The sequence below is a fragment of the Cohnella massiliensis genome, from assembly GCF_900169535.1.
GTDB classification, from domain to species: Bacteria; Bacillota; Bacilli; order Paenibacillales; family Paenibacillaceae; genus Cohnella; species Cohnella algarum.
The window spans coordinates 1-57,671 of sequence record NZ_LT821259.1 but is presented as its reverse complement, the minus strand read 5'-3'; the positions used below and the strand labels follow the sequence as shown (position 1 = coordinate 57,671).

49 protein-coding genes and 1 pseudogene (1 of these 50 running past the window's edge) are annotated in these 57,671 nt (G+C 55.1%); 12 read left to right on the top strand and 38 right to left on the bottom strand.

Features of this window, described 5'->3' with window-relative positions:
* The 18 genes from B7E11_RS14285 to B7E11_RS14200 all read right to left on the bottom strand — a co-directional run.
* Positions 1 to 2,997, bottom strand: partial view of a DEAD/DEAH box helicase gene (locus B7E11_RS14285; protein ID WP_080835761.1) — the 5' portion only. It extends 303 nt beyond the left edge of the window; only the first 2,997 of its 3,300 coding nucleotides appear in the window; the start codon lies at positions 2,995 to 2,997; its stop codon lies beyond the left edge, outside the window.
* Between the two features lie 740 nt (positions 2,998 to 3,737).
* Positions 3,738 to 4,391, bottom strand: coding sequence for a PspA/IM30 family protein (locus B7E11_RS14280; RefSeq protein WP_080835758.1), 654 nt, complete (start codon positions 4,389 to 4,391; stop codon positions 3,738 to 3,740).
* A gap of 5 nt (positions 4,392 to 4,396) precedes the next feature.
* Positions 4,397 to 4,708 carry a hypothetical protein gene (locus tag B7E11_RS14275; protein ID WP_139787202.1) on the bottom strand — a complete coding sequence of 104 codons (312 nt, stop codon included), beginning with the start codon at positions 4,706 to 4,708 and terminating at the stop codon, positions 4,397 to 4,399.
* 26 nt (positions 4,709 to 4,734) lie between these two features.
* A complete protein-coding gene (locus tag B7E11_RS29575) occupies positions 4,735 to 4,884 on the bottom strand; it encodes a hypothetical protein (RefSeq protein ID WP_176220757.1) in 150 nt (49 codons plus the stop codon).
* A 408-nt stretch (positions 4,885 to 5,292) separates the two neighbouring features.
* On the bottom strand, positions 5,293 to 6,429 hold the full coding sequence (locus tag B7E11_RS14270; RefSeq protein WP_080835754.1) for an NAD(P)/FAD-dependent oxidoreductase: 1,137 nt from the start codon (positions 6,427 to 6,429) through the stop codon (positions 5,293 to 5,295).
* A 255-nt stretch (positions 6,430 to 6,684) separates the two neighbouring features.
* Positions 6,685 to 9,474 (bottom strand): phosphodiester glycosidase family protein, encoded by a 2,790-nt coding sequence (locus B7E11_RS14265; RefSeq protein ID WP_080835751.1) that lies wholly within the window; start codon positions 9,472 to 9,474, stop codon positions 6,685 to 6,687.
* 22 nt (positions 9,475 to 9,496) lie between these two features.
* Positions 9,497 to 11,428 (bottom strand): CehA/McbA family metallohydrolase, encoded by a 1,932-nt coding sequence (locus B7E11_RS14260; protein WP_176220756.1) that lies wholly within the window; start codon positions 11,426 to 11,428, stop codon positions 9,497 to 9,499.
* A 68-nt stretch (positions 11,429 to 11,496) separates the two neighbouring features.
* On the bottom strand, positions 11,497 to 12,396 hold the full coding sequence (locus B7E11_RS14255) for a carbohydrate ABC transporter permease (protein ID WP_080835732.1): 900 nt from the start codon (positions 12,394 to 12,396) through the stop codon (positions 11,497 to 11,499).
* A 15-nt stretch (positions 12,397 to 12,411) separates the two neighbouring features.
* On the bottom strand, positions 12,412 to 13,344 hold the full coding sequence (locus B7E11_RS14250; protein WP_080835729.1) for an ABC transporter permease: 933 nt from the start codon (positions 13,342 to 13,344) through the stop codon (positions 12,412 to 12,414).
* Between the two features lie 99 nt (positions 13,345 to 13,443).
* A complete protein-coding gene (locus B7E11_RS14245) occupies positions 13,444 to 15,084 on the bottom strand; it encodes an extracellular solute-binding protein (RefSeq protein ID WP_080835726.1) in 1,641 nt (546 codons plus the stop codon).
* A gap of 237 nt (positions 15,085 to 15,321) precedes the next feature.
* Positions 15,322 to 16,059, bottom strand: coding sequence for a GntR family transcriptional regulator (locus B7E11_RS14240; RefSeq protein WP_080835722.1), 738 nt, complete (start codon positions 16,057 to 16,059; stop codon positions 15,322 to 15,324).
* 328 nt (positions 16,060 to 16,387) lie between these two features.
* Positions 16,388 to 17,437, bottom strand: coding sequence for an NAD(P)-dependent alcohol dehydrogenase (locus B7E11_RS14235; protein WP_080835719.1), 1,050 nt, complete (start codon positions 17,435 to 17,437; stop codon positions 16,388 to 16,390).
* Between the two features lie 470 nt (positions 17,438 to 17,907).
* Positions 17,908 to 20,196, bottom strand: a complete 2,289-nt coding sequence (locus B7E11_RS14225; protein WP_139787201.1) for a helix-turn-helix domain-containing protein — start codon at positions 20,194 to 20,196, stop codon at positions 17,908 to 17,910.
* Positions 20,197 to 20,321: 125 nt separating this feature from the next.
* Positions 20,322 to 21,209: a carbohydrate ABC transporter permease gene (locus B7E11_RS14220; RefSeq protein ID WP_080835713.1), complete on the bottom strand. Its 888-nt coding sequence runs from the start codon at positions 21,207 to 21,209 to the stop codon at positions 20,322 to 20,324.
* 13 nt (positions 21,210 to 21,222) lie between these two features.
* The gene (locus tag B7E11_RS14215; RefSeq protein WP_080835709.1) at positions 21,223 to 22,137 is read right to left on the bottom strand and encodes an ABC transporter permease; all 915 of its coding nucleotides are present in this window, start codon (positions 22,135 to 22,137) and stop codon (positions 21,223 to 21,225) included.
* Between the two features lie 108 nt (positions 22,138 to 22,245).
* A complete protein-coding gene (locus tag B7E11_RS14210; RefSeq protein ID WP_080835706.1) occupies positions 22,246 to 23,919 on the bottom strand; it encodes an extracellular solute-binding protein in 1,674 nt (557 codons plus the stop codon).
* A gap of 20 nt (positions 23,920 to 23,939) precedes the next feature.
* Positions 23,940 to 25,697, bottom strand: coding sequence for a discoidin domain-containing protein (locus B7E11_RS14205; protein ID WP_176220755.1), 1,758 nt, complete (start codon positions 25,695 to 25,697; stop codon positions 23,940 to 23,942).
* A gap of 486 nt (positions 25,698 to 26,183) precedes the next feature.
* Complete coding sequence (locus tag B7E11_RS14200) at positions 26,184 to 27,065, bottom strand: MmyB family transcriptional regulator (protein WP_080840820.1); 882 nt, start codon at positions 27,063 to 27,065, stop codon at positions 26,184 to 26,186.
* 124 nt (positions 27,066 to 27,189) lie between these two features.
* Between B7E11_RS14200 and B7E11_RS14195 the strand changes: the two genes are divergently transcribed.
* Positions 27,190 to 28,131: a zinc-binding dehydrogenase gene (locus B7E11_RS14195; protein ID WP_080835700.1), complete on the top strand. Its 942-nt coding sequence runs from the start codon at positions 27,190 to 27,192 to the stop codon at positions 28,129 to 28,131.
* Here B7E11_RS14195 and B7E11_RS29000 read toward each other — a convergent pair.
* A complete protein-coding gene (locus B7E11_RS29000) occupies positions 28,102 to 28,320 on the bottom strand; it encodes a hypothetical protein (RefSeq protein ID WP_139787200.1) in 219 nt (72 codons plus the stop codon). The two genes, B7E11_RS14195 and B7E11_RS29000, sit on opposite strands and share 30 nt — an antisense overlap.
* Before the next feature lie 95 nt (positions 28,321 to 28,415).
* Positions 28,416 to 29,366, bottom strand: coding sequence for an AraC family transcriptional regulator (locus B7E11_RS14190; RefSeq protein ID WP_080835697.1), 951 nt, complete (start codon positions 29,364 to 29,366; stop codon positions 28,416 to 28,418).
* Between the two features lie 263 nt (positions 29,367 to 29,629).
* Here B7E11_RS14190 and B7E11_RS14185 point away from each other — a divergent pair, with 263 nt between their 5' ends.
* Positions 29,630 to 29,884 carry an Atu4866 domain-containing protein gene (locus B7E11_RS14185; protein WP_080840819.1) on the top strand — a complete coding sequence of 85 codons (255 nt, stop codon included), beginning with the start codon at positions 29,630 to 29,632 and terminating at the stop codon, positions 29,882 to 29,884.
* Between the two features lie 67 nt (positions 29,885 to 29,951).
* Positions 29,952 to 30,689: an SDR family oxidoreductase gene (locus B7E11_RS14180; protein ID WP_080835693.1), complete on the top strand. Its 738-nt coding sequence runs from the start codon at positions 29,952 to 29,954 to the stop codon at positions 30,687 to 30,689.
* Here the strand turns inward: B7E11_RS14180 and B7E11_RS14175 are convergent.
* From B7E11_RS14175 to B7E11_RS28995, 4 genes and pseudogenes are all read right to left on the bottom strand, one after another.
* Positions 30,681 to 30,959: pseudogene (locus B7E11_RS14175) on the bottom strand (disulfide oxidoreductase); the annotation flags it as partial. The gene B7E11_RS14180 and the pseudogene B7E11_RS14175 sit on opposite strands and share 9 nt — an antisense overlap.
* Before the next feature lie 88 nt (positions 30,960 to 31,047).
* The gene (locus B7E11_RS14170) at positions 31,048 to 33,732 is read right to left on the bottom strand and encodes a heavy metal translocating P-type ATPase (protein WP_425430069.1); all 2,685 of its coding nucleotides are present in this window, start codon (positions 33,730 to 33,732) and stop codon (positions 31,048 to 31,050) included.
* A gap of 15 nt (positions 33,733 to 33,747) precedes the next feature.
* A complete protein-coding gene (locus B7E11_RS14165) occupies positions 33,748 to 34,110 on the bottom strand; it encodes an ArsR/SmtB family transcription factor (RefSeq protein ID WP_080840817.1) in 363 nt (120 codons plus the stop codon).
* 50 nt (positions 34,111 to 34,160) lie between these two features.
* Entirely contained in the window at positions 34,161 to 34,553 is a 393-nt protein-coding gene (locus B7E11_RS28995; protein ID WP_139787199.1) for a hypothetical protein, read from the bottom strand.
* A gap of 274 nt (positions 34,554 to 34,827) precedes the next feature.
* On the opposite strand from B7E11_RS28995, the gene B7E11_RS30990 reads away from it, so the two are divergent.
* From B7E11_RS30990 to B7E11_RS30985, 4 genes are all read left to right on the top strand, one after another.
* On the top strand, positions 34,828 to 35,430 hold the full coding sequence (locus tag B7E11_RS30990) for a DUF6431 domain-containing protein (RefSeq protein ID WP_420830667.1): 603 nt from the start codon (positions 34,828 to 34,830) through the stop codon (positions 35,428 to 35,430).
* A 172-nt stretch (positions 35,431 to 35,602) separates the two neighbouring features.
* Positions 35,603 to 36,985, top strand: a complete 1,383-nt coding sequence (locus tag B7E11_RS14160) for a DDE-type integrase/transposase/recombinase (RefSeq protein ID WP_080832306.1) — start codon at positions 35,603 to 35,605, stop codon at positions 36,983 to 36,985.
* Entirely contained in the window at positions 36,982 to 37,785 is an 804-nt protein-coding gene (locus B7E11_RS14155; RefSeq protein ID WP_080832318.1) for an ExeA family protein, read from the top strand. Before B7E11_RS14160 ends, B7E11_RS14155 begins: the two co-directional genes overlap by 4 nt.
* A 3-nt stretch (positions 37,786 to 37,788) precedes the next feature.
* On the top strand, positions 37,789 to 38,019 hold the full coding sequence (locus B7E11_RS30985; protein ID WP_080832308.1) for a DUF5348 domain-containing protein: 231 nt from the start codon (positions 37,789 to 37,791) through the stop codon (positions 38,017 to 38,019).
* A gap of 114 nt (positions 38,020 to 38,133) precedes the next feature.
* Here B7E11_RS30985 and B7E11_RS30980 read toward each other — a convergent pair whose 3' ends face one another.
* Positions 38,134 to 38,259 carry a helix-turn-helix domain-containing protein gene (locus B7E11_RS30980; RefSeq protein ID WP_176220754.1) on the bottom strand — a complete coding sequence of 42 codons (126 nt, stop codon included), beginning with the start codon at positions 38,257 to 38,259 and terminating at the stop codon, positions 38,134 to 38,136.
* Between the two features lie 222 nt (positions 38,260 to 38,481).
* Here B7E11_RS30980 and B7E11_RS14145 point away from each other — a divergent pair, with 222 nt between their 5' ends.
* The 3 genes from B7E11_RS14145 to modB all read left to right on the top strand — a co-directional run bounded on the left by B7E11_RS14145 (position 38,482) and on the right by modB (position 41,704).
* Positions 38,482 to 40,002 carry a transposase gene (locus tag B7E11_RS14145; protein WP_080835688.1) on the top strand — a complete coding sequence of 507 codons (1,521 nt, stop codon included), beginning with the start codon at positions 38,482 to 38,484 and terminating at the stop codon, positions 40,000 to 40,002.
* Positions 40,003 to 40,238: 236 nt separating this feature from the next.
* Positions 40,239 to 41,051, top strand: a complete 813-nt coding sequence (modA, locus tag B7E11_RS14140; protein ID WP_080835687.1) for a molybdate ABC transporter substrate-binding protein — start codon at positions 40,239 to 40,241, stop codon at positions 41,049 to 41,051.
* Positions 41,048 to 41,704 carry a molybdate ABC transporter permease subunit gene (gene modB / locus B7E11_RS14135; RefSeq protein ID WP_080835685.1) on the top strand — a complete coding sequence of 219 codons (657 nt, stop codon included), beginning with the start codon at positions 41,048 to 41,050 and terminating at the stop codon, positions 41,702 to 41,704. Before modA ends, modB begins: the two co-directional genes overlap by 4 nt.
* 80 nt (positions 41,705 to 41,784) lie before the next feature.
* Here the strand turns inward: modB and B7E11_RS14130 are convergent, their stop codons facing one another.
* From B7E11_RS14130 to B7E11_RS14075, 13 genes are all read right to left on the bottom strand, one after another.
* The gene (locus B7E11_RS14130) at positions 41,785 to 43,011 is read right to left on the bottom strand and encodes a deoxyguanosinetriphosphate triphosphohydrolase family protein (protein WP_080835682.1); all 1,227 of its coding nucleotides are present in this window, start codon (positions 43,009 to 43,011) and stop codon (positions 41,785 to 41,787) included.
* Positions 42,998 to 43,558 carry a guanylate kinase gene (locus B7E11_RS14125; RefSeq protein ID WP_080835679.1) on the bottom strand — a complete coding sequence of 187 codons (561 nt, stop codon included), beginning with the start codon at positions 43,556 to 43,558 and terminating at the stop codon, positions 42,998 to 43,000. The genes B7E11_RS14130 and B7E11_RS14125 overlap by 14 nt, the downstream gene beginning before the upstream one ends.
* Before the next feature lie 1,170 nt (positions 43,559 to 44,728).
* Positions 44,729 to 46,141: an amidase gene (locus B7E11_RS14120; RefSeq protein ID WP_080835676.1), complete on the bottom strand. Its 1,413-nt coding sequence runs from the start codon at positions 46,139 to 46,141 to the stop codon at positions 44,729 to 44,731.
* Positions 46,134 to 46,265, bottom strand: a complete 132-nt coding sequence (locus B7E11_RS30655; RefSeq protein ID WP_281256503.1) for a hypothetical protein — start codon at positions 46,263 to 46,265, stop codon at positions 46,134 to 46,136. The genes B7E11_RS14120 and B7E11_RS30655 overlap by 8 nt, the downstream gene beginning before the upstream one ends.
* Positions 46,266 to 46,286: 21 nt before the next feature.
* The gene (locus B7E11_RS14115) at positions 46,287 to 47,591 is read right to left on the bottom strand and encodes a Rieske 2Fe-2S domain-containing protein (RefSeq protein WP_080835672.1); all 1,305 of its coding nucleotides are present in this window, start codon (positions 47,589 to 47,591) and stop codon (positions 46,287 to 46,289) included.
* 128 nt (positions 47,592 to 47,719) lie between these two features.
* Positions 47,720 to 48,457: an SDR family NAD(P)-dependent oxidoreductase gene (locus tag B7E11_RS14110; protein WP_176220753.1), complete on the bottom strand. Its 738-nt coding sequence runs from the start codon at positions 48,455 to 48,457 to the stop codon at positions 47,720 to 47,722.
* A gap of 263 nt (positions 48,458 to 48,720) precedes the next feature.
* The gene (locus tag B7E11_RS14105; RefSeq protein WP_080835666.1) at positions 48,721 to 50,034 is read right to left on the bottom strand and encodes a TRAP transporter large permease; all 1,314 of its coding nucleotides are present in this window, start codon (positions 50,032 to 50,034) and stop codon (positions 48,721 to 48,723) included.
* 25 nt (positions 50,035 to 50,059) lie between these two features.
* Positions 50,060 to 50,575, bottom strand: a complete 516-nt coding sequence (locus tag B7E11_RS14100; RefSeq protein WP_080835663.1) for a TRAP transporter small permease — start codon at positions 50,573 to 50,575, stop codon at positions 50,060 to 50,062.
* Between the two features lie 14 nt (positions 50,576 to 50,589).
* Complete coding sequence (gene dctP, locus B7E11_RS14095; RefSeq protein ID WP_080835660.1) at positions 50,590 to 51,615, bottom strand: TRAP transporter substrate-binding protein DctP; 1,026 nt, start codon at positions 51,613 to 51,615, stop codon at positions 50,590 to 50,592.
* A 36-nt stretch (positions 51,616 to 51,651) separates the two neighbouring features.
* A complete protein-coding gene (locus B7E11_RS14090) occupies positions 51,652 to 52,839 on the bottom strand; it encodes a dipeptidase (protein WP_080835657.1) in 1,188 nt (395 codons plus the stop codon).
* 187 nt (positions 52,840 to 53,026) lie between these two features.
* Complete coding sequence (locus tag B7E11_RS14085; RefSeq protein ID WP_176220752.1) at positions 53,027 to 53,653, bottom strand: Crp/Fnr family transcriptional regulator; 627 nt, start codon at positions 53,651 to 53,653, stop codon at positions 53,027 to 53,029.
* A 205-nt stretch (positions 53,654 to 53,858) separates the two neighbouring features.
* On the bottom strand, positions 53,859 to 55,280 hold the full coding sequence (locus B7E11_RS14080; RefSeq protein ID WP_080835651.1) for an NAD-dependent malic enzyme: 1,422 nt from the start codon (positions 55,278 to 55,280) through the stop codon (positions 53,859 to 53,861).
* Between the two features lie 133 nt (positions 55,281 to 55,413).
* Positions 55,414 to 56,570 (bottom strand): IS3 family transposase gene (locus B7E11_RS14075; RefSeq protein WP_139787197.1). Its coding sequence is split into 2 segments (ribosomal slippage): positions 55,414 to 56,318 and positions 56,318 to 56,570, totalling 1,158 coding nucleotides; the frame shifts between segments, so codons are not numbered across the junction.
* Positions 56,571 to 56,958: 388 nt separating this feature from the next.
* On the opposite strand from B7E11_RS14075, the gene B7E11_RS14070 reads away from it, so the two are divergent.
* Together B7E11_RS14070 and B7E11_RS14065 are read left to right on the top strand one after the other, a co-directional pair.
* Positions 56,959 to 57,243, top strand: a complete 285-nt coding sequence (locus B7E11_RS14070; RefSeq protein WP_080835648.1) for a transposase — start codon at positions 56,959 to 56,961, stop codon at positions 57,241 to 57,243.
* Positions 57,244 to 57,299: 56 nt separating this feature from the next.
* Positions 57,300 to 57,554 carry an IS3 family transposase gene (locus tag B7E11_RS14065; RefSeq protein WP_176220751.1) on the top strand — a complete coding sequence of 85 codons (255 nt, stop codon included), beginning with the start codon at positions 57,300 to 57,302 and terminating at the stop codon, positions 57,552 to 57,554.
* The last annotated feature ends 117 nt before the right edge of the window (positions 57,555 to 57,671 follow it).

Here is a 57,671-nt window from a genome sequence, read left to right as displayed (position 1 = left end):
AAGATCGCGCTCGCCTTCGTTGAAGCGCGCGCAGATTTCGACCCGCTCGGAAGCCGGCGTGCCGCCGTCCAGGTAAAAAAACGGCACGCCCCGATAGCCGAGCTCGCGGCCGATCAGCCCGAGCATCTCCGTGAATTGGGAGAATACGAGCATCCGCCTGCCCGCGCTGCGACAGTCCTCGATCGTCTGCAGCAGCTGCTCAAGCTTGGCCGAGCCGCCCGCATAGTCTTCGACGAACAGCTCGGGGTGGCAGCAGATTTGGCGCAACCGCGTCAAGCCGGCCAGAATTTTGATCCGGCTCTTCCGAAAGCCGTTCTCGTCCAAATGCTTCAGCGTTTCGCTCCGGAGCCGGGCCAGGTAAGCCGCGTAAAGCTTCTTCTGCTCCGGCAGCAGCTCGGACACCTGCATCGACTCGATCTTCTCGGGAAGCTCCCGAAGCACGTCGCTTTTCAGCCGCCGCAGCAGAAACGGGCGGGCGCGCCGCGCGATCGTCTCGCGCGAAAGCTCGCCGAACGCTTTCCGGTCCGGAAAAAGTCCGGGAAAAACCGCGTCGAAAATCGACCGCAGCTCCTCCAGCGAATTTTCGATCGGCGTTCCGGTGAGCGCGAACCGGTGCTCGGCGCGCAGCGACTTGACCGTTCGCGCGGTCTGGGTGGCGTCGTTCTTGAACGCCTGCGCCTCGTCCAGAAAAAGCGTATGGAACGAAAGCTCCGCATAACGCGCGATATCCCGGCGCAGCAGCGGGTAGGAGACGATGACGGCGTCGACGTTCGCCGCTTCTTTCAAAGCCGCGATCCGTGCGGATTTGGCGCCGTCGGCGGCGATCGCCCGGACGCCGGGCGCGAATTTGCGCAGCTCGCTCAGCCAGTTGTACATGAGCGAAGCCGGCGAAACGATGAGAGCCGGCTGCTTGCGGGCTCGGATTTCCGGGAGCGCGGAGACGAGGAAGGCGATGCTCTGCACCGTTTTTCCAAGTCCCATATCGTCCGCGAGAATGCCGCCGAACCGGTAATGGGCAAGCGTCTTGAGCCATTGGTAGCCGAACTGTTGATAGTCCCGCAGCACGGGCGAAAGCGATCCCGGCACGGGAAAATCGAGATGATCCGGATTCCGTAAATGCGCAAGCAGCCGCCGGATCGACTTGCCCAGCCGGACGATGCCGCCGCCCTCGCGATCGCGGGCATCGAGCAGGTGAAGCGCGCGGGCGGCGGGAAGAGCGAACGAGTCGCCGATCCCGGTTTTGCTTTCGGGCAGCCCGATCTCGTTCAGGAAGCGGATCATTTCTTGAAACTCGGCCGAATCCAAAGGAAGCAGCGCGCCGTTTGGCAGCCGGTGGTATTTTCGTTTCTCGGCAAGCGAACGGATGACGTCGCGGATTTCCGATTCGGGAATGCCGTCCATCCGGAAGCGAAACTCCAGCCAATTCGTGCGCTCATCCAGCTCCGCCGAGATGTTCGGCGACGGATTTCCGGCGTACAGTCTTTCTTTGACGGCGGACGTGGCGTAAATTCGGGCCAACTCTTCCAACTGCGGCACGATAAAATGCAAAAAATCGAACTCGCTCTCTTCGTCCTGCATGAAAAAACCGCTCTCGGTTTTGGCGAACGCCGCCGCCTCCAGCAGCTCCAAAATCCGCGCTTCCTTCTCCCCGTCCCGCACGAGAATGCGGGCTTCCCCCCGGCGCGCGTCCGGATCTTCCAGCGGATTGATGACGATGTCGCCGTATTGGAACTCCAGTCCGACCAAAAGCCGATCCCGGACGCGGTCCAAATAAACGCGGGCGTCCAAAGGGGACTGCACGATGCGGTCGGAAACCGCCCGCGCGATGTGCACTTCTCCCAGCTTCATCAGGCCGGGGACGACCCGTTCCATGAACGGCTCCATCTGCCGCGGCGGAATCCGGAGCCGGTCCGCTTCGCCCACTCGCATCGTTTTCTGCAGTTCGGCCAGCCGTTTGCCTTCCTCCGGGCCCAGCTTCGCGAAGCCCCCTTCCGTCAGCGCCATCCCGTACGCTTCGAGAACGTGAATGTCGTTCAGTCCGCGGATGTCGAGCCGATAGCTCCCGTCTTCGTCCCGATCGAACTCGAACCGCAGCGGAAGCGGCTTGTCGGCATAGCGAACGCCGTCATGGACGCGCTCGCCTTGCCTGATCTTCGCGCGCGGCGCTTCGGCCAGCCGGGAGGCGACCGCCTCCCAGGCAAAAGGCGGGATCGGCAGCGTCCGCGTATCGCCGACTTCGCCCGTGTACAAGGCGCCGGCCGCTTCGCGCTGCAGCTTCTCGTGGCGCCGGACCTCGATGAGCGCGGCGAAAACCGCGTCGTCCGCGGCGGCGAAGCAATGCCGGGCCGGATCGTATGCGAAATGGCGGGAGACGGCCAGCTCTTCCCCCCGTTCGTAACGGCCGAGAAACTCCCGGATGTCCGGCACGGCGTGTTGGCCGGACGGCCCGATCCGAAGCTCGATCCCGAGCAAATGCCGGCGGGGGCCGGCCAGGTACGGCGCGACGACAAACTCGGCTTCCAGCGGCGTTCGGGTTTCGAACAGGGATCGGGAGCCTCCGGAGGTCCGCGGCCGGTGCCGAAACAAGTCCAGCACGCGATTGACCCGCCGCGTCTCTTCCGCGTCCGGGGGAGCGTCGGCGTTCGTCGCTTCGGACGCTTCGGACGCTTCGGACGCCGGCCGTTCGCCGGCCGGCTCCCCGAATCGCTGGTTCGCCAAGATTTGCAGCAGAACTGCGGCGACGTGCTTGCAGTATTTATCGAACGAAAAGTTCGCGGAACAAGCGCATTCCGCTGCGACATTCCCATCCCGCCGAATTTCGACGACGACCCGGCAATTGCCGTTGTCCTTCACGGCCGCTTCGTAAACCGAGCGCCCGGCATCCGTCTCGGCGAGGGTCAGCGATACCTTTCCCGCCCTCCGGCAGGCCTGTCCCTTCCGGTAAGAACTCGCTCCGCATAGCGATTGAATCATCCGTTCCGTAAGTTGAACGCTCATGTCTTGTCCCCTCAGCCTCTTCCCTCATCCGAATGAGGCGCGATAAAACTCCGTTTTCTAATAGTAACAGAAATCGCGGCCGGAAGAATATCCGGCTTGCCCGGCATCAAACGAGTGAAAAATCGAAACAACGGATACCCCCGCCCGAAACGCCGATCCATAATATTTTGAATTATCTGAATATATACAAACTTTGGTTGTGAATCCATGCAGAGGCGGCGAGGTGAGTCATTTTTACTCAAATTCAGGCAGCTTCATGCGTTGGACGGGGCGAGATGAGTCACCACGACTCATCTGGATCGACCGCGGACATGCGGAGGCGGCGAGGTGAGTCATTTTTACTCAATTGCTTGCGGATGGCGGGTGAGTTGTACGCGTCGCAAAGAACCTTCGAGCCGACCCGCGTTCGGCTTCGAAGGTTCTTTTGCCTGCCTGCTGTTCGCTCCGCCGTCATCCTTCTTCAAGGGGCTCGCGTTCGAGCTGCTTTTCGTTTTGGCCTAGCTTCTCCAGACTCCATAGCCGAGCTCCCCATAAAATGGGACGAACGGCGTCACTCGATGACGATTTCGCCGAACCCCCAACTCCCTGATCGCGGCCCGGACGATCTTGACCCCGTACCGGTGCCCCGGTGATCCTCGCCAATGCCGTAAGGGGGAGCCGGTTTCGGTCAGGGCAGCTACGCCGCGGGGTTCGGCGCAACCGCGGGCTCAGCGCAACCGGGGCCTAACGCCGCCGCGGGATCAGGAGCTTTTCCTGGCGGCCTTGAGCCGGGCCAGCTCCGCCTGCACCTCGTCCTGATCGGACCAGTCCGACAGGCGGGCGGACATCGAATCCATCGTCCGATAAGCTATCGTCCCCGCTTCAAGGCGCATCACCTTTTGCTCCATTCGCTCGAAGCCGCGCGAAATTTTTCCGGCATCAGCCGAGGACACGGCCGCCGTCGCGCGCAAAGCGTTCATCGCGTTCGTCCGCGCCAGAAGGAACGTCAGCTTGTCGCTCAGCTCCTTATGCAGGTCCAGAAGCCGCTTCAACTCTTCGCGCAGCGCCAGCGTTTGTTTCCGGACCGCATCGCGCTGCTCCAAATACGTTTGCTGCAGCTTCGAATGGTGCAGCTTCTCCTGAATGGCAAGCGAAGCGATGTCGTCCTGGTCACGCTCGACGGCAAGCTCGGCCTGGCGGGCGCGTTTGTCGATGACCTGGCCGTTTTTCGCCACCAGCACGTCGTAATGCTGTTCGGCCGCAAGTTGAGTTTCCAGTGCCGAACGGGTTTTGTCGATCTGCTCCTCCAGCTGGCGGATATAATGCTTGGCCATGCTGACCGGGTCCTCCACCCGATCGAGAAGACGATGTACGTCCGCGGCTGCGATATCTTTTGCTCTAGAGAAAATTCCCATTCCAATCAGTCCTCCTTATGTTGTTGGCGTTCCCATTCGTCCAGGAACCGGCCCCGGCTTGCGCGCGTCTCTATCGAAGAAGGGAATACGGTAATCGCTCCGGGCGCTTCATGCCGGCGATTATTCGCGATTCTCCTGTAAACCATGTAAACGACGACCATCATCGCGATCCCCCACAGGGGCGTAAATAGGCTCATGGCGCAAAAAGCGGCGAATACGGCTCCCGTCCATCGGAGGATTCCCTTCGCCTTGGCGAAAAGAACGATGCCGCCGATCAGGAACGCGATTCGAAGCAGGACGGGCCATGACGAATCCATGCCGAATTCCGGGCGACCCTCGGATTTCATAAAGGGCGCGTAGCCGCGATGACCGTGGCGGAAGACGTCGTTCCATTCCTGGCCGGGATGGGGAGCCGAACTTTAAAAACCGCCAGAACGACCAGAACGGAAATCGCACCGATCGCGATACCGATTAAAACCGAAGATCGTTTCATTGCACTCACCTCCTTTCCGTTGTCGACGCGCCCGTGCCGCTCTCGTTCCTTTTTTCCCGGCGACCGGGCTGTCGTCTATGTCTGTATGGTAAGGCTGGAACCTTTAATGAAACTTAAAAGGTTTTTTTCGGGCGGAACGAGCCGTTCTTGACAAACGACCCGGACCGCGCATACATTCGTATACATACGGAAATTCTGTACGTTCGCATACGGGAAAAGGAGGAAAACCGGTTATGCGCGAGGGAAGACATGGACACGGCGGGCATCGGGGGCATCGGAACGAGTTTTTCGACAAGCGTTTGGAGCTGTCAAGGCGCTATTCGTTGCCCATGGACGAGCAAACGCAAAAAAAGCGACAGACAAGGAGACGAAATCCCCAGTCTGTCGCCGGCAAGCGATAGTGCTGCCTTATTGGGCCCCGAATTCCTCCATCGCGTTGCGTACGTCATAATCGCTTAAATCGAGTTCCAGAGGCCGATCCAACGCCAGCTTCGCCAACTGGCTTCCCAAATAAGGCCCGACCGTCAAGCCCGACGCCCCGAGCCCGTTGGCCGTCAGAAGACCGTTCCAGCCCGGGATCGCGCCGATAACCGGCAGAAAACCCGGGGTAAACGGGCGAAACCCGACCCTCATCTCGCTAAACGTACTGTCGGACAAGCCCGGAGCCAGGGCCAAGCCTTTCTCCAATAGCTCCCGCATTCCGCCTGCGGTGATCCTCGTATCGTAGTCTTCGATGTCGTTCTCGTGCGTCGCCCCGATGACGATTTTCCGTCCTTCGAATGCCAGCACGTATTGATCGGTCGGCGGGATCAGGACGGGCCAGGCGCCCGTGTCGTGCTCCCCATGAACTTGAAGGTGCATGATTTGCGCTTTCTGATAGCCGACCTTGAAGCGGATGCCCAATGGCCGCATCAGCCGGCTCGCCCAAGCGCCCGCGCAAACGATCGTGACGTCGGCCTCGTAGCTCGTTCCCCCGACGGCCGCTCCCGTGACGCGGTCGGAGTCGTACGTAAGCGCCGCATCCCCGCGGATCAGGACGGCTCCGTTTCGTTGCGCCGCCCGGATCAACGCGTCGCGTAGCGCGCGGCCGTCTACGCGGGCAGCGCCGCCGATCCGGACGGACGAATAGCCTTCCGCCAGCAATGGAAAGAGATTCCGGGTCTGTTCCTCGTCCAGGACGGCAATCTCGCCGATCTCCGGAGCGTCTTCTTTGCGCAGCCGCGCCCGCTCCTCCAGCTTGCCGATTTTCTCCAAGTCGCGATGAACGCCAAGGGCGCCGACCCGGGCATAGCCGGTTTCGGTCTCCCCTTCTTCCTGCAGCTGTTCCACCATCTCGGGATAATATCGCGCGCCTGCTTTCGCCAGCGTGTACCATGCCCGATTGCGCCGCTGCGACAGCCAGGGGCAAATGATGCCGGCAGCGGCGTCCGTGGCTTGTCCTTGATCCTTGCGGTCCATGAGGAGAACCTCCGCCCCCATTCGGGCCAACTGGTACGCGGTCGACGCGCCGAGGATTCCCGCTCCGATGACGATGACTTTTTTCATGGGTCTTCCCTTCCTCTAGGTGAACCGGATTGCTTTAGGTTCGCTCGATATCGTCCTTCTTCCATTATACAGAATGCCGACCGCCTTCGCGGCCAATCAAAAAAGTCCCGAAGAACTTTCGTTCTCGGGACGGATTCCATACTTGATCATCCAAGCCGGTTCGGATCGTCGAAACATCGCGCAGAGCGCTTCCCCAACAACAATATCAGCCGTGCCCGCAATACGCAAGACACGGCTGACGCGCTTCTCCGAAGCTTAAGGTTGATCGACCAGCACGAGCAGCGAAGAGAACACTTCGCGCGGAACTCCGGGCGTATTGACTCCGTCCACCTTGTTGATCGGCGTGTTCTCGATCTCATACCGGCCCAGTTCGCCGTTCAGCGCCACGGCCGTAGAGGAGCCCCCGCCGTCCATGTTGATGGCCTGGTATGCTCCCAATTCCTTCATGTACAGTCCCAGCTCCTCGATATAGAAGCCGGTCGAATCGTTGGCCCCGCGCCCGTCGACCACCGCAAACAGCACCGTGCCGTCGCTGCGGATACCGGCCGCCGTCCGCGGATGACGTTCGGCATGCCGGTAATATGTTTGCTCGTCATAATTCGGATCGTTCGGATCCGAAATGACCAGACCATTGAAATCCTGGGCGACGCCGTTCTTCACAATCTGGAACTGTCCTCCGGAAGCCTGGACCAGGTCGTCTTTGACCGCTTCCCAATCCGCATCGTAATTGCCGATCATCGCGGTTCCGTCCTTGCGGATGCCGAAGAATCCGTGGAACGGATACTGCTTGCCGTCCACGCCCGAAATGCGGACCCCGTTAATGACTGAAGATCCGTCTTTAATCATATAGCCCTCCGGGCCTTCCTCGGTATAAAACTCTCCGTTCACGCCCGCCACGACTTTTTTGCCCGGGATGACGGTGGTGGCCGCCTGGACATCGACGGTTGCCTTGATGGTGTCGTGCCCCTCGCTGTCTTCGGTCCGGATATAGTTGCCTTTCGCATCGGTCGGCGGGATCTGGTTGTCCTTGACGCCGACGATAATCGTGTTCTGCGGCAGCGTGATGTCCGCTTCGATCAGGTTGGCTTTTTGAATATGCCCGTTCGCGTCGACGAAATCCATCTTCCGGTGTTCGACGCCCGCGGACAGTTCCACGGTTTCGTCCCGGAACACCCGGTAAATGATCGAATTGGCTTCATCCTGCGGAAGCTCCTCGAAAGCTTGCAGGAACGGAAGGCCGGTCGCCGCGTTCATCTCCCATATATCGTCGAAGTTCCAGCCAAGCCGATCCCGATAGGTGGATGCGAGACCAAGCTCGCCGTCGGTCACGCTCTGTCCCTGGTTATTGCCGCTTGTTCCGCCCGCGACCGTCTGCCCTTGCACGAGAGCATTCGCCGAGGCGATGTTGCCTTCGAAGGTCGGACTGCCGTTGATCCTGCCCGCGATGCGGGCGATGCTGCTCCCGCCGTCGTTGGCGATCGTGCCCGCCGTCAGCGCATTGTTCCGGATCACCGCATCGGTGTAGGCGTAGCCGGACAGTCCGCCCGTATTGTTGCGCAAGGAATACACATCCGGAACCGCATAAGAGGTCGACAGCGTGGATCCGCCTTCGGATACCGCCACCAGGCCGCCGCTCTCGCCTCTGGCCTTCACGACGGCGTCGGAAAACACGTTTTTGATGACGCTGTAGTTATGAGCGGCGATGCCGCCGCTGCGGTAGCTGCCGACGATCATTCCGGTTACGAAGCTCTCCCGGATCGTCCCCCGGTTTTCGGCGGCGATGCCGCCCGCCCAAAAGCCCGTATCCGTCGTTTTGCCGACGACGGCGACATTCGTAAAGCCGATGCGGGAGATCGTCCCTCTGTTTTCGATGATGAAGCCGACTTTGGGACGGCCGGCATCTGCAACGACGGTCAGCCCGTCGATCGTATGCCCGTCTCCGTCCAGCGTTCCGCTAAACGTGTCAAGGGGAACGAAGTTCCCGGTCAGCTCGATATCCGCCGTCAGCCTGAAGTGGCCCGACGGGTTGGCGCGAATCAGCTCCAGGTCCGCCGCCGTCGCGAGCTCGACCGGCTCCGGTTCGTCCGCGAACTGCAGGACGGGACGTTCGAGCTCGGCGCTCATTTCCCAGACCGCGTCAAAATCCCAGTCCAGATCGCTCTCGTACGTCGTCTCCAGCTTCAGCGCGGCATCGGTCACGGAAAGCCCCTGATGATTGTTCAGCGTTCCGCCTGTCGCCCCGACGCCCTGGACGAGGGCGTTCTCGGAGGCGATATTGTTGATCAAGGAAGGCGCGGTGTTCAGGCGGCCCGCAATTCGGCCGATGTTGCTGCCGCTGCCGTTGTCGATCGTGCCCGCCAGCACCGCGTTATTTTCGATGACCGCGCCCGTGTAGGCATAGGCGGAAATGCCGCCCGAATTGTTCAGTTCCGAATAGACGTCCGGAATCGCATAGGATGAACGAATCGAGGAACCGCTCTCCGATACGGCAACGAGACCGCCGCTCTCGACTTTGGCGCTGACGGCCGCTTCCGCGTACACATCCTGAATTTGGCCGTAGTTGGTTACCGCGATCCCGGCGCTGCGGTATCCGCCGGCAATCGTGCCCGTGACGTAGCTTTCCCGGATCGTTCCGGTATTTCTCGCGACGATGCCGCCCGCCCAGTATGTGGAATTGGCGCTCAGTCCCGAAATGTCGACGTCGACGAACCCGATCCGCTCGATCGTCCCTCCATTGTCGACGATAAAAGCCGCCTTGGGCTGGCTTCCGCTTGCCGCGATCATCAGGCCGTAAATCGCGTGGCCGTCTCCGTCAAGCGTTCCGGTGAACGAGGGAATCGGCGTAAATTCACCCGTCAGCACGATATCCGCCGTCAATCGGAAATCACCGGAAGGATGGTTCCGAATTTGCTCGAGCTCCGCGGCGCTTCCGATCGGAATTACGCTCTCCGCCGATGCGGAGTTCGGCGCGGCGGAAGCCAGGATCAGGGATAAAAATACGAAAACAGACAATGCGAATTGCGAGACTTTCCGGAATGAATCCATTTCTTTTCCTCCTCGGCGATCGTTATTCGTTGTTCACCCATACCGGCGCTGTGGCCGCGAATTCCCCGTCTTCCTGATAGATTTTCGCAAAAAAATACCGGCTTTCGCAGGTCAAGCTAACCTTATACTCCAAATGCCGGCCGTCATGTTCGATCGCATGGAGCACTTCGCCCCGCTCGCCGACAATTTCCGCCTTGACGATCCGGCTGCCCGACTCCGGTCCGAACAGCGCCTTGATCTCGAATTCCAGTTCGCCCGTACGCGGAATGATCGAGCCCATAATGGCTCCGTTCACTTTGAACCATACGTGCAAGTGAAGCGCCGACGTAAAATAAACCCGGCGATGCCGGACCGCGTCGAAGAAGTGCTCGCGGGTCAGCTTTTCGACAAGTACGCCCGTGCGAAGCGTATTTTCCGTCCCCCATTGGCCGCGATGATTGTCCTGACTGCCGACCGGCGCCACATGCCAGCCCTTATCCAGCGCCAGGACGTAATAGTAGAGTCCGCCCAGTTCCTTGGATTCGATGGTGTTGATTTCGATCAGATGAAGCACTTCGTCCAGTTCCGGATCGTACGGCTCGAAGCCGTCCAGATGACGATTGCCGCACGACCAGGGGTGGTTCCACTGCTGGATCGAATCCGGGTACCGCTTCACGATGTCATAGTAAGCCGGAATCTCGTTGAGCTCGGTCTCGTAAGCGTTGAGGAAAAACTCCATGTTGTACGTGTTCATATGCCCGAACTGGTTGTACCAGGTCGTCTCCGCGCCGAACAGCGCCAGGAACGCGCCGTCCTCGGTTTTCTCCTCCGCGGTCCGTTGAATATCCGCCCACTTGCGGCTCCTGTTCCAGTCCAGATTGTGATCATACAGATTGCTATGCTCGGTAATGGCCAGAAAATCGAGCCCTGCCTCGTATCTGGCGTAGTCGTAAGCTTGCTCCGGCACGCCGATGCCGTCGGAGAACCCGGTATGGCTGTGCAGATTGCCGAAGTAGATTCGATATTCGCCGTTTTCGGGGGCGGGCAAAGCGGCAGGCTTCGGCCGGGGCGCGGGCAGCGGCGTCCGGCGGACGAAGGCCAGCCAGCGGATCATCAATGCTTGTCCGGGATCGACGGAAGCGAGCGTCAGGTAGACGTCGTGAACCCCTTTCAGCAGCGCCGGATTCTCATGCTTTAAGCTGCCGGCCAGAACGGACCAGCGCTTCCACTGCTTGAACAGCACGAGCTCTCCGATCTTCTCGCCGCGCAAATCGTCCGCTCTCACTTCGAGCGTAACCCGCTTCGACTTGTCGAGATCGGCGAACCCGAATTCTCCGCGCAGCTGATCGACGCCCCCTTCGGTAAAATCCACGCCGCGGTACAGAAGGTAGCTGCCGGCTTCGCCGCTCAGGACGACGCGGTCCGTCCGCCCCGTTTCGATCTCGTCCGTCTCGGCGGATTCGAAGCCTTGCGCCCGATCGTACGAAACAGCGGCGAACTTCAGCGGCGAACGCCGGGAGGCGGCTGCCGGTTCCCGTTCCGCCAGCGCCCGGCCGAACGCCTGGAAATGGCGAATCCCCACGGTCTCCCCCGTCGAGCAGTACGTAAGCGTTACCCGGATATAGCGGGCTTCGAAGTCCGTCTCGTATTGCTCCCCTCCGGCATCGGACTTTCGGCGCTCCGTTTTCTCGACAACGGTGTCCCAATTAAGCAAATCCCGGCTGTGCTCGATAAAATAGGTTGCGACTCCCTCCGTCCCCGCCTCCGTCTCGATGCGGAGGCGTTCCACCCGGCAGACCCGCTCCAGATCAAGCTGCCACCACACGTAGTACGGCGCGCCCGCCCAATGCGTATCGTCCCGCCCGTCCACCGCGAACCCGGCTTCGGTGCCGTCCGCCGCATTTTCCGCCGTCGCGCGCTTGCCTTCGCTCAGCAGCCCGGCATCCGCCGTAGGTTGACGATGATGATGTTCCAACGTCTTTCTCTCCATTCGATTAGATTGAGTAAATAGCTCGGGAGCTTCGCCGGCGCCGTCAGACCCGGTCAGCCCTTGACGGCCCCCACCATGACGCCTTTGACGAAATGCTTCTGCACGAACGGATACATGATCAGCATCGGAAGACTCGATACGACGATGACCGCGTACTTCATTCCCTCGGCCTGCAAAATTTGATCCATCAGGCTCGCGCCGTCGCCCCCGGCCATGTTGGACATATCCTCCTGAATCAACAAATTCCGGATAATCATTTGCAGCGGCAGCCGCGAGTGATCGTGAAGATAGATCAGGGCCGGAAAATACGAGTTCCAGTGCGCGACGCCGTAATACATCGTCATGACGGCGACGATCGGCATCGACAGCGGCAGCACGATCCGAACCAGCGTGCCGACATTGCTGCAGCCGTCGATAAAGGCCGCCTCCTGCAGTTCATAGGGAATCGAGGTTTGAAAATACGTTCGCATGACGATCAGGTTCCACACGCTGACCGCGCTCGGAATGACCATGACCCACAGGTTGTCGTACAGTCCGAGCATGTTTTTGTAAGTCAAATAAGTAGGCACCAGCCCGCCGTTGAAAATCAGCGTAAAAGTAAAGATCAGCGCCAGCGCGTGCCGGCCTTTCAGATCCTTCCGGGACAGCGCATAGGCGCCCATCGTCGTCATCGCGATATTGACCGCCGTTCCGACGACCAGATAGATCAGGGAGTTGCGATAGCCCATCCAAATATCGGGATTCCGGAAAACCTTGCGGTAAGATTCCAGCGTCACGTCCTGCGGCCACAGCCACAATCGGCCTTTCACGATCGCCAGGGGATCGCTGAAGGAAGCGCTGACGATATACAATAGCGGGTACAGCGTTGCGAGCATGACGATCGCGAGAACCGTATAGACGACAACGTCGAATAAGCGATCCCCCCGGCTCTTCGTCTTAGGGTTGAATTCCATGTATCGCTTCCTCCATCACCACAGGCTGGTGCCGCTTTTTCTTGCAATCCGGTTGACGGCGACAATCAATCCGAAATTGATGACGGAATTGAACAGGCCCACGGCGGCGGAAAAGCTGAATTGCGAACCCAGCAGGCCGATCTCGTACACATACGTAGAGATGACGCTGGACGAGCTGCGGTTCAAATCGTTCTGCATCAGGAAAATCTTCTCGAAGCCGACGTCCATGATAGAGCCGAACTGGAAGATCAGCATAACGATCGCCGTCGGGATCAGGCATGGAACGGCGATATGGAGAAGCCGCCTGAATTTGCTTGCGCCGTCGATCATCGCCGCTTCGTACAAACTCTTGTCGATGCCGGCCAAAACCGCGATATAGAGAACGGAGCTGAACCCCATGTTCTGCCACACGTCGGAGAAAACATAAATGGATTTGAACAGCTGCGGCTCCGTCATGAAGTAGACCGGTTCTCCGCCGAACAGGCGGATCGCCTGATTGACGAGTCCCGTCGAAGGCGACAGAAAGGCCATCACGATGCCGACCAGCACCACCGTCGACAGAAAATGCGGCATAAAGGCGACGGCCTGAACGCTTTTCTTGAACCATTTTCCCCGCACTTCGTTGACCAGGAGCGCAAAGAGAATCGGCATGGGAAAGGCGACCAGTATCTGATAAATGCTGATTTCCAGCGTATTCCGAATAAGCGTCCAAAATTGATAATTGTCGAAAAAACGCTCGAAGTGCTTAAAGCCGACCCATGGGCTTCCCCATATTCCTTTGGCGGCGGAGAAATCCTTGAACGCGATCTGTATGCCGTACATCGGCAAATATTTCAGGAGCAGAAAGTAAACGACAACCGGCAGGACGAGCAGGTACAAATCCCAATTTTTTCGAATGGAGCGCGGCAACAGCGTTCTCGCCGCCGGCCTCTCCGAACTCGCTGTCATGTAAACACTCCTTCGGCGAACGGTTCGCTATCCGCGGGAACGAGGGCGCTCCGGAACCCGTCCGGAGCTGCCCTTCATTCGCTTTCGCTTGCCTGCCGCTCAGCTTTCCCGGTAGCGGGTATAGGCGGCTTCGTAAATTTCCGTCAACCGGCTAAGCCCCATCTTCTCCAGCTGCTCGACGTACGCGTCGAATTCATCGAGCGAAGCCTTGCCTTGCACGAACTCGGCGGTGCGCTGGGTAACGTAGCCGTAAATGTCCGCTTCCAGCGCCAGCTTTTCCGCAGCCTCCTCTTCGGTGAAGCTGAACGGCGCCCACAGCTCCTCCGGCAAATAGGGACGCAGATTTTCCGCGGCTTGCTTGGCCGCCGGTTCCGTTTCTCCTCCCTTGAAATACTCTTCCAGAATCAGCGTAGGCAGGGAGCCGCCCGCATAGGGCACATACTTCGATACCACCTGGTCGAAGGAGGACCCCTCCGGGATGTTGTTTACGATTTCGGGCAGAAACTCGTAACTGCCGTCGGCGTTCTTCCGGTAGGATTCGCCCTCGATGCCGAGATACAGCATGCGAATGCCTTCTTCGCTGTAGAAATAGTCGATCCAGCGCATCGTAGCTTCCGGATTTTCGTTCGTTTTGCCGATCAGGAACGCGCCTCTGGAGCCGATAGGTCCCCGCGCGCTCGTAAACAGCTTGTCGCCTTTCGGCCCCTCAAGCGCCGTATCCAAACCCGCGTAATCGTCGGCATTCGAATTGGCTCGGGCCACGATATTGCTGAACGAGAAGCTGCCTACCCGATTTTCTTCGTTTTTGGCCAGCACCTTCGTGCCTTCGTTTGTGAAAATTTCCGGGTCGATCAGTTTTTCCGCATACAGCTTGTTCAGATAAGCGAGCAGCTCCTTGTAGCCGTCGCTGGCCGGAATGAACCGCAGTTCGCCCGAAGCGGGGTCCGCGTCCCAGTTGACGTTGCCGACGCCTCGATTGCCTAGGCCGAACGCTCCGCGAAGCACGAGCACAAGATCGTCCAGGGAATCCGCGGTCATCGGAATTTCGTCCGTTTGCCGGTTGCCGTTCGGATCCTGATCCCGGAACGCCTTCAGAACCTCGTACAGCTCGTCTGTGGTCGTCGGCGATGCCTTGCCGGTCGCGCGCAGCCAGCTTTGATTCAGGAACAGTTTTTTCGTAATTTCGATGCTTGGAGAAGCCGTGAGGTTCGGCAAGGCATAAATACTGCCGTCTGCCGTAGCGATGCCTTTCTTGACGTCCGGGTATTTGTCGAGGATCGCTTTGAAGTTCGGGGCATATTGATCGATCAGGTCGTTCAGCTTGAGGAAGGAGCCTTCGGCCCCGTACTTGTCGATATCGTTGTCCGGCATCTTGACCCGGTAGAACATATCCGGGAGCTCGTCGCTCGCCAGCGCCAGGTTACGTTTTTCCGTGATGTCCGCCGACGAATATTCATCCCATTCGATATGAATGCCGGTCATCTTCTCGTATTCCTGCCAGACCCGGATTTCGTTCCATTCGCTCGGTTGTGCCGGGCTCAGCTGAACCATGGCCGTAAGCGTCAGCGGTTCGTTCACGATGGGAAACCCTGTCGGATTCAGCGCTTCCGCGCTCGCGGGAGCGGCGTTCGAGCCGGCGGGCGCCGACGATGACGGCTCCGCGTTGCCGCCGCTGCAGCCGGCGAGAACGATAGCAAGCGTCAATCCCGTCGCGAGAAAAGAAGAAAATGTCTTTTTCAAAGGTCGTTCCTCCCTGCCTATCGATTCTTTTCAGAAAAGTTATTTTTGATTATTTTGAATTTTCGGATTATAATGACTGTACGTTTTCCTCGTCGGCCATGTCTTCGTTTTTCGTCCTGTGTTTGCTTTAAATGATAGAAATGCCCCCTTGCCCCCGAACCCGTCGGGATCGTCGTCTTTTATGTAAAATCCGGCCGATCGACGGCCGTCGATCGGCCGGATTTTATCTCGGGATGGCTACCTGTTTTTTTTCCGCAAAATTTGCCGGTACCGGTATTTGTACCTGTCGCTGCGGACATAGCTTTCGCAATATTCGATGTTCCGCTGCTGCGCCTTCGTCACGCGGGTAAGATGCATGACGGCTGCGTTTTTCTTCAATTGGAGCAGCGGAACGAGCTCGGCCGGGCAGTTGACCGCCTCCGATTCCACCTCGGCTTCCTCGGCCATCAACCCGGAACAGCGGAAGATCGTCAGGTATAGGCCTTCCTTCTCCAATTGCTCTTCCCCCGCTCCTTCCATGACGGACCAAGGCGTGTACGCCCGCTCCCACGCGAACGGTTCGTTCCCGATCAGCCGAAGCCTAGTGAGCTCCCATACCGGCTCCGACGGGGCGAGTCCGAGCAGCTTTTGCAGCTCCGGCGACGGCGAACAGGTCTTGAAGCTGAGAATTTTAAAATCCGAGGTCAGCCCTTCCTTCTCGATCTCCTCGGACAAGCTGTAGGAGCTTGTAAATTCATTGACGAAACGGGGAACCGATACGAAAGTGCCCTTGCCCTGCTTGCGGACGAGATAGCCTTTCTGGACGAGCTCCTTCAGCACTTCCCGCACGGTGATCCGGCTTACGCCGTATTCTTCGCACAGTTCGCGCTCGCTTGGAATTTGGGCGCCCGGAGACCAGACGCGCCGCTCGATCTTTTCCAGCAACGCGCTCCTCAATTGGTATTGCAGCGTCACCGGAAGCTTATCATCTAGCAAATCGGGTTCCTCCGCCTCATGACATTTTGGAACGGCCATCAAGTTTAACCTGTATGCAGAAGACTTTTTATCCGCCGTAACTGGTTATAACATTATAATATATCAACTAGATCGTCAATAGAGTTTACACAAGTTAACTATATTTAACGCCCGTTTTACGATTCGTTCTTCGGCGGGTTTTCCCGTATAAAATCATAGCAGCGCATGCCCGAATAGGGCATGCGCTGCTCGTCTTGCCTCGCTTATTGTTAAGCTTGAACCATTTGCATAAAGGGGCACACCTGTGTAGGCGTAGGCGTGCCCCTCCTATCTAAGCCCGAAGGACTCGTTATTCATTCTCCATCGTGGCGATGTCGATCACAAACCGATACCGGACATCCGAAGCCAGTACGCGTTCCCAGGCTTCATCGATCCGATTGGCGGAAATCACTTCGATTTCGGGAGCAATATGGTGCTCGGCGCAAAAATCAAGCATTTCCTGCGTTTCGCGAATTCCGCCGATCATCGAGCCGGCATACGACCGGCGATGACCGATAAGAGACATGGCATGAACGGACAACGGTTCCGCCGGCGCGCCGACGTTGACCATGGTACCGTCCAGCGCCAGCAACGAAAGGTAGGCGTTCACGTCGACCTTCGCGCTCACCGTATTCACGATGAGATCGAACTTGCCGGCCAGTTTCTTGAACGTTTCGGGATCGCTCGTGGCATCATAATGGTCCGCGCCAAGCCGCAAACCGTCTTCTTTCTTTTTCAAGGATTGCGATAAAACCGTAACCTCTGCCCCCATGGCATGAGCCAGCTTCACCGCCATGTGCCCAAGTCCGCCGAGTCCCACGACAGCGACTTTTTTCCCGGGGGCGGCTCCCCAGTGGCGCAGCGGCGAATATGTCGTGATGCCGGCGCACAGGAGCGGAGCGGCGACGTCAAGCTCCAAGCCGTCGGGAATTTTAACCACGAAGTCTTCGGTTACGACGATGTGGGTGGAATAGCCTCCCTGCGTGTACTGCCCGTACCGGTCGATAGCCCCGTAGGTGCCGGTCATTCCATTCAGGCAGTACTGCTCTTCTCCCTTGTGGCAGTTTACGCATTCTCCGCAAGAGTCCACCATGCAGCCTACCCCAACGCGGTCGCCAACGGCATGCTTGGTGACTTCCGAGCCGATCCGGGTGACGATTCCGGCGATTTCGTGCCCCGGGACGAGAGGATATTGGACCGGTCCCCATTCGCCGCGGGCGGTATGGATGTCGGAGTGGCATATCCCCGCGTATTTAATTTCGATGAGAACATCATGCGGCTGAAGGTCCCTGCGTTCGATCGTGGTCAGTTTGAACGGTCCCTCCGGATGGAATACAGCACGTGCATTCGCGTTAATCATATCTATACCCTCCTGAAATCTATCATTATCGGTCTGCGACCAAAGCGAATAAACGAAATACATCGTTTAATCAACTTGCGTCTATTATTATGGATAAAGAAGTGCAGATCAATGGTCAAAGAAGCGCAAAACGTTGATATCTCAACACAATAATTGAAAATGTCAATTAACTCAGAAGGCCTTTTCGAAATCAGCATCTTCATCGGCGGCCTTCGAGCGGCAATACCCTCTTACTTCAGTTTTTTGCCGCAGCGGTCGTGGGGACAGTGGAATGGTGGTTCAAAAACGGCATGTTTGCCGCCTCGCGTTATCGCAGAACAGACGGGGATCTTGTTGGATCGGAATTCTGGATAACAATCTTCTTCAATTCGGACAAAATCCTCACCCGTGACTCGGGATGAGGATTTTGTAGGTAAAATGGATCGATATTTGACCCACTTCAGATAGAAATGATGGATGTTGTTCAACTGTCATTTCGAGATCGGGAGAGGACCTGTCTGAACAATTGTCCGGTATTGAATAGGCGTGATGCCCTCCAGCTTCTTGAACTTTCGAATAAAATTCGTAGAGTCGACATAACCGACCCTCAGTACGATATCCCCCAATGTCATGTCCGAATGAATAAGCAGCTCTTTCGCTTTCTCCATCCGAATTTGGTCGATATAGTGTTTCAAGGATTGTCCTGTCTGGTTTTTAAAGTATCTTGTCAAATAAGACGCGGAAAAACCGAATTCATCCGCTATCGATTCCAAACCGATCGACGGATCCGTGTAATGCTCCAGAACATAGATCCGGAGTTGTTCCAGCAGGTCGCGGTTTTTGCTTTCCTTCTGGCTTTCGATATACTTGCATATTTGTTGACAATAATCGATCATTAAGCGCTCCAGTTCGGAGAAGGTTTCGAAACGGGACGCAAACATTTGCTCGACCGTCAGATCGGCGTCGTCAAGCGGAATATTCATCTCAACGGTAGTTTTAATGACCGTATTGATCATATCGAAACAAATATATTCGACTTGCTCGATCGAGAGCGGTTTCGCGGCAATGCTTCCCATCATATTACGCAGCAAGCTCTCGACCTCTTCGCTGTTTCCTTGTTTGATCGCGATAACGAGCTGCTTCTCCATATCGAGCGGATACCAGATTGTATTTTCCTTCGATTGCTTGATCTCGTGATAAGCAATCACCTTTCCGGCACCCTTAACGAGCTTGTGCCGCAAAGCATAATCGGCCTGAGCGAAGGATTTATGGATCATCCCGATATCGTCGTGAACTCCTCCCACGCCGACGGTCACCGTGAGGTTGTAATATTGACGGGATAGGCTTGCGGCTTTCTCGGCCAAGCCGATTAGAGGTTTCAGCGGCTCTTCGTGCCCCGCCTCCATATTCAGCACAATCGCTACTCCACGCCTCTGCAAAAACTCTACACCATACCCGCGACCCACTTCGTCCGCCAAATCCTCCAACATTTTTACCAGGCTGTATTTGATGATGTCCTGCATCGATGATGGATGATGCCGGGTGAACGCTTCGAAATCGTCGATCAGCAACAACAGCACCGCATAATGAGGTTTGTCGAACCGCAGCGTCGCAAAGCCTAATGTGTCCGGAATCCTATGACCATCCAACTTACCGTCCAACAAAGCTAGTATATACCGCTCTTTCAATAAACCGGATTGGCTCTTCAGTTTCACGGATAAGCTCTCATTCTCCTTGGCAATCTCGCCGAACGCTTCCGATATGACCTTCAGCTCGTCCCGTTTCGACGTTGTCTCCAAAATTCTCCCTTCATTCACTATGCTCGCCAGCCTGCGGATTGGCCGGTAATTCCGAATCGAAAACACGACGGCCATGACCAAGCCGATCAGCAAAACAGCCGCTACCGTGAAATTGAACAAGGTTCTGGTTTCGTTCACCTTGCCTAGCAATTGTTCTTGATCCAATACGGCAATGTAAGACCACCCCGTAATCTCCGATGCAATAGGCATAACGGAGTACGGCTTCCCCTCAACAGAGACCGTGTCAATCGCAGCTTCCTGGTTAACTTGCTTCACGGCTTCGAAGACCTCGGCGGTTTTCACTTCGGAGCCAAGGTTGGAAACATTCACGACCGGCATACCTTTTTTGTCAAGAATAAAAATAAACCCATTGTATTCGTTGAGAGAGCTCCGAATCATCTCCCGAAGCTCCTGTTCTTTGATCATAAAGAGGATGACGCCGTACTTCTCAGGCAGCGGATGGACATAAAACAATCTTCCCCGGTCATCCAAATGTTTGCTCATTCCCTGGTTCAATGATGAAATGTCGGCCGATGTTACATAATTCTGCAATTCGTACGTTCCGCTGGAAGCATACAGGAGTTGCGGATCGCTTCCTTCATAATAGATCGCCACATCCTGAATAAATCCGTTCGACGACCGATATTTTTGCAATTCCCCGACGGCAGAGTACATCCCGTACCCATCCTGGGAGATCATGAATGGCGTCAGTGTCGGATTCAGCGTGATTTGCAGTGCGGTAAGATCCATTTCCCTGACCCGGGTATCCACCAGCTCATTAATTTGTTGCAATTGGATTGTCGTTGAACGTTCGGCTTCCTTCTGAATGACGGAAATGAAAGATCCGTACACGACGGAGCTAATGATGAACAGAAGCACGACGACAATCAAAATGTAAGAAAAAAGATAGTGATAGAATCGGTTGGAATGTTTCAGCCAATGGCCGATTTCCTCAAACCATGACTTCATCAGTGATCTCACGAAGATAGGCCCTCCCAGATGCGAATCGGCGGCGATGTATCTTCATTATCCCGTGATGCCATCGGCAAGTCCATAAGTTTACAGTAATTTAACGCCTGATTTACATCAATTTAACAGGGAAGTCGTTACCCTTTTAGAGAACCGATGAGTACGCCCTTCACAAAATATTTCTGCAAAAACGGATAGAGCAACAAGACAGGCAGATTCGCAATGATAACGACGGCATATTTGATGGACTCCGCTTCCATGATCCTCCGCGCCATACCGGTTGTGTCCCCGGACTCCATCATGCTGGCCATTTGTCCCTGGATCAGAATTTCCCTCAAAATAAGCTGTAATGGATATAAATCCCTATCCGTTAAATAGATCAACGCATTGAAGAACGCGTTCCAGTGCCCTACGGCGTAGAATAAAACCATAACGGCCAAAATCGGCTTGGACAGGGGCAATACAATCCTTAATAAAATATGGATATCCGAGCATCCGTCAATCTGAGCCGCTTCCTGAATTTCATAAGGAAGACTCTGCTGGAAAAATGTCCGCATGATGATGATATTCCATACCGACACGGCATTCGGGATGACCAAAGCCCATAACGTGTTGATCATTCCCAAATCCTTCACTAGCAAGTAGGTTGGAATCATTCCTCCGTTAAAAAACATCGTAAACACGATAAAAACCATCAATGCGTTCCTGCCTTTAAAGTCTCTCCGTGACATCGGATAGGCGGCCATAACCGTAAGAACAAGATTGATAGCCGTGCCTGCAACGGTATAAAGCACCGTATTCCCGTAGCTGTTCAACAACTCGCGGTTTTGCAGCACGATTTCATATCCCGCCAGAGTAAGATCTTTAGGCCATAACCATACCTTTCCCGTCAGCACGGCGGCCGCATCGCTGATCGAAGCGATCAGCACGAACCACAACGGATAGAGGACAGCAATTAGCACCAGGGTGAGCACGGCCGCATTGATGATGCCGAAGAGTTTATCCCCTAACGAATCTTTTTCCATTGCGATTCCCTCCTTACCAGAGACTGGTCTTCCCTATTTTTCTCGCCGCATAATTCACAAGAACCAGAAGCACGCAGTTAATCGCCGCATTAAACAAGTCGACCGCGGCCGAAAAGCTATATTGAGCGTCCAGAATACCGCTTCGGTACACGTATGTAGAGATGACGTCGGAAGCTTCCAAATTCAGGTCGTTCTGCATCAGCAGGATCTTTTCATATCCGACTGCCATAATATTGCCGACATTAAGGATTAAAAGGATGACGATCGTCGGGGCAATTCCAGGCAAGTTCACGTGCCAAATTCTTTGCAGACGCGATGCCCCGTCCACCCGTGCGGCTTCGTGCAGAGACGGATCGATGCCGGCCAGGGCGGCGATATAGATAATGGAACTCCAGCCCATTTGCTGCCAAACGCCGGATAATACATAGATCGACTTGAACCATTCCGGCTCCATCATGAAGGATACGGATTCCCCGCCAAACCATGCGATAATCCGGTTGACGATTCCGTCCGCCGGGGACAGAAAGATGAAGATCATCCCTACCATCACGATGGTCGATAAAAAGTGAGGCGCGTAGGTTACGGTTTGAACCATCTTTTTGAATTTGTTATTCCGCACTTCATTGATCATCAATGCTAAAATAATCGGTACCGGAAAGCCGACAACAAGCTCATACAAGCCAATTTCGAGAGTATTCCATATCAATCGTTCGAAATAATAGCTATTAAAAAAACGTTCAAAATGATCGAATCCGATCCACGGACTGCCCCAAATCCCAAGAGTAGCCATAAACTCCTTGAAAGCGATTTGCACCCCGTACATCGGGACGTATTTAAAAATGAGAAAATACGCAATGACCGGTGATGCGAGGGCGTATAATTGCCAATTTCTCCAAGCGGACCTTCTGAAATATCTAGATATCAACATTGCGTGCAGCCCCCTACATCGTCATGAACAAATCAGTCCCCATGGAAATCCGCCTATTTCCATGGGAACTGGAAGGAATGAAATCAAAGCTTGCATCCGTACCGTTTCTTACCCGTTCTTGTATCTCTCGTATGCTGCCTGATATATTTCCATATATTCGGCAAGGCCCATTTTCTGAATGGTCTCCACATACGATTCCCATTCGCTGAACGGTACTTCGCCGGTTATGAATTTAGCCTGCATCTCCCGAATATACGTAGAAATATCGGAGCTGATCGCCGCCATTCTTGTATTTTCCTCGGTCGTGAAGCTGAATGGCGGCCACGTTTCTTCCGGCAGATAGGGTTCTAATAATTCAGCGGCCTCTACGGACAACGGCAAGCTCTCGCCGCCGTGGAAGTATTTCTGCGACAAAATCCCCGGCATTCCGCCGCCCGGCCAGACCAAGTATTGGGCGATGGCTTGGTCGAAGGACAAGCCATTCGGATTGTTCGCGATTTCGTCCAGGAATTCGGTCGTACCGTCAGCATTCCTCTTGAAGGTTACTCCTTCAAAGCCCATAAAGAACATTTCCGATCCTTCTTCGCTGAAGAAATAATCGATCCAGCGCATCGTGGCTTCCGGATATTCATTGGCGCTCGTGATGACAAAGTGTCCTAATCCCGTAAGCGGAGAATTGCTGACGACCAGCTTGTCGCCATTTGGCCCTGCCAGAGCGGGCGCGCCGACGAAGTTCTCTACGTTGCCCCAGGATTCGGGATCCCAAGAGTTGTACACGCCGTATACGTCCTCCTGCAATCGGGCAAGCAGCTCTGAAGAATTCACGGTAAAGATATCCTGGTCGATCAACTCTTCGCTATACAATTTGTTGATATACTCCAGCATTTCCTTATACTTCGGGTCCGTCGGGAAAAATCTCAATTCTTTCGTTTCCGGATTTACATCCACATAAGCGTGGCGGGATCCGCGATTCTGAAGCCCCCAAGCACCGTGCAAATATTTGGTTAACCGGCCGATTCCGTCGGCTCCGTAAGGAATTTCATCCGCTTCGCCGTTCCCGTTCGGGTCGCCTTCTTTAATAGCCTTCAAGTAGTTGTAGAACTCATCCGTCGTTTCCGGCAGCTTCAAATTAAGGGTCTCCGCCCACTTCGTATTGATCCATTGCTTCGGATTGACCAGGACCGACGTGAAACCCGGGTCGTACACCCGCGGGATCGAATAAATATTGCCGTCCGGCATCGTTAACCCTTTCCGTATATCGGGGTTTTCATCCAGGAGTTTCTTAATGTTTGGTGCAAATTTGTCGATCAGATCGTTCAGCGGGATAAACATGCCCTGCTGTCCGTACTTCATCACGTCTCCGTCCGGAATGAGCGCCGCATAGAATGCGTCCGGGAGCTCGCCCGACGCCAAAATAATATTGCGTTGTTCTTCCAATACCGACGTGCTGATCATTTGCCATTGGATGTCGATGCCGGTCATTTTCTCATATTCGTTGAACAGCATCGCATCGTTCCAATCCGGATGCGATCCGGCAGGCAAGCCTGCGACGAAATCAAGCTTAATGGGTTCATTCGTGATCGGGAAGCCGGATTCGTTCAATGATGGGTTCTCTCCCGGACCCTTCTTCGACTCCGAAGCAGCGGATTGCTGTCCTTGTTCGGTTGGCGAGCTCGACGGCGAGCCGTTTTCGCCGCTCGTATTGCCGGTGTTGCATGCCGTAACCAACAGCATGACGATGATGATTGTAATGAGCAGAGGTGATTTTCTCGTTCCCTTCAATTCTTTCAGCTCCTATGATCTTATGGTTGATAACGTACTTTGATTTCAGCAGCGGAAGCTGCATTGCCGCTTCCCTGCGTCGCTTCCAGCCTTATAAACCGTACGTCCGTGCCCTGGAAATCCGCCCTCTTCGGAGAGTAGTCGTGCTCCCAAACTCCATCCTCAATCTTAAAAAAATTCTCGCCATCAACGCTGCCGTAAATGTTGTATTCCGTTACAATACCATCCGGCTTGAAATCCGTGCGGGTTTGATAGTCCAACCCCGTGACAGGATAGACGCTTCCCAGATCCAAAATAATGGATTGCGGAAGCGGTTCATGCGGCGCCCATTCCGTATGCCACATGGTCTCCCGATTCCCGTCAATCGCTTTGGACGCCTCATATCCGACATGTTGGCTCGTCGAGGTTGCCTTCATCTGAAACCACGGGACAAAATGGTCTACAGGCTTCGGACCGCCCGGAAGACTGTTGGAATTACGGATCATGAGATCTGTAACGACAGCCGCATGGTCAGAGTAGAAAGGAACCGTACTGTCTTGATGCTCGGGAAGCTTTTCATCTACGGTGTAGGAACCAAGAACGCGAATTTCCTGGCCTTTCGTCCAAATATAATCAATCCTTCCCGGCGCCATCCCGTATCCGCTGTACGGACTCCAAGTACTGCCCGGATAACGAGCCGCGTCGGGGTTCGCCCAACGATACGTATCGGTAAAGCCTTCCTCCTGGATGAGCGTCGTTACGGGCCATTGAAGGACGAGGCCTTCATGCCCCGGCGCATCGGCAAACCGAAGACTCCAATCCTCCGCCGACAGCGTATTAAAATCGCCCGCCATAATGATCGGCGAAGCGTCGCCCGTTATTAACCTGGGATAATTCTCGTACAGTATTTTCCGGATCATCTGCATGCGGCGGGGCTGCAAGTCGGTCGCAACGATTTCGGCGTTGGTGTAGGTTCGAGGGATCCCGTATGTAATTTCGCCAACGGTTTGGTTTACGGCATCCCACGCCCAGCCGTCGTGGTATAACCACGTATTGAACAGATTGACTTCCTGCCCGTCAGGCAACCGGATCTTAATCCCGCCGAAGTGGAAGCCGCTCATCAATCCGGAATGCGAAATGATCGGATATTGTTTGACCACCGGATAACGGGTAAATATCCATAAGTTATCGTCGTTCGGCTGATGTGCCGCTTGGTTTGTTACTTTAATTCCGTTATAGCGAAGATTCTCCGGCAGTCCTTCGTTGATCCCTTCCAAAATCTTTTCACCCGACGCATAAGTTTCGATGGTAAATAAAACATCGGGGTTTTCGCGGCGGATGACCTCAATAATATGCTCTACATTTTCCTGGCCGCCTGCCGAACGGCCGCCGCCCCATAGGTTCCATTCCATGACGCGGACTCGAGTTCCCAAACTGCCTTCGGTAAACTCATGGCGCACATCAATTTCGAGTTTTCCTTGGGGCACATAGAAGTCTGAAGAAACGACTTCCGTTCCGCCTTCCGGATATAAAACACTTCGAGCGATAACGCCTTCTTCCCCGCTGACCGTGATTTGGACCTCATTTCCGAGTACGGCGTTTCCGCCGGTACCTGCCCATACCGCGCAGGTCTGTCCTGCAACACGATGGGGTACCGTAAGCGAATCGTTCCCTTGCATGGTAAGGCGAGCCTGGGCTGCGGTTCCGTCTCCGCACCGAAGCTCAAGTTGAAACTGAGCCGGGTGCGGAACGGATTCTCCTTCGGCGTAAACCGAAAATGTTACCGAGTTGTCGTTCATAAAACCTCCATTGCGCGGTTCCGAAGATACTGCCATCATGTTGCCGGAAAAAAAGAGCAAGCAGCAGAGCGAAGGTGAGCACCGCGGCTGCGATCTGCCGTGTACGCGTCTTGTACATAGCGATCCTTTTCAGATGGATACACTTCCTTTCCATTCAACCGGATTTTTTCTTACGGAAGTAAGACTATAACCGTCAGCCCCGTTCCGTCTATCGGCATTTCTGACGTCTATCTGCATTTCTTCTGCTATCCCCGCTTTTGGCGTCCATCGGCATTCCGGACGCGTATATGCATTTTTGAACAGAAAAAAGGGGCTATAGCCTATATACCTAGCAGGATCGGCGCAGCATGCGGAACAAGGCCAATCAACCCGAAAGAACAAACAGCGGTAGTCTTGGACGGGAAAATAACGTCCTTGACTACCGCTATTTTTTAAACTTGCGATATACGTTAGCGTCGCATTGGGTATTTAACCACGCTGCGGTCCTCAGCCGAATTCGCAATTCGCGGGACAACCGAGATCTTCAAACACTTTGCGCGCGGAAGCGTCCGCCGGTAAAAAAACCTCAATTTTTGGATATATATAACCGCTTGCAGAAATCGAAAATGTCTTATAGCGAACAGGTACAAGCTCGCCCGTGCTTTCCATGGTCGCCAATATGGTTTGGGTGTTATCGGGAACTTCCTCCCGGTTCGGAGGATGTCCGTATCTTTCTATAGCTTTATAAGTTTGAGCCTTATGGATCACGCGTTGATACCAGGCATCATAACGAGACAGCATGTGATCCCTCTTGAATGATTGAATGCCATATATCGCATGAGATTCCCATTGTTTACGCGATTGCGCATCGAACGTCGATCGTTCACGGATCGGCGAGCTGGAATGGAAATGAAGATCGATCCTGTTCATGAGACCATCAGAGGAACGGTCGGGAGCTAGATCGAACAAACGGCGAAACGGCACATTACACCCTATAATGTCCTGTGTATGCGTTACGATCATGGCGGGAAAAGGCAGCATGCTCAATGTTCGATGCGCACGTTCCAATTCAAGCTTCAAAGCCCGCCCCTCCAATTCGGTCCGAATCGGGAGATACCCCGCTGCCAACAGCAAATCGTTACGTTCGTCAGAGGTGCATTCAAGATATTCCGCGATACGAATGATCGTCTCCCGATTCGGGATGCGGCGGGAACGTCCGAGAAGCAGATTTTTATAAGTCGGGCAGACCTCGTCATTTAACTCCTGTTGGGTAAACCGTTTCCAAGATGATGCGGACCGGTCAGCCGGTTCCCGTTGGCGCTTCATTCGCACCGTTTCAATCTCGCCTATAACGTTTTTGAGCCATGAATTCTCACTGGGCATGTCCAGCTTCCCCCTCCCTTTGCTGTCGAGGTGTAGTTCTGCACTGGGTTCTAGAAAATAGGTGGCGTATACTCTTGTTGAAAAGTCCATCTTAGACCATATTACACTACCCCAAGAAGGAGAACATCATATGATTCGTGCCATTGTTACCGATCCGTTGAATACTGATGTGTTGACGATTCAGGAAGTTGACGCCCCAAAAGCTCAACCGTGGGAAGCGATCGTGCAGGTTCAAGCCGTTTCGCTAAATCGCGGGGAAGTGAAAGAAGCATTGGAGAAAAAAACCGCCTTCCGCCCCTGCTGGGATTTCTCCGGAACGGTCATCGCGCAGGCCGCGAACGGTGCGGGACCACAGGCGGGAAGCCGCGTTGTCGGCTTGCTCCCGATGGGCGCATGGAGCGAACAGATCGCTGCGCCTGTATCGATGCTGGCCGAAATTCCGAATCGTGTTTCGTTTGCGGAAGCAGCCACGCTCCCCGTAGCCGGTCTAACGGCGCTTTATTCGCTCCGTAAAGCAGGCATGCTGCTCGGTAAGCGAATCCTTATAACAGGCTCTACCGGCGGTGTCGGGCATTTCGCTCACCAACTCGCCGCACAGTCCGGGGCATTCGCCGCAGGCACGGCCAGTACAGAAGAAAAGGCCAGACTTGTCCGGGAGGTTGGAGCTGATGAAGTGCTCATTGGCAAAGCTGGAATCGCTTCGGCCGGAAAATTTGGTCCCTATGATCTGATTATCGATTCCGTAGGTGGCGATACGCTGGCTGCTCTCCTCCCGTTGCTTGCACCGCAGGGTATCTGCGTCGCGATCGGTTTCTCCTCATCGCCTGCAGCGACCATCGATATGGGGAACCTAGTAACTTCCGGAGGAAGGACGTTATACAGCTTCTTTCTTGGGGAAGAGCTTACCCGCCAGTCGGCGGCAGCCGCTCTCGGCTTGCTGGCTCGTTTGGTCGCGGACGGCCGCTTAAAGCCCCGGATCGAAGCGGAAGCGCCGTGGACGGAGAGCGGAACCGTCGGCCGCCAGCTGCTGGAGCGAACATTCTCAGGCAAAGCCGTCCTCCACATTAGTTGACATAGACAAGCCGACCGTTGCGCAGGGATCAGCTGCAGAAGCTGCTGATCCCTGCGCGCAAAACGGTACAAATTCAATGTCTGGAGTAATGAGGATTTTTGATTCTTCCACCCCCAGTGCACGTCCTAGTGCGGCTGAAAGCTCACTTTTTAATAAAACCTTGCCTACTAGAACATCTCCCAAAAACATATACAACCCCCACAATGGTCGATCGGTTCAGCTTCAACGTTTGTCCCCGTTGTACGTGCTTTCTTACCCCATAGTTCAATCAGTCCTGGTAACCGTTATTGAGTTAGTCCTTGCTCTCCTTGTACATATGAAACGGTCTCCCCGGTAAGCACTGCAGCTCGAAAACGCCGAATGTCTCTGACCGGGGGCAGACCAAATATACGGGCATATTCGCGACTAAAATGTGAGGGACTTTCGTAGCCGACCTGAAACGCAGCCTCGGCCGCTTCTATCGTTTCGGAGAGGAGCAACCGGCGGGCCTCTTGCAGCCTGATCTGTTTTTGGTATTGTATCGGGCTCATTCCCGTTACTTCCTTGAAGTAATTATACAAGGACGAAGCACTCATCCGAGCCTCCTTTGCTAATTCATCAACGTGCAGAGGTAATGCGAAGTCGCGGTTAAGCCGCTCAATCACCTTTGCGATCCGCTGTGCATGGCTGCCGATTAATGCAAACTGCTTAAGGACAGCATTTTGTTCATCCTGAAGAACCCGGTAGATGATCTCGCGGATTGCATAAGGCGCAAGCACCGGAATGTCTTGCGGCGCCTCCAGCAACTTGACAAGTCGCAACACGGCATCGTGAAGCGTGCCGTTCATTCGGCTTATAACCAGGCCGCGTCCGGTTTCGCGTTTGGTTTTTACGGCGTGTTCGGAGGCTTGAATAACATCGAGAATTTGGTTCATATCGAATTTTAACTGAAGGCTTAAATACGGCTCCTCTTGCGAAGCCTCTACGATTTGCCCTGTAATCGGCAAATGCACGGATGCTGTTAAATAGCTGTCTGGATCGTACTGGTAACTCTCTTGCCCCATCATGACAACCTTTGAGCCCTGCGCGACGATACAAAGAGAGGGTTCATAAACGGAATAGACCGGTTCGGATATCCGGGACGCACGAATAAAGCGCAAGGCGGGAATCGCCGTCTCATGTGTACCGTCCTGTTTCGCGAACCGCTCAATCACCCGCACCAATTCTCCCATCCGCTTTACGGACCTTTCATCCATTCTTATGCCTCCCAGTTTTTCGACCTCATTATCTTAACAATATGATCTTTTGGAGGATTAGGCAATAACAGCGTATCATCAGGCTACCGTCTTTCCTTCGAGCGGCGCCATAATTAATTTGTATCAAGCGCTCAGTTTGGTAAGGAGGTGACGACATGCCGATCAAAATTATAGTACTTGCCATACTGCTTAGCACCATGACGCTGCAGTCCTGTCAAAATGAGCCGTTATTCCGAGATTCGAACGCAAAAGGAGAGGGTAAGATGAACAACAGAAACGAAGCCCCGCATCCCTATGTCGGCATGTGGGTGACAAAAGATGGATATATCCGGCATGAGCTGCTGCCGAACGGTCGATACGACGAGGCACGCGGCAATCGTAAAAGTGCCTATCAGGGCCATTATACGATCGAAGGCGACCATATCGAATATGTGGATGATACAGGATTCACGGCCGACGGCGACTTTCGGGACGGGGTACTATACCATGCGGGCATGGTGCTCTATCGGGAAGAGTAACGGCGCGGCAACTTTTTACTATTAACCAATGGAGTCTGTTATGCATGAACAATAAAGGAGATGTACAATGTCTAATATTAACGGGAAAGTTGTTGTCATTACGGGGGCAAGCAACGGGATAGGTGAAGCGACGGCGCGGTTACTCGCAAGCCAAGGCGCTCATGTCGTAATTGGCGCCAGACGCTTGGAGAGACTGGAAGCTCTGGCATCCGCCATTCGTGCAGAAGGCGGTTCGGCGGAGTATCAACAGTTGGATGTGACGGTACTTGATCAGATGGAGGCGATCATCCGCTTGGCGAAGGGCAGGTTCGGACGTCTCGATGTAATACTGAACAATGCTGGCGTGATGCCGCTCTCGCCCTTGGAAGCCTTGAAGATCGATGAATGGAACCGCATGATCGACGTCAATATCCGCGGTGTTCTACATGGCATTGCCGCTGGGCTTCCCCTCATGAAAGAACAAGGATTCGGCCACTTTATCAACGTGGCTTCCATCGGTGCCTATGCGGTGTCTCCAACAGCGGCGGTATACTGCGCTACCAAATACGCCGTCCGAGCGATCACCGAAGGATTGCGGCAAGAGGCTGGTCGCGATATCCGCGTGACGCTCGTTTCGCCGGGCGTGACGGAGTCCGAACTCGCTGAAAGCATCACTGACGACAAGGCTAGGCAACTGATGAAAGAGTATCGGCGTGATGCGATTCCGGCGTCCGCCATAGCTCGTGCGATAGCTTATGCCATTGAACAGCCGGCCTACGTCGACGTGAATGAACTTGTTGTCAGGCCTACAGCTCAGCTAGCTTGAGACGTATGGGAAAGGAATCGTGATAAATCCAAACCAGTTGATATACATTCCGCTACAGGGAACCCCTTGCGTCATGGCTTCATGGCTGCGATGCCGGGAACTTTTTGCACCCAGGTAGTGGTACAACGATACACAAGCCCCAATGACGGATAACGGGAGCACATATTTTTTCACCGACTTATCGCTTTGATAAGCGGCAATGCCAAGTATAATGCTCAAGGGATACATCAAGATCCGTTGAAACCAACATAGCTCGCAAGGGATAAACCTTTATCTACTTTAATGTTCGCCATCGTACTTTGGTTTTGAAGGTCGGCTTTTAGCTTGTCCGTATCGATCTCCGGAGCGACGGAGCTTGTTACTTCTTATCTTTAAGCGCCAGCAACCTCATGCTGTTCAGGATCACAAGGATTGCCGCCCCGGTGTCGCTTAATACGGCGAGCCACAGCGTGAGCCAGCCCGGGAAGATCAGTACGAGCGCAACTAATTTTATTGCTAGCGAAAACACGATGTTCTGCTTGATAATGGTCATGGCCTGCCGACTCAGACGAATCGTATGCGGAAGCTTTTCCAGATTGTCGGCCATAAGGACAATATCGGCAGTTTCCATGGCGGTATCAGTGCCCGCCCCTCCCATTGCGATTCCGAGGTCGGCCGTTGCGAGTGCAGGTGCATCGTTAATCCCGTCGCCGACCATAGCGATCTTATAGCCTTCCTGCTGCATTTGCTTCACGGCATCCACTTTCTGCTCCGGGAGCAAATCGGCAAAGGTTCGGGTAACCCCGGCTTGCCCAGAAATTTTCTTTGCAGTCCCTTCATTATCGCCGGTAAGCATAATGAGCTCCCGGACGCCTGCCCCTTTCAGCTTCGAAACCGCGTTTACCGCAACGTCACGAATGGTATCCGCAACGGCGATCATACCGAGCAGCGAATCGCGGGTACCGACCAACACAATCGAATTGCCATTGGTCTGCAGCTGAGCTACTTTCGCCTCAATAGACTCGATCTGTACGTTCATTTCTTGAAACAACTTCAAGTTGCCGGCGAAATAATCCGTGCCGTCGATCGTAGCTTGCACGCCCTTCCCGACGATGGCTCGGAAACCTTCTCCTTCCCGAAGCGGAATGTTCTTCTCGACCGCATACTGTACGACCGCTTGCGCGAGCGGATGTTTCGATTGCTCTTCCAGCGTCCGCGCAATCGACACGACCGGTTCCTCTGACACACCATATGCTTCGACAAAAGTAACCTTCGGCTTACCTTCGGTTAAGGTGCCTGTTTTATCGAACGCGATCGCATCGATCTTCCCCGCGATCTCCAAGAAGGCTCCGCCTTTAATCAGTACACCGTTCCTCGCGGCATTGCCGATCGCTGATACGATCGCTACAGGCGTAGAAATCACGAGAGCGCACGGGCAGGCAACGACAAGAAGCTCTAATCCACGATAAACCCATTCTGCCCACGTCCCCCAACCGATCAAAGGAGGAAACACGATAACGAGCAGCGCGACGATGAAGACGACAGGAGTGTAGATTCTCGCGAACCGATCGACGAACGCCTCCGTAGGCGCCTTCTTCTCCTGCGCCTCTTCTACAAGCTGTATGATCTTCGCGACCGTCGTGTCTTCGACCAGTTTCGTCACTCGGATTTCTAATGATCCCTCTTCATTGATGGTACCTGCATAGACGAGGTCACCCGGTTCTTTATCGACAGGAACGGATTCACCGGTGATCGGCGCTTGGTTTACGGTAGAAATTCCTTTCCGGACTTCACCATCCAACGGAAATCTCTCCCCCGGTTTTACGACGACCGTTTGGCCAATCGAGACATCTTCCACCGGGACGCGCACCAACCCCTCAGTCTTTTGCACCCAGGCCTCCGGCGGCGTCAAATCCATCAACTTCCGGATCGAATCCCTGGTTTTATCGATCGATCGGTTCTGCAGTACATTCCCGATTGCGAATAACCATACGACCGTAGCGCCCTCGAACCATTCCCCGACGAGCGCCGCCCCGATCGCCGCGGCGCTCATCAAGACGTTCATATCCAAGGAACGGCCCTTCAGCGCATAATAAGCGCTCTTTACCGGCTTATATCCGCCTGCAATCATTGAAACAATATACAGGAATGTCGTAAGGGCCGCAGATACACCGGTTAAGGATCCGACGAAGCCCAGGAGAAGCGTTACGCCGGACAACGTGACCAACCAGTTACCGGATGAATTCACCCTCGTTTCCGCCCCGGTCTTCCGCTTCCTGGAGGCAGGCGTTGCCTTATAGCCGACTTTCGCAACTTCGTTTACGATATCCTCGATCGAGTTCTCGTGCTCAATGCGCATCTTCCCCGTCGAAAAGTTAACCTCGACTTGTTTTACGTCCGGCAGCTTCTTCAGATGATTCTCGATAGTGAGTGCGCAAGAGCCACAGTCCATCCCTTCAATCTCGTAGGTCTTGAAGGACGATCCTGCCGGCAACACCTCTTCCGCTGCAAAGCCTAACTTCCTCACTTCTCCCGGAATCCGATCGAATGCAGCAGCGTCCTCAGCATATACTTGCATTTTCGAAGTGTTGAAATTTACGGTTACGTCTTGAATGGCTGGAACGTTCTTTAACCCTTTCACAATGGTATTTGCACAGGAAGGGCAATCCATGCCGGTAATGGTGTAACTCCTCTGAATACCGGACGGAGACGCGGACGGTTGCTCCACCTTGGTTCCCGCGTCGGCTGAACAGCAAGAATCCGTCTTCGTGTCTTGCTTCTCCGTAGAACAGCAAGACACTGCCTTGGTTTCTTGCTTCTCCGCAGAACAGCATCCATCCGTTTTGGCCTTTTGTTTCTCAGTCGTACAACAGGAGGATTCGGCGGCCTCGCCTGTCGCTTGGACGACGCCTCCGTCAGCCGAGCAACAAGTTGATGCCTGTTTCGCGGATCCATCATGAGTTGAAGTAACCATTGTGAAGTCCAAACTTTTATATTTCGGTTTACTGCTTGACTCCGTAGACGGAATGCTGCAGCAACCACCCTTTATTTCTTTTTCATTCATGTGCGATCACCGCCGTTAAACAAATACGTTCGTTTCCTTACTATGCTCTAAAGCCATCAATATCAGTTGTTTTACTTGTTCGTCATCCAGAGAGTAAAAAACGAGTTTTCCTTCTTTACGGTATTTCGCTAATCCAAGATTCCGCAGCAATCGTAAATGATGCGATGCATTCGGAATCGTTGTTCCAATGACGTTTGCAACATCGCAAACACAGAGTTCATCCGTTCGACAAAGCATGAGTGCAATTTTCGCACGTGTATCATCCGCTAATGCCTTAAAGATCTTCGTCATACTTAACGTATCGTAGGAGGCAAGTTCTTGCTTCAGCTTTGAGACCTTCTCTTCGTCGTAACAAAACACATCGCAAACATCGCTCATTTTCGGCACCACACATTCTCATATTGATTTGAATATAAGATATCATACCCTCACACAATATTCAAACATATATTTAAGTGTTCAAACGAAAGAGCTTTCTTATTAAGCACATTTATAGTACTTAATAAGAAAGCTCTCCCATTTTCACGTATGGTATTTCGGTTTGTGAACCAAGAGATGATCAGCACCGGCCCAACCCAGATGTAAATCGCTGCGAGGTGCAACGATTGTGCCAGACTTCCCCAGAAAGCAGGAGAAGCAACGTGACTCCCCCAACCTTGGACAAGAACCAATAAGGCAAGAAGAAAAGTAACCCATCCACCACGTACCCCCGAAAGGCTTCGAGCACCATACAGAGCGATGAACAATCCCAAACATATACCCAACGTAACCCAGTAAGCCATTCCTTCTTGAAAAGAAAACATGACGCTGTTAAACGTCATCCAGAAACCCAAGTCCTCAGAGAAAACAGCGATGATATTCCACACCGGTACGTAGGAAAGCAACGCAATGGTAACAACGATCCTGTTCGCCGCCTGACTTTATGGCGGGAAAAAGGCATGAATTCGCCATTCGGTGTGGCGGAGCCAAACCGAATAAACAGCCGACAATAGCCTAATCCCTTCTGTACAATGACGGTGGATTAGGCTATTGTCGATTAAAAAGGAAAATGCTCCCGAACCTTTGGCGAGGATCCCCGGGAGCATTCACTTCATCATGTCAAAAATACTTTATTTCGGCCTTTCTTGCAAGGCTTATTTACGCACATTCGGAAATCAATCTCCTGACGTCCAGCTCTGCTGTGAAAACTGCGGTCGGCTTCTCCATAAACACGGTCGTTATTGGCGAGGAATTGTGACGAAGCATGAGGTCATCCAGATCCCGATCTACCGTCGATATTGTCCTACCTGTAGAATAACAATCTCCCTCCTGCCGGAGTTCCTGATTCCATGGGCCCGGTATGCGACTTGGGTGCGAGAAGCGGCATTAAAGCGCAAGCACAAGGGATTCTCTTGGCGGCAGACGACAGAAAGCACAACAACTCCTGCCGTGCGTTATAGCCGCCGTACGTTGAAACGCTGGTGGGCAAGACATCTGCGCCGCGCAGCGGATGCAGCACTATGGGTTGCTGGGAAACTCGTAGCCCAGGGGGACGACACGGATATGCTCCACCTTTACCCCGCCATGATGAACCCAACGCCAATGGATACATTGGATTGGCTGGACAAACTGTTACCCCGATTCATCCCCGCTGGCGCATCCAGACGGGGCTATTGGACGTTTCTAAATGCGAGGTTACCTGTAGCATCACGCTTATAAATCCCTTCAGCATCCACCGCCAAGGAGCAAGGCAAACGAAAATCGCCTCCAAAATTGCTTTAAAAATCGCCTGGACGGCAAGTTGCCCTCCTGATCCCACAAAATATGCGCCCTCCCTGGCTTCTAGCGTCTATGCGATACTCTCATAGACCACAGGGAGAGGAGATTTAGCATGGATGAGCAAGCAAGGCAGCAAGAAGCCAACTTCCGTTATGGCTTAATTGCATCACTGGTTAGCCGCAAATTGGATCCCGGAGAACAGATGGCGTTGATGCGCGAAATTGTAAGCCATGAGTATGAAACGTCGTCGGGACAGCGAAGGAGAATTAGTCTACGAACGCTTGAGCGATATTTAAAAGCGTATCGCGAAGGCGGATGGGAGGCGCTGTTGCCCTCCGTCCGAGCAGACAAACTCACGACCAGGGAAATCCCCGAGGATGTGCTTGCCAAAGCGATTGCCTTAAAGCAGGAGCAACCCGGCCGAAGCGTCAGGCAGATTATTGCGATTCTGGAACTGGCGGCATTCGTGGCCCCCGGCACCCTGAAAGAAAGCACGCTTAGCAAGCAGCTTCGCCGCCGCGGCGTCACGCGCAAAGCGTTACTGAATACGGGGTGGAGCCACTTTCGCCGGTTTGAAGCCACGCACCGAAATAGCATGTGGCAAGGCGATGTGCAGCATACCCTTTACCTTCCGCATCCGGACAAGCCCGGCAAGAAGGTCATGGCCTATCTGGTTATTTTCATTGACGATTACTCTCGCTTCGTTGTGCATGGCCAGTTCTATTTCGAGGAACGTGTGGCCCGGCTGGAGGATTGCCTGAAGAAGGCGATTTTAAAGAACGGAGTGCCGGAAATGATCTATGTCGATAACGGCGCCATCTATTCTTCACACCATTTTGAGCGGATTTGCGGGCGACTGGGGGCAGAGCTTAAGCATACTCGCCCCGGACGTCCTATGGGACGCGGGAAGCAAGAAAAGTTCTTCCGATTTGTCGACCAGAGCTTTGTGCCGGAGGCATACGACCTGATTGAACAAGGGAAGATCCAGACGCTTAACGATTTGAATCGATTCTTCTCGGCGTGGCTTGAGATTGCTTACCACCAGAAAGTCCACAACAGCTTTAAGCAGCGCCCAGTCGACCGATACCAAAAAGACGACCACCCGATTCGCATGTTGCCGCCGCATGAACTCATAGAAGTATTCTTGCTGGAGGAATCCCGCAAAGTGGACAAAACGGGATGCATCTCGCTGCTGGGCACGATATTCGAGGTCCAGACAGAGCTTGCCGGCTCGAAGATTCAGGTGCGATTCGATCCGCACGACCTGTCCGTCATCCAGGTGTGGAAGGACGGCCAGCGCTATGAAGACGCGAAGCCAATGAAGCTCCGCGATCCGAAAAACCGGCCGAAGCAGGATGAACCGAAGGCCGTCATGCAACCGCCGAAGACGGGCCTCAACTATGTGGAATTATTGGTGGAAGAACAGAAACGGCAGACCCGCGAAGCGCAAGGCGCTGCGCTTTCGCGAGCGATGAAAGAGGTGAATCGCTCATGATTCGTGGTTTCTTCGGGTGGGAGCGCGTTCCGTTCACCCGGGAGATTGAAACACGGCATCTGCACCGCTCCAAGCGATTCGAAGAATGTGTAGCACGGATGCAGTATATGGTGATGACTCGCTCGATTGGCTGCGTCACCGGTGAAATTGGCTGCGGCAAGTCGACAGCCGTTCGCTACTTGAAAGACCAACTGGATCCGAACAAGTACCGGTTTATCTATCTGTCGGATGCGAATCTGAAACCAAGGGACTTTTACCGTGAACTCCTCCACCACTTCGGCTTGCCGCCCAAGTTTCTGCGCAGCGAAGCCAAACGGCAATTCCAGCACCTCGTATGGGATTTGTACGAGAACCAGCAGAAGGTCGCCGTTATTGTCGTGGATGAAGCGCACCTGCTTTCAGGAGACATGCTGCAAGAAATACGCTTTTTGACGAATTTTCGTATGGACTCGATTTCGCCGCTTGCCCTGCTGCTCATTGGACAGCCGGAACTACAGGCCACGTTGCAACTGAGAATCTTCAAGCCGATTACACAGCGGATGAACGTGCGTTTTCATTTGGAAGGCTTGTCGCTCGAGGAGTGCCGCGATTACATCTCCCACCAATTGGAGGTTGCCGGAAGTACAGGGCCGGTGTTTACGACAGAAGCGATGGACGCCATATACGCGCATGCTCGGGGGATATGCCGAGAGATAAATAACGTCTGCACCGCTGCGCTTCTGGATGCAGTGCTGCGAAAAGACAAAATGATTGATACCGTCCATGTGACGAGGATCCTAGCTGAATTTAAGGAACAGTGAGGGATGACAAATATGAATGAGATACGATTTCATGGAGATACCGAGCGTTGGAACGTGTACGATGGAGAAGAGTTGCTTTGCTCGCTACGTTGTGGTGATGCCGTGATGATTCAAGTAGGAAAGCACTTCTTGCCATCCAACCTTGAGCTCGATACGGACTGGTACGTGAAGTTTGGAAATTCGAAGTTCTGGCTCCACCGACATGCCAAGTACCGCGTCCGACCGCTGTTCTAACTGCTCTTCGGAGCAGTTTTTTTACGCCGACAAACAAAGGCGAAATATAATTGTCTCCGAAACGGCGGTGAGGAAAGCAAAAAGCCACCGTCATTGGCGGTTCCGAATCTACCGTCAATTAAAGTGGCTGATGACAAGAAGCCATGATATATCAGTTCCGAATTCATCGACAATTGTAATAATGATCTCTACCGAAGGCTTATACTTGTCCTGCTCCAACTCACTCAGTGTAGCTTGCAATATACCTACCCGAATTGAGAAATCTATCGATTCGAATTACCCCCCTATAAAATAAATAGCCTCTCGGAATTAAAAACTCCGCACCGGCTTTGGCCCTTTGGCCAAGGTCTTTTATTGTTTCACCCCCAAAACAGGAGTGCGAACAAACATTCCTCTTGACATTTTCGAAACACCCCAATAATCGCCGAGAAGGCATTTTCTGCCTATCTCTTGAGAAATTGGGTGATCGTTTTGAAAGTTGTTTCTCGTTCTCACCAGGACTACTTGACTTTCGTAAGCAACCAACTTCGAAAGGAGTACGGCACACCGGAAGCGCTACTGTTTTTGCAGCACTTTTACAACGACCTGATCTTCTGGATCACGGCCATCGATCTGTCCGCCACCGCTTCCTTGATGCGTTCGGCTTACTCCTCCAATCCGAAAGGACGCAAGCCTCACGATCCCGCCGACATGCTCCGCTGCTTGCTCCTTATGACCAAGCTCGGGCTGAGCGTCGATGACGGAGTCGTCGCGCTGCGAACGACGCCGGTCTATGCCATTCTCTGCGGCTTTAAACCTGGTGAGACGCCGGGTGTCGGAACGTTCTACGACTTTTTCCCCCGGCTTTGGCGGGCATCCACTCCGCATAAGATCGGGCGCGTCAAACGCCGCTTGAAGAAGCCGCGGAAGAAGGGCAAAAAGAACGAAAAGCAAGAGCCCAAAAACCCCAAGATTACGGAGAAACTCGTCTCCCGCATCCTGCGCGAGGGCAAAATCCACTACGCCCCCAAGGAGCACGACCTGCTGCAACAGTTGTTCCAATCCCTGTTTGTCCTGCCTTCTGCGGCAAAAGGATTGCTTGGCGATACGAGCGCTTTCCGCGTCATCGGCGACGGATCTCCGGTTGAAACCGGCGCGCGTTCGTACGGCAAGTTCCTTTGCGATTGCCGCAAGTCGGGCAACTGGAAATGCTCCTGCAAACGGCAATTTTCCGATCCGGATGCCGATTGGGGCTGGGACAGCTATCGCGAGAAATATTACTACGGGCGTACGCTCTACATGTTCACCGCAGCCGACAGTCCTTACAATTTGCCCGTGTACCCGCGATTGTTTCGCGCCAGCCAACATGACTCGGTGTCATGGATCTGCGGCTACCGCGAGCTGCGTCACTGGTACTCGGACTGGAAGGTGGGAGAGGCGCTCCTGGATTCCGCCCACGACGCCCTCCCGATCTATACCATGCTGGAACATGATGATGTTTCCGCCATCATCGACCTGAATCACAGGCGTTCCGGGCATACGGTATACAATGAAATGAAAATTGGCTCCGATGGCGTTCCTGTCTGCCCCATTGGACGCAAGATGGTCTGCTGGGGCAAGTGTTCGGGGCGACAGCGCATCAAATGGCGCTGTCCCGCCAAAGTCGGCAAATGGGAATGCCCGACTCCCTGCTCGCCTTCCGATTATGGAAGAACCTTCTACACATCCACCGCGGATAACCCGCGCCTTTTTCCGCGCATCCGCCGCGACAGCAAGGAATGGAGAAAGCGTTATGCGCTGCGAACCGGCGTCGAACGCTGCATCAAGCGCCAGAAAGTCGATTACAGGCTGGAAGCTTCGCGCGGGCGCAGTTCCCGCCACTGGAACATTCGCGTGTACTTGATCGCCATGTGCCAGCATGCCGACGCGTGGCTGGAAGAAGCGAAGAAGCAGAAGCAGATCGCGTCTGTTGAACAATGGCTCAAAGAATTAACAGCCGCTTGATGCAAATTGGTTTGCATAGCATTTTTTAAAAAATGCCCTTTTGAGGGTTCTTTGGCATGCACATTCTTGAAATCAGCTTTCATACCTGCCATTTCATCGACATATCCGCCTCATTCACCCCTCATTCGGACTCAGAACCCTGCTTTATTTCCGAGCCTCTATAATAATACAGTCCCGATGAGCACTTGTTTCACCGGGACTAAACATAGCTGGTTCACGACTTTTTTAACTAATTCATGACTTTTTTACTGGTTCACGACGTTTTTATACTGGGACAATCATTTCTTGTTCCAGCCATACTTCTATTCGCTGCGGGCTGCGGCGCCCAACCGGCCCAACCGGTGGAGCTGACCGTCTCCGCCGCCGCCAGCGTAACGGATGCGATGCAAGAGATTCAACGACTGTACGAAGCCGAACACGGCAATATCCGATTGAATTTGAACTTCGGGGCCTCCGGCGCCTTGCAGCAGCAGATCGAGCAAGGCGCGCAGGCCGATATTTTCCTGTCCGCGTCGCCGAAAAATATGAACGCGCTCGTCGATCAACAGTTGATCGACGAGCGCGAACAACGGACGCTGCTGATTAACGAGCTTGTCGTCGTCGTTCCGGCGGACGGGAGCGCGGAAATTGGAACTATCGGCGATTTGACGAAGGACATCGTGAAGACGGTCGCCGTCGGCATTCCCGAGAGCGTTCCGGCGGGCGGCTATGCGAAGGAAGCGCTCGAGCACGCCGGGCTGTGGGATGCGTTGTCGTCCAAGACGGTGCAGGGGAAGGACGTGCGGCAAGTGCTGCAATACGTCGAGACCGGCAACGCCGACGCCGGATTCGTGTACAGGACGGACGCCCTGACCTCGGAGCAGGCGGAAGTCGCATTCCCGGTCGACCCGTACGCGTACGCCCCCGTCGAATATCCGGTCGGCATCGTCAAAGCGACGGAGCATCATGCGGAAGCCGAAGACTTCCTCGACTTTCTGCATTCGCAAGAAGCGCTGGACGTATTCGTCAAGTACGGCTTCTCCGTCCCGAAGCACGAGGAGACGCCATGAATTGGGATCAATATTGGCCGCCGATCCGGCTGTCGCTGCAGGTGTCCTTGCTTTCCAGCGTCTTGGTTGTCGTCATCGGCTTGGGAACGGCCTGCTGGATGTCGAGAAGAACCTTCAGAGGGAAAACGATCCTCGAAACGGCGTTCATGCTGCCGCTCGTCCTTCCGCCGACCGTCATCGGGTTCTTGCTGTTGGTGCTGTTCGGCCGCAGAAGCTGGGCGGGCCGACTGATCGAAGCGATATTCGGCAATCCGATCGTATTTACATGGTGGGCCGCCGTCGTCGCGGCGGTCACGGTGGCGTTCCCGCTCGTGTATCAGACGATCAAGGTCGGCCTCTCTTCCGTCGACCGCGATTTGGAGGATGCGGGGCGGTCGATCGGCGCGAGCGAGTGGCAGGTGTTCCGCTATATCACGCTGCCGCTCATCTATCCGTCCTTCCTATCCGCCTATATCCTCGGCTTCGCCCGAAGTCTCGGCGAATTCGGCGCGACGCTCATGATCGCAGGGAATATTCCGGGGAAGACGCAGACGATCCCGACGGCCATCTATGTCGCGGTCGATACGGGCAACGCTTCGATGGCTTGGGCCTGGACCTGCTCGATCATCGTCATTTCGTTCTGCATGCTGATGCTGACAAGGCGCGGCGGTTAACGCCTTAACTCGCCAACCGAACCGCCGTCGCGCAGACGCCCCCGCCCTCGAAGGCGGGCAGGTTTCTTCCTGTGGACGAGCTACACCAATCTCTCCAATTCGCCGGTCCCGTAATATTTCTCGTACTCATGCATCGCGAACTGATCCATCATGCCCGAGATAAAATCGATAATGTTGCGTCTGCGCTCCGCCTCGCCTTCGAAAATACGGTACTCCGGCGGAAGCAGTTGCAAATCTTGGTTTAGCCGCTCGTCCTTGTATACCTCGTACAGCCCTCGGAGCACCTTCTCCCCTTTCTTCTCGTACAACTGAACGGACGGTCGCCGCATAATGAGAAAATAGACGAGCTTCTTCAGACCTTCCGCCAATTTCCCGTGCTCTCTGTAACTTAATCTGTTTTTCCTTTGGTCGTAGAACACATCGCGAATTAATCGATTGACGATCTTCGAGGTTAACTCCTTTCGGAAGAGGAACGAATATTCCTCCGACGATCGGAAATAAGCCCCCTTCCTTGCAAAATCTCTGCATTGGTTTACGATCGCATCGAGTTCCCCGTATGCCTCCCTATATTTTTCGCTGATTTGAAATTCGTACAGCAAATCGTCGATGGTGAACAGGTTTTGACTGAGGCAATCCTCCAAATCATGAGCCGCGTATGCGATTTCATCGGCGAGGTCCATAATTTGCATATCGATGGTGGCCGCGTCAGGCAGGTCGATCTTGCGCCGCTCCAGCACATCGCGAATTTCGTCGTAGTCCTCGTCGTAAATAAACTTTTTGTTTTTTCCATTTTCGTATTTTCGAAAATATTTCACCACGCCGAGCTGCGTACGGAACGTTAAATTTAAGCCGCGGAAGGCGTGATGCTTCTTCTCCAATTTCCGCAGGATGCGCAAGGTTTGCGCGTTGCCCTCGAAGCCGCCGATGTCCTGTGCGAGCTCGTTCAAGATCGTCTCGCCGTGATGGCCGATCGGCGGGTTCCCCAAATCATGCGCCAAGGCGCTGGCCTCTACCACGAAGGTATGGTCGAGCCCCATATCGGCAGCGATGCCGCGGGCGATTTGCGCGACCTCCATGCTGTGGGTCAAGCGGTTTCGGATGAAATTGTATCGTTCTACGCCGAGCAGCTGCATCTTGCCTTGCAGACGGCGGAACGAAGAGGAGTACAAAATACGCGCATAATCGCGCGCATAGGCATCGCGTTCGCGCTCGTCGCCGCCCGTCTCATGCAGCCGAAAATTCATTCGGGCGACTTTCCCGTTCCAGTCCCGAACGAAGGCCAAAGTCGATTCGTCATAATGAGCCATGCCGCTTCTCCATCCCTTCCTTGAGGAATCGAACGAGTTGATCGATCTTCCCTCTGTTCTCATCCGTATTGTTCAAAACAAGCTCGCACTGCGACAGCGCATCGATTTCAGCTTCGAAGGATCCGAGACGCGCATTGATGTCCGAAGGGCTGTGGCCGCGTTGTTCGAGCCGGCGGGCGCATTCATGCCGTTCCGCCTTAACTCCGATAAGCAGTACCTTGTCATGGAAAAGCTGTTTCATTTTCCTGGCTCCGGCTTCGTCCAGGATCACGGATTTCCGTTCCGATCTCCGGATGATTTCTTCAACCAGCAATGTCGGAGTGCCGTAGAAATTTTCGTGGTATTCGGTCATCTCGATCATTCGGCCTTGTTCGTAAAGCATTCGCATTTCATCTTTTGTTTTAAAAAAATAATCGACCCCGTCAACCTCGCCTTCGCGAGGCTTCCGCGAGGTCCAGGTCACAATGCGCGGAAGTCCCAGCATGGTCTGAATGGTACTTTTCCCCGACGCGCTCGGCCCTTGAAAAACAACCAGCAAGATCGACATAACGCCCTCCGCTCCCAGCCCTGATCATGCAAACCTATCTGCATTTACTATATCGCAAAACCGAAAAACACGAAAACCATATTCGCGCCGCGGAGCGCTTCTTCGCCGGCAACGGCGGACGGCAAAGACGACCATCCGCAACGGGACGGTCGTCTTTCTTCGTCTATCGATTCATTGCATACGGATTTCTGCCTCGTGAAGCCGCCTGCGATCTTCCAATGCGGGAGCGGGGCCCGCACGTTCCGTTTGCGTTACGCCGTCCAATTCGGATCCGTCAGCGGCTCTCCGACCGCAAAGCTTCGAATGATCTTCTCCAGCGCGGCCGAATCGCGTACGGGGGGGGGGGAGACACGCCGGGCAAGACAAAGGCGGTTTCGCTTGACACCGCTTTAGCAACAATCTGAATTCCTCAGATTGTTGAAAAACACAAATGGCTGACATGAGGGTGCAATAAAGGCAATGAACATGTCCCCTGGGAGGGGAAGCGGCACGGGGCCTTAAGCAGGCCTCGAGTTGCCGGACTGAGGAGCCGCTATTTGTGACAAATTCGGCTCTGCGGGATTCGAGACGGACTCAGGAGCCGCTAATGGGTTCAAATCCGCGTCATCCGACTTATTTCGAAGGAATAACGTCTCCTGAGTCCGCCAAGTCCTCGAAAATGCCGCAAATGGAACAAATAGAGGCTCCTGAGTCCGGCAATACGTTTCCGTCGGAGGCTTGCTTGGCTGAGCATGCGGGGGAGGCACGCCGGCACAAAGCAAAGGATGTTCCATTCGATGCCGACTTTCTCAACAATCTGAATTCCTCCCATTAATTTCTTCCAAAAGCTAAGAATCGGACCTCTTAATTGGAAAAATGGGTACTAATTCGCTTCGATTCGGCAAAAATCGCCTTCTCGGCTCGAAATAAATGGAGGTTTTCCCATTCAGTTACGTCAGACCCAGCTGACTTTGCAATTTAATGGGAGGTTTTCCATATCCGGACGAGTAACCGCCGAATACCCGGGATGATCCTATGTTCATTGAACGGAGAGCTCCGCCGGGCTCGAACGAAAAATAAGCCGCGGGACGAGAGATCGTCTCTCTCGTCCCGCGGCCGGGTTCGAATGACGGCGTCGGCCGCCGCCGGAGTTGCAGTGTTTCGCCCGCCCGCAGGCGGCGCTGCGAGGATTCACGCCTCGTACGATCTGTTCGAGCGCAGGCGCGCCTCCCAGAGCGGCGCCTCCTCGAACGACCGGGCCAGGTTCAGCAGCTTGCGGTCTTCGAAAGGCTTGCCGATCCACTGGATGCCGACCGGCAAGCGGTCGTCGAGCAGCCCGCAAGGCACCGTGACCGCCGGGAAGCCGAGCAGATTGCCGAGCGGCGCCTTCGCGAGGTTGAACATATTGTTGATCGCCCGCTCCGGCGTGACGGTGCCGACGCCGAACGGCGGGTTATGGTTCATCGGCGCAACGATCGCATCGAGCCCGTCCATCGCCCGCAGCGTGCGGTTCACGAATTCGCGTCTCGTGCGCTGCGCGTCCAAATATTGATTCGCCGTCACTTCGCTGCCGAACTGCAGCCGGTAGCGGATATCGTCGCCGTACAATTCGGGGCGCGCCTCGTACATCGGCTTATGGAACGCATAGCCCTCGGCCTGCGCGATGCGCCTGAGCGCCTGCTGCGCCGCGTCCAATCCGGGAATGCGAATCTCGACGAGTTCGGCGCCGGCGAGCTTGATCCGCTCCATCGCCTGATGCACGAGACGAAGCATGCCCGGATGGACGTCGTCGAAGAAGTAATCCGGGCAATAGCCGATTCTCCGCCCCTTCAAGCCGTCTTCGCCGAACGCCGGAGCGCGCCCGTCTTCGCGGTACGCGGACGAGCCGGGATCGCGCGGATCGTGGCCGGCCATCGCATCGAACATGACGGCGGCGTCCCGCACGTTCCGGGTCATCGGCCCGATATGGTCCAGCGACCAGCTGAACGGCACCGTCCCGTGCCGGCTCACCCGGCCGTACGTCGGCTTGAAGCCGACGATGCCGCATTGGGCCGCGGGCAGCCGGATGGAGCCGGCCGTGTCGGTGCCGACCGCGCCGAACGCGATGCCGGTCGCCGCGGCGACGCCCGAGCCTCCGCTCGATCCGCCCGCGATCGCGCCCGCGTCCCAAGGGTTACGCGCGGTTCCGTAGGCGTCGTTTTCGGTCGTCGCCCCCATGGCGAACTCGTGGAGGTTCGTCTTGCCGACGATAATCGCGCCGGCCGACTTCAGCTTTGCCACGACGGCGGCGTCTTCGTCCGGAATCCAGTCCGCCAGCACTCTGGACCCTGCCGTCGTCCGGACTCCAGCCGTCTGCACATTATCCTTCACCCCGATCGGCACGCCGTGCAGCGGACCGCGAAGCTCGCCCCGCATCAGCTCGGCTTCGAGCAGGCGCGCCCGCCGAAGCGCGTCCTCCGCCATGACGGTAATGTACGCGTTGAGCGCCGGGTTCAGCGCCTCGATCCGCGCCAGCAGCGCGGACGCGACTTCGACCGGAGACACGCGCTTGGCGCGATACGCCTCCGCCAACTGCTCCATCCCGGAAAACAGCAATTCACGCATCGCCATCATCCTCCTCCCGCTCCGGGAGAGGGAGCTCGAACCGGAACGCGGGCTCGAGCTCCAACTGGAAAGGTTCCTCCTCCGGGATATTCAGTAGTTGTTTGATATACTCCGTCAAATTCATAGCCTCACCGTCCTATCGGGATTAGGTTTCGACGGTCAAGTCGAACTGCCGCTTGCCCTCCTGCTGCTCCAGGGCGTAAACCGGATCGATCGGCAGCGCTTCCTGCCAGCGTTTGCTCTTGCTGTCTACGGCGCCGCAGCTGAACAGCTTTTGCAACGGATACTGGTCGTGCTTGATCGGCGCGCCGCCCGCCATGAACGACTTCACCTGCTCCAGCAGCATGCGGCGCATCTGAATGATCGGCAAGTCGCTCGTGCCGAGCATCTCCTTCGAACGATCGACGATCGGCCCCATCAGCTCGGTCACCGCATGGTCCTGATTGGCGATGCCCCGAATGCCGGAATAGTTGCCGTGAATCATCAATTCGCGGTCCTGCTCGTAATCGTTGCTCATGTTGCGCTGCTTGCGGAAATGTTCGTCCAGCACCAACCCGCGCCGTTCGCTCTGGCCCTTCGCGTTGATCGGCTGCGCGTGGGAAAACTGCACGTCCCAGCTCCACGTGCTGTGATCGTCGCGCGGGATGAACGCATGCCACATGCCGTCTTCGCCCTTCATGCGCGGCGGGTACGTGTAGAACGGGAAAATATAATGAATTTCCATGAAGGCGTAGTTGTCGTCGTCCTCGATGCCGACGCCGATGCAGCGCTTGCCGTACTTCGTCGATTCGACCGCTTGCTTGACCGGCGGATTTTTGATGAGCGGATGGGACGGGCTGATGCCGAGATCGCTGCTCAGGAGCCCCCGGTCCACATCCTGCTGTTCATGCGCCTTATGCAGGAACGCCGCATGGACGTAATCCAGGTCGTTTTCCATGACCTGCAAATAGTTGCACTCCTGCCATACGCGCTCGGAGATGATCTGATTGTCCGGCAGCCCCATCCAATAAAATTCGGGGAACGGCGGCTCCTCCTCCTTGGGTCCGAGATAGCCCCACACGATGCCGTTTTGCTCCCGCGTCGCATAGGAACGCAAGCGCACGCCCGCCTTCATCTTGGAATCCTTCGGTTCGGACGGCAGATCGACGCAGTTGCCCTTCGTATCGAATTTCCAGCCGTGGTAAATGCAGGTCAGCCCGCAGTCCGCGTTCAGACCGAGCGCCAGCGACGTTCGGCGATGGGGGCACTTCTCGTCCACGAGTCCGACGTCTCCGTTCGTATCGCGAAAGACGAGCAAATCCTCTCCCAGCAGCCGAATCTTCAGCGGCTTCCCGTCCGGCGCAATCTCTTTGGAATTGACGACGGGAATCCAGTAACGGCGAAACAGCTCGCCGAGCGGTGTACCCGCGTTCGTGCTCGTCAACAATTCGTTATCGGACGCCTTCAGCATTGAAATTCCTCCCTATACTTTCTTTATTCTTATTATGAAGGGAGCGAACGCGGACTGCGGTAAATCAGTTTACATTTTCCCGCGTAACTTTTCATTACATCGAGGGATTGCGCCGGTTCGCCGGCGCGTCAGCGCATCATCAGCCCGCCGTTCAGATCGAAGGTGGCGCCGGTAACATACCCCGCGTTCTCCGACACGAGGAAGCCGACAAGCTCGGCGACCTCGGAGGCCTTCCCGAATCGCCCGACGGGAATCGCCCGCTCGAGCCTCGCCCGCTCCTCCTGCGGCATGCGCTCCAGCTCCGGCGTCTCGATCGCGGCGGGAGCGACCGCGTTGACGGTGATCCCGCAGGCCGCATACTGCTTCGCAAGCTGCTTGGCGAGCGCCAGCTGCCCGGCTTTGGAGGCGCTGTACGCGATGCTGGACGCAAGGGAGCCTTGCTGGCCCGCGATCGAGGCCATCATGACGATGCGTCCCCAGCGCCGCTTCTCCATCTCCGGCAATACCGCCTGCGCGAAGAAGAACGAGCCGCCGAGATTGACCGCGAGCACGCGATCCCATTCCTCCCGCGTCATCCGCTCCGCAGCCGTCTGCGTCCGGATGCCGGCGTTGTTGACGAGGATGTCGATGCGCCCCCAGGCGGAAAACACCCGTTCCACGCAGGCGGCGATCTCCTCGTTCTTCGACACATCCGTTTCGATCGGCAAGTAGCTGTCCCGCGCCTCGGGTATTGCCGGCGGCGCGGCGTCCGCGGCACCGAGCGAAGCCGACGCGACGCGGAGGCCGCGGCGCAGCAGCGTCTCGACCACCTCTCGCCCGATGCCCTGCGCCCCTCCGGTGACGATGGCGACGCGCGCGTTGTCCATGCCTCTTCTCCCCTTTCGCTTTACTGACACAACCATAATCGGCGGCACCGCCGCCCTTTCCAATCTTCTTCCCCTTGCTCAGACGAACCGCAATTCGCCCCGATTTGGCCCCCCTATTTTCCTGAGTAAAGGAAATTCGATGGGAAAGAACCGCCGAAAGATTCGAATTTACTCGTTTCGACAGTTGCGAAGCTTATAAATTCTATATCGTTGAAAAAAAATCCCCGGGGGGCCCGCCCCCGGAGATGGATTTCCTCCCTAGTTTACATCCGGATGAAGCCGGTCAGCCAAGTGGCCAGCGGCGGGAACGCGACCAACAATGCGATCAGCAATAGGTTCATCAGGATGAACGGGAAGATCGCCTTGTAGATCGTCCCCATCGAATATTGCGGCGCCGCCGCCTTCATCGCGAACAAGTCCATGCCGAACGGCGGCGTCATCGTCGCCATCTGCATGTTGATCAGGAAGATGACGCAGAACCAAACCGGGTCGATTCCCATCGCGTGGACGAGCGGCATCACGATCGGCAGCGTCATCATCATAATGGACAGCGGCTCGAGGAAGCAGCCCAGGACGATGAGGACGAGCTGTACGACGATGATCAGCATTACGGGCGATAGATTTAGAGCCCCTACCGCCTCGACGAGCCCCTGCGTAACGCCGGTGTAGCTTAAGATTTGGCTGAAGGTCGCCGAACCGACCATGATCATTAAAATCATGACCGTCATTCTCGCCGTCCCGGTCAACGATTCCCACAGCAGCTTCCACGTCAGCTTCCGGTACGCCAGCGCCATGACGATCGTTCCCGTCGCGCCGAGCACCGCCGATTGGGTCGGCGTCGCCACGCCGAGCACGATGACGCCGAGCACGAGAAAGACGATAAAGCCGAGCGGGAAAATGTACTTGAAGAAGTCGCCCAGCTTCTCCTTCAACGAGACCGTCTCGACATCGTAGGTCGGCGCCGCATCCGGCTCGATCAGGCTGCGAACGACCACATAGATGAAGAAGATCGCCGCCAGAATGAGGCCGGGCAGCACGATCGCGATCAGGAAATTGCCGACCGGGATCGAAGCGAGCGTCGCCATCAGCACCCCGAGAGCGGTCGGCGGGATCAATATCGCAAGTCCCGCGCTGCCGACGATCGGGCCCAACGTCATCGAAGGCTTATAGCCCTTCTTCTCCATCTCCGGCACGAGCAGCGAGCCGAGCAAGGACGTGGTAGCGACGCTCGAGCCGCACAGGACGGCGAACAGCGTCCCGCTCCCGACGGCCAAGACGCTGAGCCTGCCGGGCAGCCTGCCCATCCACTTCCCGAGCGCGTGGAACACTTGCGAACCGATGCCTGTCCGAAACATAATTTCGCCCATGAACAGAAACATCGGAATCGCCAGCAGGGAGAACAGCGATACCGACTTGAACATATTGAGCGGCAGCTGCTGCAGCCCGGCCGTGCCGCCCCACAGCAAATACGCCCCGATCATATTGATGATCAGGAAGGAAAACAGAATCGGGATCCCGAGCGCGAACAACAGCATCAGCGCCCCGAAGATGAGAGGTAAAACGATCCACCAGTCCATATCTGTCGCTCCGTCTCTTCGTAAATTAGGATCGGCTTCGGATCGCCAGACACTCCTTCAGATGGCGGGCGGCGCGCCGAACGAGCTGCAGCGCCATGATCGCGAAGCCGAGCGGCACCGCGGCGATCAGCGCCCACCGCGGCCACTGCAGAACCGATTCCATCAGCGCGCCGCGCTCGTACAGGCTGAGGCAAATCGCGACGCCCGCCCAGACGATCGCCGCCGATACCGCGAAGCAGACGATCGAGACGAACGCCTCCAATGCGGAGCGAAGCCTCGGAGGAAGGCGGTCCAGAACCATGCCGAACCGCAGATGCCCCTCCTCCCTCATCAGCCAGCCCGCGCCCAAGAACGCGACAAAGCCCAAAGCGTATTCCGAAACCTCGATCGACCACTTCAATGGAGTATCGAAAAAGTAAGTCATCACGACATCCGCTACGACGATGACGATCAATAACGCCAGAAGGATGTTTACAAGAACCAAACATGCGTCCAACAGCTTGTCGACCGGATGGTTCGACTTCTTTTTCTCCTGTTCCATAGAACGATCCGCCTTTACTCGCTTAATGAACGCAGATTTTCCACTTGATCCGGAATTTCAGTCGCCAGGTATTCCCACTCGACGTCGAACGCGCGGTCGACGAACGCTTGCCCTTCTTCCTCGGACAGCTGGATGAACGTCACGCCCGCTTCCTCCAGCGCCGCGCGCTCTTTCTCGCTCTCCGCGTCGTAATATTCGACCATATATCGCTCGTATTCGGCGGTCGCGTCGAGAATTTTCTGCTGATTTTCGGCCGAGATCGAATCCCACTTGGCCGGGTTCATGACGATGGTTACATTTTGGTTCCAGAACGGATGATCCAGCACGTACTTGGAGGAGTCCGTCCAGCCGTTCTGCCGGGGTCCTTGCAGCCCGCCGTAGACGAAGCCTTCGACGACGCCCGTTTGCAAGGAGGTGTACACCTCGCCCGGATCGATGATGACCGAGTTGATGCCGAGGCTTTCGAAGAAGCGCGTGTAGTTGCCCGTCGCCCGAATTTTCTTGCCGTTCAGTTCGGCGAGGGTCGTCACCGGCTCGTTCAGCCAGATGCGCGGAGACGTGTTCAGCCAGCGGCCCAGATACACCATGTCGATCTTCCTGTGCGCTTCCGCCATCGCGTCGAAGAAGCCGTTCTCCCTCTCCTCCCAAGGCGTCAGCCGCGACAGCGGGATCGCGGACACCTCGCGGTTTTGCGATTCGTACTGGCCGGTATGGTTGAAGATCAGATCGATCGCGCCGGTCTGCACCGCGTTCGCCTGTTCGCCCGGAGGAATAATGTCCGCGCCCCCGCGCCAGTTAATTTTGACCTCGCCGCCGGTCGCCTCGTCCACCATCTCGATCCATTCGTGGATCGTCGCCGTGAGCGGATCGTCCTTCGCGAGGAAGCTCACCGCGTTCACCGTGATCGACTGCGCCGCCGCGCCGCCCGTCCCGGCGTCCGCCGCGGGCGCCTCTGCGCCGGTATTCGCGTTAGAGGAACAAGCCGCCAGCAAGCCGGCGCACAATGCAAGAGCGATGCCCGTTTTGAATTTGATGTTCATGGATGTTTCCCCCCTGGCCGATTCGGCCGAAAATGATTACAGCACCCGCCGCAGTACGCGGACGGCATTCCCGGACAGCACCTTCCGGATGTCCGGTTCCGAATATCCGTGTTTCGTTAACCAACGTACAATATTGCTTGTCGCCTCGTTCGGATTTTCGGCGCCCCGCACATGCGTCGCCGCATGCGGCGGCACCGAGCCATGCGACTCGGACAGCATCAGCCTGGCGTCGAAGGCGTCCTGCAGCGCCAGGTGATCGCCGTAAAACGTATCCGAGCCGATGCCGACGTGGTCGATGCCGACGAGATCGGCGATGTACCGGAAGTGCGCCATGACATCCTCGATCGAGTGATCCGTCCCGCTTCCGGTCAACGTCGTGTTCGGAGCGGCGCATACGCCGATGACGCCACCCTTGGCCGCGCAAGCCTTCAACAGCTCGTCGCTCGCCATCCGCGGCGAATCCCACAGCTTCTTCGCCCCGGTATGCGTGATCATGACCGGATGCTCGCTCTCGTATACAACATCGAGGCTTGTCCGCGGTCCGCAGTGCGAAATATCCGCGACGATGCCAAGCCGGTTCATCCGCCGGACCGCCTTCCGCCCGAAAGCCGTCAATCCGCCGTCGGACGCCTCCGACAGCCCCGATCCGAGCAGGTTGGCGTCGTTATAGGTAATTCCTATGCAGCGGATGCCGAAGCCGTACAGCATATCGATCCGATCCAGCTCGTTCTCGATCGGCGTCGCCGTCTCCATGCTGGCGACAATCCCGATCTCCCCCTTCGAGGCCGCGAGGCGGTCGAGATCGCGGACGTTCCGAATCAGCGAAAATCCTTCCTGATGCTCCAAGTCGCATAATCGAATGCCGAGGTTCGCGATCGCGTCGTCCCACTTCTGGCCCGCCTTCGAATGCGTCAAGCTGATCGCTTCCATAAAATTGTCGAAGATCAGGTTGAGACCGGAGCGGCGAAGCCCTTCGTAGTTATACATCGTATGAAGCTGGCGGCAGTACGGGAGGATGTCCGACGGACGTTCCGGAACGATAAATCCGTGCTCCCTCATCGAGACGATGAATTCCTCCGCCAAATACCGGCTCGCCCGCTCCTCCTCCGCCTCCGTCAACGGAATCTCGTACGGCGGAAACCGGCTTTGCCGCGGCAATTCGTACGGGACGTAATCGGCCCCCTGCTGCAAATAATGGAACGAGTCTCCGACCGATGCGCCCATGGATACGCCCTCCCCCTTCAATCCATGTGATGTTTTATCTCGCGAGAGTATCAAATTTATTATCATTCTATTAAAAATGTCATTGCAAGAACGTAAAGAGCTTTACATTTCGCACGACTCATTTTTTTGAAATAAAAAAAAGAGCCCTATGCTTCAGGCCCCGATTTCAACCTTCCCTACCGGTACGTCATAGGCCGTTACTCCTGCTGTAGAGGTCTAATGCTTCGGCGTTTTTAATCGTTATGATTTTGTTTTGAATATCGATAATGTCCGCGGTTTTCCACTTCTTCAATACCGTATTGATCGTCATACGCGTCAATCCGGTATGCTCCGCCAGGTCCTTTTGCTTCATTGCGATTTTCCGTTCCTGCGAATGCTCGCTCAGCTGCAGCAGCGCGTGCGCGATTTGCTGTTCGGCCGAAGTGTGGAACGCCGTCTCGACGAGCCCCCTCATCTTCGTCAGCAGCGAATGCAGGATCGTCATCGACGAATCGAAGTCCGAGAACAGCGACCTTACCTTCTCTACCGTCAAGAAATATAGGACCGAGTCCTCAAGCGCGATCGCCGTCGCGATGGAAGGCGCTTGGATCAAGGCGAGCTCTCCGAAGCATTCTCCCGGTCCGATGATGTTAATATTTTTAACATCCCCCTGGACGGAACAGGTTTTAATTTTTACGAGCCCCTTCTCCACCCAATACACGCCGTCGCCGACTCCCCCCTGATGATAAATGACCGAGTTTTTCTTTCGAAATTGCCTCGTACCCCGCGACATCAAATCCGTCCGTTGAGCTTCCAGCTTCGCAATGTCTATCATTTTCATCGCCCTCCAATGACAGGTACTCTAACATTATAATTCGAGCGAATCGAACGCACAATAGATGCGGAAAATGATTGCGCTGCCAATTTCGATGAAATTCAACAAGGATGTGACATATAACGTCACATCCTTGTTGAATTCGATTTGTTCGCGGCGCGTCGGCAGAGCGGAATGCGTACGGCCCGCCTCCATCCCCCGAAGGTCATACGAACTCGCGGGGCGTCTTCCGGGCGACGCCGGAAGCGACGGCCGCTTTTATGACCTCTCTTCTTACCGCCTCGACGACCTTCGTGTTGAACACGCTCGGGATAATGTACTGCTCGTTCAGCTCGCGGTCCTCGACGATCGACGCGATCGCGTGCGCCGCTGCCAGCTTCATCTCCTCGTTGATCGCCGTCGCCTGGCAGTCCAGCGCTCCTCTGAAGATGCCGGGGAAGCAGAGCACGTTGTTGATCTGGTTCGGGTAATCCGATCTCCCGGTAGCCACGACCCGAACGTAGGGCGCCGCATCCTCCGGATATATTTCCGGGACCGGATTCGCCATCGCGAAGACGATCGGATCCTTCGCCATGCGCGACACGTCGGCCGCGGAGACGACGTTCGGACCCGACACGCCGATAAACACGTCGGCTCCCGCCATCGCGTCGGCCAGCTCGCCCGACACGTTGTCCGGATTCGTATGCTCCGCATACCAATCCAGCATCGGATTGTCGTACGCCCGGCCGCGATGGACGATGCCGTACGGCTTCGTCGCGCCGACGATATGCTTCACGCCGGCGGCCAGCAGCATCTTCGTGCAGGCGACGCCGGCCGCTCCGACGCCGCTGACCGCGACCTTGATTTCGTCCATCCGCTTCCCGACGATCTTCAACGCGTTGATCAAGCCCGCCAGCATCACGACGGCCGTGCCGTGCTGGTCGTCGTGGAACACCGGAATGTCCAGCTCCCGCTTCAACCGTTCCTCGATTTCGAAGCAGCGAGGCGAGGCGATGTCCTCCAGGTTGATGCCGCCGAAGGAGGGCGCCAGCGCCTTCACGATTTGGACGATCTGATCCGGATCCTTCGTATCGAGGCAGATCGGGAACGAATCGATGCCGGCCATCTCCTTGAACAGCATCGCCTTCCCTTCCATCACCGGCATCGCGGCGATCGGCCCGATATCCCCGAGCCCGAGCACGGCCGTACCGTCGCTGACGACCGCAACCGTGTTCCGCTTGATGGTCAAGGAGTATGCCTTGGCCGGATCCTCATGCAGCGCCATGCAGACGCGGGCGACCCCCGGCGTATAAACGTGGGACAGATCGTCCCGCGTCTTCACCGGATATTTGGCGCGCACCTCCAGCTTGCCTCCCAGATGCATCAGGAACGTGCGGTCGGAAATATTGACGATCGATATGCCTTCCATTCGTCTTAACGATTCGACGAGATCGCTCTCCTTCTCGCTGTTCGTCACGGAGACGGTAATGTCGCGGACGGCGACGTCCTTGTTGCCGCCGACGATGTCGACCGCCGCGATCTCTCCGCCCGACTCATGAATCGCATTCGCGATGCGGACGAAAGGCACGCTTTGCTCGATTTCCAGCCGCAAAATGATCGTATGACTCCCCCCGGTTCGACCGGCCATAACGTAATCCCCCTTGAAACTTCCGAATGTCGCAGTCGATTTCAGTATGATGCATCCGTCCGTCCGGGATAGTAAAGCAGATTACATTTTTCGGGAGAAAGCTGGACCTCTGTCAAGATAGTAGACATGGATTTTAGTGATTCACCGTATTGAAGTAGTGCTGCCTTTCAAAATCAGATGGCGTGCAGTACCCGATCGTCGAGTGAATACGCTCATTGTTGTAAAATACTTCGATGTACTCGAAGATGCTTTTCTCGGCTTCAGCACGGGTCTCAAATTTATTCAAATAGATAAGTTCCTTTTTGATAATGCTATGAAAAGATTCAATGCAAGCGTTGTCGTAGCAGTTCCCTTTCCGGCTCATGCTCCCTGTCATGGAGTAAACCTGGAGTTGCTTTTGGTAGTCATGGGAGGCGTATTGGCTGCCGCGATCGGAATGATGCAACACTTCTCCATCGGGCTGCTGACGACCGTAAGCTTGCCTTAGCGCCTGCAGCACCAGCTCTTTTGTCATGCGGTCACTCATATGCCATCCAACGATCTTGCGGGAGTACAGATCCATTACGCTTGCCAGATACAGCCAACCCTCCCCGGTCGCGACATACGTAATATCTGTCACCCATTTCTCATTCGGTTTACTTGCCGTAAAGTCTTGGTTTAACACGTTGTCTTGTACCGGCAGGCTGTGCTTGGAATTCGTTGTGGCTTTATATTTCTTGACGGTTCTAGACCGCCACTCTTGCTGCTTCATAATCCGTGTTACGGTCCGTTCAGATATGCTGACTCCTTGCTGATTCAGCTTCTGCGTGACCTTTGGGCTCCCGTAAAGCTGACGGGAATCGTCGAACACTTCCTTGACCTGCTCTGTCCATTCTTTGTGCTGGCGCTCTCGTTCACTTTCAGGGCGATCACGCCATTTGTAATATCCGCTGCGAGATACGTTCATTACTTTGCACATCTTCTCCAGTCGGTACTCGGAGCGGTTTTCGTGGACGAATGAATATTTTACCGACGGTCTTTCGCGAAGAAGTGCATTGCCTTTTTTAAGATTTCGTTCTCCTCTTGCAACTCACGGATTTGCTTTTGCAGTTCCCGTAACTGATGGTTTTCGGACTTAAACACTTGATTTTGAACGATTTCCGGCTCGCTACCAAACTTCTTCATCCAACCGTACAAGGTATTGTCCTTTATCTTCAGTTCGCGGGCTACCTCCGCCACCGCCTTCCCGCTTTCTTTGACATACTGAACTGTCTTCTTTTTGTACTCATCGTCATAAAGTGGCTTTTTCATCTTTGACACAGTCCTCCGATAGTTGTCGTTTCATCAGTGTAATCTGTGTCTACTATTAAGTCTAGCATCAAGCTCGGTCCGCATCCGTTCGGAAGCGCCACTCCATTGGGGAACCCGGCTTCGCCTTCCTCCCTTCTCTTGACTTGCCTGACTCGCCATGCCCTTGCTTGCCTTGCCTGCCTGCTTGCCTTGCCTGCTCCTCTTTTGCCTTACGTTGCCTTGCCTGTCTGCTTGCCTTGCCTGCTCCTCCCTTCCATTCCTGCTCTGCCTTACCTTGCCATGCTTTGCTTTGCCTTGCCCTCACATTCCATGGCACTGTGGTGCTAGACTGAGTAGTAGACACAGATTACACTGATGAAATGAACAAGAACCGGAGGTCTGTGTCGGAATGAAAAAACCATTGTATGACGACGCGTACAAAAGAAAAACAGTTCAGTACGTCAAAGAAAGCGGAAAAGCGGTGGCGGAAGTCGCCCGGGAACTGAAGATCAAAGACAATACGTTATACGGCTGGATGAAGAAGTTCGGCGATGAGCCGGAAATCGTTCAGAATCAAGCGTTTAAGTCGGAAGATCATCAATTGCGGGAAATGCAAAAGCAGATCCGTGAGCTGCAAGAGGAGAACGAAATTTTAAAAAAGGCGATGCACTTCTTCGCGAAAGACCGTCGGTAAAATACGAATTTATCCACGAACACCGCTCCGAGTACCGACTGGAGAAGATGTGCAATGTGCTGAACGTATCTCGCAGCGGGTATTACAAATGGAAGGTCCGCCCCGAGAGCGATCGGGAGCGCCAACACAAAGAATGGACCAAACAGGTAAAGGAAATCTACGATCAATCCCGCAATCTTTACGGGAGTCCGAAGATCACCAGCAAGCTTCATCAGCAAGGTGTGGATATCTCGCAGCGAACGGTAACGCGGATCATGAAAGAGCAGCAATGGCGTTCCAAAACAGTCCGAAAATACAAGGCGAGTCTGTAAAATACTTTGTGTAAACTCTCAAACCTACTAAAATGAAATCATGGAGAGGTTGGGGAGCACACATGGGATTATGGACGAAAGAGCAGCTGCGGAGTTTCATCAAGGAGAATAATCTGG

What these genes read in the sequence shown, in the direction of transcription:
- B7E11_RS14280 (WP_080835758.1), bottom strand. Translation starts at nt 4,391, where the DNA reads ATGGGAATTTTCTCTAGAGCAAAAGATATCGCAGCCGCGGACGTACAT.
- B7E11_RS14275 (WP_139787202.1), bottom strand. Translation starts at nt 4,708, where the DNA reads ATGGATTCGTCATGGCCCGTCCTGCTTCGAATCGCGTTCCTGATCGGC.
- B7E11_RS29575 (WP_176220757.1), bottom strand. Translation starts at nt 4,884, where the DNA reads ATGAAACGATCTTCGGTTTTAATCGGTATCGCGATCGGTGCGATTTCC.
- B7E11_RS14270 (WP_080835754.1), bottom strand. Translation starts at nt 6,429, where the DNA reads ATGAAAAAAGTCATCGTCATCGGAGCGGGAATCCTCGGCGCGTCGACC.
- B7E11_RS14265 (WP_080835751.1), bottom strand. Translation starts at nt 9,474, where the DNA reads ATGGATTCATTCCGGAAAGTCTCGCAATTCGCATTGTCTGTTTTCGTA.
- B7E11_RS14255 (WP_080835732.1), bottom strand. Translation starts at nt 12,396, where the DNA reads ATGGAATTCAACCCTAAGACGAAGAGCCGGGGGGATCGCTTATTCGAC.
- B7E11_RS14250 (WP_080835729.1), bottom strand. Translation starts at nt 13,344, where the DNA reads ATGACAGCGAGTTCGGAGAGGCCGGCGGCGAGAACGCTGTTGCCGCGC.
- B7E11_RS14235 (WP_080835719.1), bottom strand. Translation starts at nt 17,437, where the DNA reads ATGATTAACGCGAATGCACGTGCTGTATTCCATCCGGAGGGACCGTTC.
- B7E11_RS14220 (WP_080835713.1), bottom strand. Translation starts at nt 21,209, where the DNA reads ATGGAAAAAGATTCGTTAGGGGATAAACTCTTCGGCATCATCAATGCG.
- B7E11_RS14215 (WP_080835709.1), bottom strand. Translation starts at nt 22,137, where the DNA reads ATGTTGATATCTAGATATTTCAGAAGGTCCGCTTGGAGAAATTGGCAA.
- B7E11_RS14205 (WP_176220755.1), bottom strand. Translation starts at nt 25,697, where the DNA reads ATGAACGACAACTCGGTAACATTTTCGGTTTACGCCGAAGGAGAATCC.
- B7E11_RS14195 (WP_080835700.1), top strand. Translation starts at nt 27,190, where the DNA reads ATGATTCGTGCCATTGTTACCGATCCGTTGAATACTGATGTGTTGACG.
- B7E11_RS29000 (WP_139787200.1), bottom strand. Translation starts at nt 28,320, where the DNA reads ATGTTTTTGGGAGATGTTCTAGTAGGCAAGGTTTTATTAAAAAGTGAG.
- B7E11_RS14190 (WP_080835697.1), bottom strand. Translation starts at nt 29,366, where the DNA reads ATGGATGAAAGGTCCGTAAAGCGGATGGGAGAATTGGTGCGGGTGATT.
- B7E11_RS14185 (WP_080840819.1), top strand. Translation starts at nt 29,630, where the DNA reads ATGAACAACAGAAACGAAGCCCCGCATCCCTATGTCGGCATGTGGGTG.
- B7E11_RS14180 (WP_080835693.1), top strand. Translation starts at nt 29,952, where the DNA reads ATGTCTAATATTAACGGGAAAGTTGTTGTCATTACGGGGGCAAGCAAC.
- B7E11_RS14170 (WP_425430069.1), bottom strand. Translation starts at nt 33,732, where the DNA reads ATGAATGAAAAAGAAATAAAGGGTGGTTGCTGCAGCATTCCGTCTACG.
- B7E11_RS14165 (WP_080840817.1), bottom strand. Translation starts at nt 34,110, where the DNA reads ATGAGCGATGTTTGCGATGTGTTTTGTTACGACGAAGAGAAGGTCTCA.
- B7E11_RS28995 (WP_139787199.1), bottom strand. Translation starts at nt 34,553, where the DNA reads ATGACGTTTAACAGCGTCATGTTTTCTTTTCAAGAAGGAATGGCTTAC.
- B7E11_RS30990 (WP_420830667.1), top strand. Translation starts at nt 34,828, where the DNA reads ATGTCAAAAATACTTTATTTCGGCCTTTCTTGCAAGGCTTATTTACGC.
- B7E11_RS14160 (WP_080832306.1), top strand. Translation starts at nt 35,603, where the DNA reads ATGGATGAGCAAGCAAGGCAGCAAGAAGCCAACTTCCGTTATGGCTTA.
- B7E11_RS14155 (WP_080832318.1), top strand. Translation starts at nt 36,982, where the DNA reads ATGATTCGTGGTTTCTTCGGGTGGGAGCGCGTTCCGTTCACCCGGGAG.
- B7E11_RS30985 (WP_080832308.1), top strand. Translation starts at nt 37,789, where the DNA reads ATGACAAATATGAATGAGATACGATTTCATGGAGATACCGAGCGTTGG.
- modA (WP_080835687.1), top strand. Translation starts at nt 40,239, where the DNA reads ATGACTTTTTTACTGGTTCACGACGTTTTTATACTGGGACAATCATTT.
- modB (WP_080835685.1), top strand. Translation starts at nt 41,048, where the DNA reads ATGAATTGGGATCAATATTGGCCGCCGATCCGGCTGTCGCTGCAGGTG.
- B7E11_RS14130 (WP_080835682.1), bottom strand. Translation starts at nt 43,011, where the DNA reads ATGGCTCATTATGACGAATCGACTTTGGCCTTCGTTCGGGACTGGAAC.
- B7E11_RS14125 (WP_080835679.1), bottom strand. Translation starts at nt 43,558, where the DNA reads ATGTCGATCTTGCTGGTTGTTTTTCAAGGGCCGAGCGCGTCGGGGAAA.
- B7E11_RS14120 (WP_080835676.1), bottom strand. Translation starts at nt 46,141, where the DNA reads ATGCGTGAATTGCTGTTTTCCGGGATGGAGCAGTTGGCGGAGGCGTAT.
- B7E11_RS30655 (WP_281256503.1), bottom strand. Translation starts at nt 46,265, where the DNA reads ATGAATTTGACGGAGTATATCAAACAACTACTGAATATCCCGGAGGAG.
- B7E11_RS14115 (WP_080835672.1), bottom strand. Translation starts at nt 47,591, where the DNA reads ATGCTGAAGGCGTCCGATAACGAATTGTTGACGAGCACGAACGCGGGT.
- B7E11_RS14110 (WP_176220753.1), bottom strand. Translation starts at nt 48,457, where the DNA reads ATGGACAACGCGCGCGTCGCCATCGTCACCGGAGGGGCGCAGGGCATC.
- B7E11_RS14105 (WP_080835666.1), bottom strand. Translation starts at nt 50,034, where the DNA reads ATGGACTGGTGGATCGTTTTACCTCTCATCTTCGGGGCGCTGATGCTG.
- B7E11_RS14100 (WP_080835663.1), bottom strand. Translation starts at nt 50,575, where the DNA reads ATGGAACAGGAGAAAAAGAAGTCGAACCATCCGGTCGACAAGCTGTTG.
- dctP (WP_080835660.1), bottom strand. Translation starts at nt 51,615, where the DNA reads ATGAACATCAAATTCAAAACGGGCATCGCTCTTGCATTGTGCGCCGGC.
- B7E11_RS14090 (WP_080835657.1), bottom strand. Translation starts at nt 52,839, where the DNA reads ATGGGCGCATCGGTCGGAGACTCGTTCCATTATTTGCAGCAGGGGGCC.
- B7E11_RS14085 (WP_176220752.1), bottom strand. Translation starts at nt 53,653, where the DNA reads ATGATAGACATTGCGAAGCTGGAAGCTCAACGGACGGATTTGATGTCG.
- B7E11_RS14080 (WP_080835651.1), bottom strand. Translation starts at nt 55,280, where the DNA reads ATGGCCGGTCGAACCGGGGGGAGTCATACGATCATTTTGCGGCTGGAA.
- B7E11_RS14070 (WP_080835648.1), top strand. Translation starts at nt 56,959, where the DNA reads ATGAAAAAACCATTGTATGACGACGCGTACAAAAGAAAAACAGTTCAG.